At 62.6% G+C, this 56,851-nt stretch carries 52 protein-coding genes (2 of these 52 running past the window's edge); 34 read left to right on the top strand and 18 right to left on the bottom strand.

Going from position 1 to position 56,851, the window contains the following annotated elements:
• From ACT6QH_RS14550 to mdh, 4 genes are all read right to left on the bottom strand, one after another.
• Positions 1-126, bottom strand: partial view of a 2-oxoglutarate dehydrogenase E1 component gene (locus tag ACT6QH_RS14550; protein ID WP_444975547.1) — the 5' end (the start) only. Its footprint begins 2,832 nt before the window's first position; only the first 126 of its 2,958 coding nucleotides appear in the window; the start codon lies at positions 124-126; its stop codon lies beyond the left edge, outside the window.
• A 451-nt stretch (positions 127-577) separates the two neighbouring features.
• A complete protein-coding gene (gene sucD, locus ACT6QH_RS14545; RefSeq protein ID WP_444975546.1) occupies positions 578-1,462 on the bottom strand; it encodes a succinate--CoA ligase subunit alpha in 885 nt (294 codons plus the stop codon).
• Positions 1,462-2,664: an ADP-forming succinate--CoA ligase subunit beta gene (gene sucC / locus ACT6QH_RS14540; protein WP_444975545.1), complete on the bottom strand. Its 1,203-nt coding sequence runs from the start codon at positions 2,662-2,664 to the stop codon at positions 1,462-1,464. Before sucC ends, sucD begins: the two co-directional genes overlap by 1 nt.
• A 252-nt stretch (positions 2,665-2,916) precedes the next feature.
• The gene (mdh, locus tag ACT6QH_RS14535) at positions 2,917-3,882 is read right to left on the bottom strand and encodes a malate dehydrogenase (RefSeq protein ID WP_444975544.1); all 966 of its coding nucleotides are present in this window, start codon (positions 3,880-3,882) and stop codon (positions 2,917-2,919) included.
• Positions 3,883-4,381: 499 nt separating this feature from the next.
• Here mdh and ACT6QH_RS14610 point away from each other — a divergent pair, with 499 nt between their 5' ends.
• On the top strand, positions 4,382-4,570 hold the full coding sequence (locus ACT6QH_RS14610) for a YdcA family protein (protein ID WP_507237486.1): 189 nt from the start codon (positions 4,382-4,384) through the stop codon (positions 4,568-4,570).
• Between the two features lie 85 nt (positions 4,571-4,655).
• Here the strand turns inward: ACT6QH_RS14610 and clpB are convergent, their stop codons facing one another.
• A complete protein-coding gene (clpB, locus tag ACT6QH_RS14530; protein ID WP_444975543.1) occupies positions 4,656-7,310 on the bottom strand; it encodes an ATP-dependent chaperone ClpB in 2,655 nt (884 codons plus the stop codon).
• A gap of 318 nt (positions 7,311-7,628) precedes the next feature.
• Between clpB and ACT6QH_RS14525 the strand changes: the two genes are divergently transcribed.
• The 5 genes from ACT6QH_RS14525 (at position 7,629) to mog (ending at position 12,897) form a co-directional block, all read left to right on the top strand.
• Positions 7,629-8,438 carry an MOSC domain-containing protein gene (locus tag ACT6QH_RS14525; RefSeq protein ID WP_444975542.1) on the top strand — a complete coding sequence of 270 codons (810 nt, stop codon included), beginning with the start codon at positions 7,629-7,631 and terminating at the stop codon, positions 8,436-8,438.
• Between the two features lie 104 nt (positions 8,439-8,542).
• Positions 8,543-9,091, top strand: coding sequence for an arsenate reductase ArsC (locus tag ACT6QH_RS14520; protein WP_444975541.1), 549 nt, complete (start codon positions 8,543-8,545; stop codon positions 9,089-9,091).
• A 136-nt stretch (positions 9,092-9,227) separates the two neighbouring features.
• Positions 9,228-9,875, top strand: coding sequence for a LysE family translocator (locus tag ACT6QH_RS14515; RefSeq protein WP_444975540.1), 648 nt, complete (start codon positions 9,228-9,230; stop codon positions 9,873-9,875).
• 49 nt (positions 9,876-9,924) lie between these two features.
• Positions 9,925-12,351: a DNA topoisomerase (ATP-hydrolyzing) subunit B gene (gene gyrB, locus ACT6QH_RS14510; protein WP_444975539.1), complete on the top strand. Its 2,427-nt coding sequence runs from the start codon at positions 9,925-9,927 to the stop codon at positions 12,349-12,351.
• A gap of 9 nt (positions 12,352-12,360) precedes the next feature.
• Entirely contained in the window at positions 12,361-12,897 is a 537-nt protein-coding gene (mog, locus tag ACT6QH_RS14505) for a molybdopterin adenylyltransferase (protein ID WP_444975538.1), read from the top strand.
• A gap of 104 nt (positions 12,898-13,001) precedes the next feature.
• On the opposite strand, the gene ACT6QH_RS14500 is transcribed toward mog, so the two are convergent.
• From ACT6QH_RS14500 to fabA, 4 genes are all read right to left on the bottom strand, one after another.
• Positions 13,002-13,892 (bottom strand): cation diffusion facilitator family transporter, encoded by an 891-nt coding sequence (locus ACT6QH_RS14500; RefSeq protein WP_444975537.1) that lies wholly within the window; start codon positions 13,890-13,892, stop codon positions 13,002-13,004.
• Between the two features lie 304 nt (positions 13,893-14,196).
• Positions 14,197-15,045: an enoyl-ACP reductase FabI gene (gene fabI / locus ACT6QH_RS14495; RefSeq protein ID WP_444975536.1), complete on the bottom strand. Its 849-nt coding sequence runs from the start codon at positions 15,043-15,045 to the stop codon at positions 14,197-14,199.
• 175 nt (positions 15,046-15,220) lie between these two features.
• Positions 15,221-16,438, bottom strand: a complete 1,218-nt coding sequence (fabB, locus tag ACT6QH_RS14490) for a beta-ketoacyl-ACP synthase I (protein WP_444975535.1) — start codon at positions 16,436-16,438, stop codon at positions 15,221-15,223.
• Positions 16,439-16,492: 54 nt separating this feature from the next.
• Positions 16,493-17,032 carry a 3-hydroxyacyl-[acyl-carrier-protein] dehydratase FabA gene (fabA, locus tag ACT6QH_RS14485; protein ID WP_444975534.1) on the bottom strand — a complete coding sequence of 180 codons (540 nt, stop codon included), beginning with the start codon at positions 17,030-17,032 and terminating at the stop codon, positions 16,493-16,495.
• Positions 17,033-17,361: 329 nt separating this feature from the next.
• On the opposite strand from fabA, the gene mscL reads away from it, so the two are divergent.
• Complete coding sequence (mscL, locus tag ACT6QH_RS14480; RefSeq protein WP_444975533.1) at positions 17,362-17,799, top strand: large conductance mechanosensitive channel protein MscL; 438 nt, start codon at positions 17,362-17,364, stop codon at positions 17,797-17,799.
• 99 nt (positions 17,800-17,898) lie between these two features.
• On the opposite strand, the gene ACT6QH_RS14475 is transcribed toward mscL, so the two are convergent.
• The 3 genes from ACT6QH_RS14475 to ACT6QH_RS14465 form a co-directional block, all read right to left on the bottom strand.
• Positions 17,899-18,969: a quinone-dependent dihydroorotate dehydrogenase gene (locus ACT6QH_RS14475; protein ID WP_444975532.1), complete on the bottom strand. Its 1,071-nt coding sequence runs from the start codon at positions 18,967-18,969 to the stop codon at positions 17,899-17,901.
• Positions 18,970-18,974: 5 nt separating this feature from the next.
• Complete coding sequence (locus ACT6QH_RS14470; protein WP_444975531.1) at positions 18,975-19,673, bottom strand: orotate phosphoribosyltransferase; 699 nt, start codon at positions 19,671-19,673, stop codon at positions 18,975-18,977.
• Positions 19,674-19,830: 157 nt separating this feature from the next.
• Positions 19,831-20,445 carry a 2-hydroxychromene-2-carboxylate isomerase gene (locus ACT6QH_RS14465; protein WP_444975530.1) on the bottom strand — a complete coding sequence of 205 codons (615 nt, stop codon included), beginning with the start codon at positions 20,443-20,445 and terminating at the stop codon, positions 19,831-19,833.
• A gap of 150 nt (positions 20,446-20,595) precedes the next feature.
• On the opposite strand from ACT6QH_RS14465, the gene ACT6QH_RS14460 reads away from it, so the two are divergent.
• From ACT6QH_RS14460 to yihA, 14 genes are all read left to right on the top strand, one after another.
• Complete coding sequence (locus ACT6QH_RS14460; RefSeq protein WP_444975529.1) at positions 20,596-21,387, top strand: phosphatase PAP2 family protein; 792 nt, start codon at positions 20,596-20,598, stop codon at positions 21,385-21,387.
• Positions 21,388-21,530: 143 nt separating this feature from the next.
• On the top strand, positions 21,531-22,433 hold the full coding sequence (ypfJ, locus tag ACT6QH_RS14455) for a KPN_02809 family neutral zinc metallopeptidase (protein WP_444975528.1): 903 nt from the start codon (positions 21,531-21,533) through the stop codon (positions 22,431-22,433).
• Between the two features lie 301 nt (positions 22,434-22,734).
• Complete coding sequence (locus tag ACT6QH_RS14450; RefSeq protein WP_444975527.1) at positions 22,735-23,016, top strand: acyl carrier protein; 282 nt, start codon at positions 22,735-22,737, stop codon at positions 23,014-23,016.
• A gap of 28 nt (positions 23,017-23,044) precedes the next feature.
• Positions 23,045-23,518: a 3-hydroxyacyl-ACP dehydratase FabZ family protein gene (locus ACT6QH_RS14445; RefSeq protein ID WP_444975526.1), complete on the top strand. Its 474-nt coding sequence runs from the start codon at positions 23,045-23,047 to the stop codon at positions 23,516-23,518.
• Entirely contained in the window at positions 23,511-24,698 is a 1,188-nt protein-coding gene (locus ACT6QH_RS14440; protein WP_444975525.1) for a beta-ketoacyl-ACP synthase, read from the top strand. Before ACT6QH_RS14445 ends, ACT6QH_RS14440 begins: the two co-directional genes overlap by 8 nt.
• 227 nt (positions 24,699-24,925) lie before the next feature.
• Complete coding sequence (locus ACT6QH_RS14435; protein WP_444975524.1) at positions 24,926-26,209, top strand: beta-ketoacyl-ACP synthase; 1,284 nt, start codon at positions 24,926-24,928, stop codon at positions 26,207-26,209.
• A gap of 150 nt (positions 26,210-26,359) precedes the next feature.
• Positions 26,360-27,382, top strand: a complete 1,023-nt coding sequence (locus tag ACT6QH_RS14430; RefSeq protein WP_444975523.1) for a zinc-binding dehydrogenase — start codon at positions 26,360-26,362, stop codon at positions 27,380-27,382.
• Between the two features lie 82 nt (positions 27,383-27,464).
• Positions 27,465-28,475 carry a lipid A biosynthesis lauroyl acyltransferase gene (locus ACT6QH_RS14425; protein ID WP_444975522.1) on the top strand — a complete coding sequence of 337 codons (1,011 nt, stop codon included), beginning with the start codon at positions 27,465-27,467 and terminating at the stop codon, positions 28,473-28,475.
• 92 nt (positions 28,476-28,567) lie between these two features.
• Complete coding sequence (gene purE / locus ACT6QH_RS14420; protein ID WP_444975521.1) at positions 28,568-29,050, top strand: 5-(carboxyamino)imidazole ribonucleotide mutase; 483 nt, start codon at positions 28,568-28,570, stop codon at positions 29,048-29,050.
• A gap of 1 nt (position 29,051) precedes the next feature.
• A complete protein-coding gene (locus tag ACT6QH_RS14415) occupies positions 29,052-30,161 on the top strand; it encodes a 5-(carboxyamino)imidazole ribonucleotide synthase (RefSeq protein ID WP_444975520.1) in 1,110 nt (369 codons plus the stop codon).
• Positions 30,162-30,335: 174 nt separating this feature from the next.
• Positions 30,336-30,563, top strand: coding sequence for a 30S ribosomal protein S21 (gene rpsU / locus ACT6QH_RS14410; RefSeq protein WP_444975519.1), 228 nt, complete (start codon positions 30,336-30,338; stop codon positions 30,561-30,563).
• A 384-nt stretch (positions 30,564-30,947) separates the two neighbouring features.
• Positions 30,948-32,630 carry a glucose-6-phosphate isomerase gene (gene pgi / locus ACT6QH_RS14405; RefSeq protein WP_444975518.1) on the top strand — a complete coding sequence of 561 codons (1,683 nt, stop codon included), beginning with the start codon at positions 30,948-30,950 and terminating at the stop codon, positions 32,628-32,630.
• Positions 32,631-32,887: 257 nt separating this feature from the next.
• Positions 32,888-35,590, top strand: a complete 2,703-nt coding sequence (locus ACT6QH_RS14400) for a transglycosylase domain-containing protein (protein WP_444975517.1) — start codon at positions 32,888-32,890, stop codon at positions 35,588-35,590.
• 170 nt (positions 35,591-35,760) lie between these two features.
• Entirely contained in the window at positions 35,761-36,417 is a 657-nt protein-coding gene (gene yihA, locus ACT6QH_RS14395) for a ribosome biogenesis GTP-binding protein YihA/YsxC (protein WP_444975564.1), read from the top strand.
• 314 nt (positions 36,418-36,731) lie between these two features.
• Here the strand turns inward: yihA and ACT6QH_RS14390 are convergent, their stop codons facing one another.
• The 3 genes from ACT6QH_RS14390 to ACT6QH_RS14380 all read right to left on the bottom strand — a co-directional run bounded on the left by ACT6QH_RS14390 (position 36,732) and on the right by ACT6QH_RS14380 (position 38,538).
• Complete coding sequence (locus ACT6QH_RS14390; protein WP_444975516.1) at positions 36,732-36,923, bottom strand: hypothetical protein; 192 nt, start codon at positions 36,921-36,923, stop codon at positions 36,732-36,734.
• Between the two features lie 195 nt (positions 36,924-37,118).
• On the bottom strand, positions 37,119-37,781 hold the full coding sequence (locus tag ACT6QH_RS14385) for a cold-shock protein (RefSeq protein WP_444975515.1): 663 nt from the start codon (positions 37,779-37,781) through the stop codon (positions 37,119-37,121).
• Between the two features lie 508 nt (positions 37,782-38,289).
• A complete protein-coding gene (locus ACT6QH_RS14380; protein ID WP_444975514.1) occupies positions 38,290-38,538 on the bottom strand; it encodes a hypothetical protein in 249 nt (82 codons plus the stop codon).
• 141 nt (positions 38,539-38,679) lie between these two features.
• On the opposite strand from ACT6QH_RS14380, the gene ACT6QH_RS14375 reads away from it, so the two are divergent.
• Positions 38,680-40,350 carry a gamma-glutamyltransferase family protein gene (locus ACT6QH_RS14375; RefSeq protein WP_444975513.1) on the top strand — a complete coding sequence of 557 codons (1,671 nt, stop codon included), beginning with the start codon at positions 38,680-38,682 and terminating at the stop codon, positions 40,348-40,350.
• 196 nt (positions 40,351-40,546) lie between these two features.
• Positions 40,547-40,837, top strand: coding sequence for a hypothetical protein (locus tag ACT6QH_RS14370; RefSeq protein WP_444975512.1), 291 nt, complete (start codon positions 40,547-40,549; stop codon positions 40,835-40,837).
• Positions 40,838-40,955: 118 nt separating this feature from the next.
• On the opposite strand, the gene ACT6QH_RS14365 is transcribed toward ACT6QH_RS14370, so the two are convergent.
• Entirely contained in the window at positions 40,956-41,540 is a 585-nt protein-coding gene (locus ACT6QH_RS14365; protein ID WP_444975511.1) for a CarD family transcriptional regulator, read from the bottom strand.
• Positions 41,541-42,129: 589 nt separating this feature from the next.
• Here ACT6QH_RS14365 and ahcY point away from each other — a divergent pair.
• Positions 42,130-43,527: an adenosylhomocysteinase gene (gene ahcY / locus ACT6QH_RS14360; RefSeq protein ID WP_444975510.1), complete on the top strand. Its 1,398-nt coding sequence runs from the start codon at positions 42,130-42,132 to the stop codon at positions 43,525-43,527.
• Positions 43,528-43,724: 197 nt separating this feature from the next.
• Here ahcY and rimM read toward each other — a convergent pair whose 3' ends face one another.
• Positions 43,725-44,309 (bottom strand): ribosome maturation factor RimM, encoded by a 585-nt coding sequence (rimM, locus tag ACT6QH_RS14355; RefSeq protein WP_444975509.1) that lies wholly within the window; start codon positions 44,307-44,309, stop codon positions 43,725-43,727.
• Between the two features lie 193 nt (positions 44,310-44,502).
• On the opposite strand from rimM, the gene ACT6QH_RS14350 reads away from it, so the two are divergent.
• From ACT6QH_RS14350 to rfbA, 4 genes are all read left to right on the top strand, one after another.
• Entirely contained in the window at positions 44,503-45,966 is a 1,464-nt protein-coding gene (locus tag ACT6QH_RS14350) for an FAD-binding oxidoreductase (protein WP_444975563.1), read from the top strand.
• Between the two features lie 130 nt (positions 45,967-46,096).
• Positions 46,097-46,657, top strand: a complete 561-nt coding sequence (gene rfbC, locus ACT6QH_RS14345; RefSeq protein ID WP_444975508.1) for a dTDP-4-dehydrorhamnose 3,5-epimerase — start codon at positions 46,097-46,099, stop codon at positions 46,655-46,657.
• Positions 46,658-46,688: 31 nt separating this feature from the next.
• Positions 46,689-47,753, top strand: a complete 1,065-nt coding sequence (gene rfbB / locus ACT6QH_RS14340) for a dTDP-glucose 4,6-dehydratase (RefSeq protein WP_444975507.1) — start codon at positions 46,689-46,691, stop codon at positions 47,751-47,753.
• A gap of 47 nt (positions 47,754-47,800) precedes the next feature.
• Complete coding sequence (rfbA, locus tag ACT6QH_RS14335; RefSeq protein ID WP_444975506.1) at positions 47,801-48,676, top strand: glucose-1-phosphate thymidylyltransferase RfbA; 876 nt, start codon at positions 47,801-47,803, stop codon at positions 48,674-48,676.
• 95 nt (positions 48,677-48,771) lie between these two features.
• Here rfbA and ACT6QH_RS14330 read toward each other — a convergent pair whose 3' ends face one another.
• Entirely contained in the window at positions 48,772-50,067 is a 1,296-nt protein-coding gene (locus ACT6QH_RS14330) for a DUF2778 domain-containing protein (RefSeq protein ID WP_444975505.1), read from the bottom strand.
• 433 nt (positions 50,068-50,500) lie between these two features.
• On the opposite strand from ACT6QH_RS14330, the gene ACT6QH_RS14325 reads away from it, so the two are divergent.
• The 6 genes in view from ACT6QH_RS14325 to ACT6QH_RS14300 are tightly spaced (at most 16 nt apart) and all read left to right on the top strand, a layout consistent with a single transcriptional unit that may run on beyond the window.
• Positions 50,501-51,586 carry an AAA family ATPase gene (locus tag ACT6QH_RS14325; protein ID WP_444975504.1) on the top strand — a complete coding sequence of 362 codons (1,086 nt, stop codon included), beginning with the start codon at positions 50,501-50,503 and terminating at the stop codon, positions 51,584-51,586.
• Positions 51,587-51,602: 16 nt separating this feature from the next.
• Positions 51,603-52,628, top strand: a complete 1,026-nt coding sequence (locus ACT6QH_RS14320; protein WP_444975503.1) for a DUF58 domain-containing protein — start codon at positions 51,603-51,605, stop codon at positions 52,626-52,628.
• Positions 52,628-53,233 (top strand): DUF4381 domain-containing protein, encoded by a 606-nt coding sequence (locus ACT6QH_RS14315; protein ID WP_444975502.1) that lies wholly within the window; start codon positions 52,628-52,630, stop codon positions 53,231-53,233. Before ACT6QH_RS14320 ends, ACT6QH_RS14315 begins: the two co-directional genes overlap by 1 nt.
• Positions 53,230-54,237 carry a vWA domain-containing protein gene (locus ACT6QH_RS14310; protein ID WP_444975501.1) on the top strand — a complete coding sequence of 336 codons (1,008 nt, stop codon included), beginning with the start codon at positions 53,230-53,232 and terminating at the stop codon, positions 54,235-54,237. Before ACT6QH_RS14315 ends, ACT6QH_RS14310 begins: the two co-directional genes overlap by 4 nt.
• Complete coding sequence (locus ACT6QH_RS14305; RefSeq protein ID WP_444975500.1) at positions 54,234-56,354, top strand: tetratricopeptide repeat protein; 2,121 nt, start codon at positions 54,234-54,236, stop codon at positions 56,352-56,354. The genes ACT6QH_RS14310 and ACT6QH_RS14305 overlap by 4 nt, the downstream gene beginning before the upstream one ends.
• A gap of 1 nt (position 56,355) precedes the next feature.
• Positions 56,356-56,851: the 5' portion of a BatD family protein gene (locus ACT6QH_RS14300; protein WP_444975499.1), read on the top strand. Its footprint extends 1,364 nt past the window's final position; 496 of the gene's 1,860 nt are visible here — the first part of the coding sequence; it begins with the start codon at positions 56,356-56,358; its stop codon lies beyond the right edge, outside the window.

The raw sequence follows: 56,851 nt of genomic DNA, 5'->3' as shown, positions 1-56,851 counted from the left end.
CCACTCGGCATCCACCGAGTTGGGGTCCTGCTCGTAGCGGGCATAGAGATCTTCGATCCAGGCGGCGTTGGCGCCATAGAGGAAGGAGGTAGAGAGAAAAACGTCGTTCTGTTCTGCGCGCGACATGGCTTCATCCCGGAAAGCTGCAGACCCTTCGTCCACCGCACGCCCATCGCGCGGGGAACACGGCCGACAGCCGCTGTCAGCCACAAAAGCGACGTTCGACCGGTGCCGAACGTCTGTTCACCCCTGCCCTGCTCGTGGCTGTTGCGGGCAAGGGCGCCTGGCACTTCAATTCGGGCCGGGTGGGAAACAGGTCAGGCTCACACCCATTCCCGTTTTCCAGACGGCCCCGCATGACCTCACCTGTCTTCGCCCACGATAAAGGCAAAAAACAGGGTTGGTCACACCATCTCTTCCACCCCACGCAATCTGTCCCCCAAAAGGCGCAGACTGCTCCATCTACCTGTACCCCAAAGGCCACAGGCTGGCCACCGCGTCCCGGCTGAAAGAAACCCGGAGGTTAACGCGGACCGCCCCGCTCTCCGGTCTCGGAGAGCGGGGCGGCAATTGGCCATCAGCCCTTCAGCACTTCCACCAGCGTCTTGCCGAGGCGTGCCGGAGACGGGGACACGCGGATGCCCGCGGCCTCCATGGCTGCGATCTTGTCTTCAGCACCGCCCTTGCCACCGGAAATGATGGCGCCGGCATGGCCCATGCGCCGGCCGGGAGGAGCCGTACGGCCGGCGATGAAGCCAACCATCGGCTTCTTGCGGCCCTTCTTGGCTTCATCAGCGATGAACTGGGCTGCTTCTTCCTCAGCGGAACCGCCGATCTCGCCGATCATCACGATCGACTCGGTCTTCGGATCGGCCAGGAACATTTCCAGCACGTCGATGAACTCGGTGCCCTTGACCGGGTCGCCGCCAATGCCGACAGCGGTGGTCTGGCCGAGGCCTTCCTGCGAGGTCTGGAACACCGCCTCATAGGTCAGCGTGCCGGAGCGCGAAACCACGCCCACGGACCCCTTGCGGAAGATGTTGCCGGGCATGATGCCGATCTTCGACTCACCCGCCGTCACGATGCCGGGGCAGTTGGGGCCGATGAGACGGGACTTGGAGCCCTCCAGCGCCCGCTTCACGCGCACCATGTCCATCACCGGAATGCCTTCCGTGATGCAGACGATGAGCGGGATTTCGGCGTCGATGGCTTCCAGAATGGCGTCAGCCGCGCCCGGAGGGGGCACATAGATGACGGAGGCATCAGCCCCGGTCTTCTCCTTGGCTTCGATCACGGTGTCGAACACCGGCAGGCCGAGATGGGTGGAACCGCCCTTGCCGGGGCTGGTGCCGCCCACGAACTGGGTGCCATAGGCGATGCCCTGCTCGGCGTGGAAAGTGCCGGTCTTGCCCGTGAAGCCCTGGGTGATGACCTTGGTATTGGCGTCAATCAGCACGGACATCACGCAACTTCCTTCTTCACAGCAGCCACGATCTTCTGCGCGGCGTCATCCAGATCATCGGCGGGAATCACGTTCAGGCCGCTCTCACGAATGATCTTCTTGCCTTCTTCCACATTGGTGCCTTCAAGGCGCACCACCAGCGGAACCTTCAGGCCCACGGCCTTCACCGCCGCCAGCACACCACGCGCGATCACGTCGCACTTCATGATGCCGCCGAAGATGTTGACCAGGATACCCTTCACATTCGGGTCCGAGGTGATGATCTGGAAGGCGGCCGTCACCTTCTCCTCATTGGCGCCACCACCGACGTCAAGGAAGTTGGCAGGCTCTTCGCCATACAGCTTGATGATGTCGAGGGTCGCCATGGCGAGACCCGCGCCATTCACCATGCAGCCAATGGTGCCGTCGAGCGCGATATAGGCCAGATCGTGCTTGGAAGCCTCGATCTCCTTCTCGTCCTCTTCGGTCAGGTCACGCAGCTCAGCCAGCTCCGGGTGACGGAACATGGCGTTGGAGTCGAACGAAACCTTGGCATCGAGAACCTTCAGCTCACCCTGCTTGGTGACGATGAGCGGGTTGATCTCGAGCATGGCCATGTCGGTATCGACGAAGGCTTCATAGAGCACGGCCACCAGCTTGCTGGCCTGCTTGGCCAGATCACCGGCAAGACCCAGAGCCTTGGCCACCTTGCGGCCATGGAAGCCCTGCACACCGGTTGCCGGGTCCACGGAGAAGGTGAGGATCTTCTCAGGCGTGCTGTGCGCCACTTCCTCGATATCCATGCCGCCTTCCGTGGAAACCACGAAAGCCACGCGGGAGGTTGCGCGGTCCACCAGCAGGGAGAGATAGAATTCCTTCTCGATGTCGGAGCCGTCTTCCAGATACAGGCGGTTCACCTGCTTGCCGGCCGGGCCGGTCTGGACGGTGACGAGAGTGTTGCCGAGCATCTGGTCAACGAAGGTCTTCACTTCGTCGATCGACTGGGCGAGGCGCACGCCGCCCTTCTCGCCGGCTTCGGCTTCCTTGAACTTGCCCTTGCCGCGGCCACCCGCGTGGATCTGGGACTTCACAACCCACAGCGGGCCACCCAGCTCATTGGCGGCAGCTTCCGCTTCTTCCGCCTTGAGCACGGCCACACCGCGCGAGACAGGCGCACCATATTTCTTCAGGAGCGCCTTGGCCTGGTACTCATGAATATTCATCTCTTCGTCCCCTGAGGGTTGCGAAGTGCCCCTTCCCCCCTGAACCGGCCCCGACCGCCCCGCACCACAAGCGTGGCCGCTGCGGTCTTCGGCCGACCTCCGTCCCAGTGTAGGTTCCATGCACGCCGGGTTTCACAGAAAGCCCGGCTTCATGGTTCCGAGGAGGGGAACTTTCGTCTCCTTCACCTCACCGGTGGCGTCACCGGCACGAAAACGGCGCCCCCGGAATGGAAGCGCCGCCATGGATCGAGATCACTTGCCCAAAGCGGGTGTGATCTTCTGACAGGCCCCCACCAATCCTTCGACGGCAGCGACCGATTTATCAAACATGGCCCGTTCTTCGTCGTCGAGCATGACTTCCACGACACGTTCCACGCCATGTGCGCCGATAATGGCTGGCACACCCACATAAAGCCCCTTGATGCCGAATTCACCCTCCAGATGAGCAGCGACAGGCAAAAGGCGCTTTTTATCCTTCAAATAGCTTTCCGCCATGGCGATAGCCGAGGCTGCCGGGGCATAGAAGGCAGAGCCGGTCTTCAGCAGTTCCACCACTTCGGCCCCGCCATTGCGGGTGCGTTCCACAATGGCGTCAACCCTCTCCTGACTGCTCCAGCCCATGCGGATCAGATCCGGCACGGGAATGCCCCCCACGGCGGAATAGCGCACGAGCGGCACCATGGTATCGCCATGCCCGCCCATGACAAAGGCGGTGACATCCTCCACGGAAACACCGAATTCTTCTGCCAGAAAATGCCGGAAACGAGCTGAATCCAGAACGCCGGCCATGCCCACCACCTTGCGGGCGGGCAGGCCCGAGGCCTGCTGCAATGCCCAAACCATGGCGTCCAGCGGATTGGTGACGCAAATGACGAAGGCATCGGGAGCATATTTGGCAAGGCCAGCGCCCACCTGCTCCATGATCTTCAGATTGACGGAAAGAAGATCATCGCGGCTCATGCCCGGCTTGCGCGGCACACCGGCGGTGACGATGACAACCTTGGCCCCGGCAATAGCCTCATAGGTGCTGGCGCCGGTGAAGCTGGCATCAAAGCCGGCAATGGGGGCAAGCTGCGCCAGATCCAGCGCCTTGCCTTGCGGCACGCCGTCCGCCACATCGCACAGAACGATGTCACCCAGATTTTTCAAGCCGGCAAGCAAAGCGAGTGTGCCGCCGATCTGGCCGGCCCCGATGAGGGCGATCTTGTTGCGGGCCATACCATTGTCCCTGGAAATGAGCCTGCGTGCGGCGGCACGTCATAAGCGGGGCCTGACTACTCCCATCCGACAAGGGGTTCAAGCCACGCAGGCTGCACAAAAAGTGGCATAGGCTGCGCGCGCGCTCCAGGAAGGCGTTTGAAACAGCTAAAAAGCATCAAAATACCGCCACGCAGGCATGCGGACATTATGTCGCAGAGCTTGATTTGCAACCGTGCAAGGTACCCCCACCGAAAGGGGAACGGGAAATGCGGGCGCTGAAACATGAGCCGGCACAATCCCCAGAAAATCCTCGCCACTCCTCCTTCCGCCGCACCCAAAAGCGACATTTTGCGAATCTCTCTACACAGGCGTCACCATCCGGCACCCCATTGCCCCGACTGCGGAGCACCTCTCCACAGCGGAAAAGAAGCAACCCGTGGACAAAAATGCAGACTCGATACAACCATTGAGCGCAATTCTGTCGCGGGAGATTTTCTTGAAAACCTTCATTCTGGCCATGTGCCTGACTGTCGCCCTGCCACTGACATATGGCCCAGTCCTTGGCATCGCACCCGCCCATGCCGCCAACAAGCCTTGCTCCGGCAAGAAGGGCGGAGTCGATTATTGCCGAGGCGACAAGTTCGTTTGCAAGGACGGCTCAACCAGCGCCTCCCGGAAGGCATGCAAGGGCTATCCCCGGCGCTAAGCATGCGCCTTCAGGGCCAGCCAATAAAAAAACCCTCCCGCGCAAACGGGAGGGTTTTTCATGTCAGGGCTCAGCCTCTGGCCATTCAGCCGGCGTCGGGCGCAATATCCATGGCCGGCGCGATGGCGGTGCTGAAGGCGAGATGGTCACCTTCCAGAGCCACCTGCACATTCGAGCCATCCATCACCTCCCCAGCGAGGATCTTCTCAGCCAATGGGTCCTGAACCAGCTTCTGGATGGTGCGCTTCAGTGGGCGCGCACCATAGGCCGGGTCATACCCCTTGTCGGCAAGGAAGCTGCGCGCCTCAGGAGACAGGGAGATGGTGATCTTGCGATCCTCCAGCAGCTTGCGCAGACGTCCCATCTGGATATCGACGATATTGTCCATCTGCTCCCGCTTCAGGCGGTGGAACATGACAATCTCATCAATACGGTTGATGAACTCAGGGCGGAAATGATGCCGCACCGCCTCCATCACCAGATTATAGGCCTCCTCATCGGCCACCACCTTCTCACCTTCCGCGCCCGGCACCTGGAAGCCCATGGGCTGGCGCGGGTCCGCAAGGAACTCGGCGCCAAGGTTTGAGGTCATGACGATCAGCACATTGCGGAAGTCCACCGTGCGCCCCTGCCCGTCTGTCAGGCGACCGTCATCCAGCACCTGAAGCAGCACGTTGAAGACATCCGGGTGAGCCTTCTCCACTTCGTCGAACAACACCACCTGATAGGGGCGACGCCGCACGGCTTCAGTCAGCGCACCACCCTCATCGTAGCCGACATAGCCGGGAGGGGCACCGATAAGCCGGCTGACGGAGTGCTTCTCCATATATTCCGACATGTCGATGCGGACCATCGCGGTCTCGTCGTCGAACAGGAACTCGGCCAGAGCCTTGGTCAGCTCGGTCTTGCCCACGCCGGTGGGGCCGAGGAAGAGGAAAGAGCCGATCGGCCGGTTGGGGTCCTGCAAACCGGCACGGGCGCGCCGCACCGCAGTAGACACCGCCGCCACAGCCTCGGACTGGCCCACCACACGCTTGGCCAGCTCCAGTTCCATACGCAACAGCTTGTCGCGCTCACCTTCCAGCATCTTGTCCATCGGCACGCCGGTCCAGCGCGAGACGACCCCGGCGATATGGTCGGGCGTCACCGCCTCTTCCAGCGTGCCGCCGCCATTGGCCTCCGCCGTTTCCACATCCTCCAGCTTCTTTTCCAGTTCGGGAATCACCGAATAGGTCAGTTCACCGGCCTTCTGATATTCACCCTTGCGCTGGGCGGCTGCGAGATCGGCGCGGGCCTGATCCAGCTTGGCCTTCAGCGTGGTGGCTTCACCCAGCTTCTCCTTCTCCGACTTCCACTTGGAGGTGAGGACGGACGCCTTCTCCTCCAGCTCGGCCAATTCCTTTTCCAGCTTCTTGAGCCGGTCCTTAGAGGCCGCATCGGTCTCCTTCTTCAGAGCTTCCTGCTCAATGCGCAGGCGCACGATCTCACGGTCGAGATTGTCCAGCTCCTCCGGTTTGGAATCGACCTGCATCCGCAGGCGGGAGGCGGCCTCGTCCATCAGGTCGATTGCCTTGTCCGGCAGGAAGCGATCCGTGATGTAGCGGTTGGAGAGCATCGCCGCCGAAACCAGCGCCGAATCGGTGATGCGCACGCCGTGATGCAGCTCATACTTCTCCTTCAGGCCACGCAGGATGGAGACGGTATCCTCCACCGTGGGTTCCGTGACGAAGACAGGCTGGAAACGACGGGCAAGTGCCGGGTCCTTCTCCACATGCTTGCGATATTCATCCAGCGTGGTTGCACCAACGCAATGCAGCTCACCGCGCGCCAGAGCGGGCTTCAGCAGATTGGAGGCGTCCATCGCGCCATCCGATTTGCCCGCGCCCACCAGCGTGTGCATCTCATCAATGAACAGAATGATGCCGCCTTCCGCCGCCTCGATTTCGGAGAGCACGCTTTTCAGGCGTTCCTCGAACTCCCCGCGATATTTCGCACCGGCGATCAGCGCGCCCATGTCGAGCGCCAGAAGGCTCTTGCCTTTCAGGCTCTCCGGCACGTCGCCATCCACGATGCGACGGGCGAGCCCTTCCACGATTGCAGTCTTGCCGACGCCGGGCTCACCAATGAGCACCGGATTGTTCTTGGTGCGACGGGCCAGCACCTGAATGGTGCGGCGGATTTCCTCGTCTCGTCCAATCACCGGGTCAAGCTTGCCATCGCGGGCAGCCTGAGTGAGATCACGCGCAAACTTCTTCAGCGCATCATAGGCATTCTCAGCCGTTGCGGTATCCGCAGTGCGGCCCTTGCGCAGCGCCTCAATGGCGGTATTCAGATTCTGCGGCGTCACACCCGCGCGGGCGAGAATCTTGCCGGCTTCGGTTTCTTTCTCAATGGTCAGCGCCAGCAGCAGGCGCTCAACCGTCACATAACCATCACCGGCCTTCTTGGCGGCCTGTTCAGCCGCCTCAAACACCTTGGCGAGCTGGGTGCTGAGATAAACCTGCCCCGAACCGCCGGAAACCTTCGGCAGCTTGTTCAGCGCCGCTTCCACATCGGTGCGCACCTGCGCGGGGTTGCCGCCCGCACGCTGGATGAGGCCGGCGCACAGCCCCTCCTGATCGTCCATCAGCACCTTGAGAAGGTGCTCGGGCGTAAATTGCTGATGGCCTTCGCGCACCGCCAGAGACTGGGCGGACTGAATGAAGCCGCGCGAACGCTCGGTATAGATTTCGAAATTCATAAGACCCCTCCACTTCGCGAGCCCACCTTGCTGTGAAGCGAAGGCCCGCGCCGGAATACGGCCCCGGCATCCCCGGCAACCGCTGCATGGGCCAGAAGCCCTGCTGTTGCTCATGTGGGTGTGGCATCGCTGCAACGGAAGGGGCCTTCAGGGAAAATCGAAACAGAAAATCCCAACCGGCATATGACCTGCCCCATGAGCCGCCCCATGAGCGCACCCTGAGCCCGCCCTGAGCCCGCCCTTGACCGACCTTGACCGACCTGGCTTCAGAAGCCGAAATCTGGTGGCCCGTCACCGGCTACAGGAAAGACCCGCACCATGCCCTATTCCGGCGCAACCGTTACCGCCCTCTTTCGCCACCCGGTGAAGGGCCTTTCGCCCGAGCCTCTGGAACAGGTGGAACTGAAGGCCGGCGCATATTTCCCCGAGGATCGCCTCTATGCGGTGGAGAATGGCCCCAGCGGCTATGATCCCTCAGCCCCCGCCTTCCGCCCCAAGACGGCCTATCTCATGCTGATGCGCCATGCCCGCCTGGCCGCGCTGCACAGCCGCTATGATTCCGCCTCGGCCACTCTGGTGCTGGCGCGCAATGGCGTGGAAGTGGTGCGCGGCCAGCTCACCACCCCGGAAGGCTGCCGCGCCATCGAGGATTTCCTCACCGGCTATATGGGCCTGGATGCAGCAGGCCCACTGCGTATTCTGGCAGCCCCGCCACAAGGCTTCCGCTTCATGGATTCGGCGAAACACGGTTTCGTCTCCCTGCTGAATCTCGCCACGGTGCGGGCACTGGGGGAAGAGATGGGCGCGCAGCCCGATCCGCTACGGTTCCGTATGAATATTCATCTGGATGGCTGGCCGGCCAATGCCGAGCTGGATCTGGTGGGGCGTCAGATCCGGCTGGGCCAGGCCCGCCTTACCTTGCTCAAGCGTACGGTGCGGTGCCCCGCCACGCAGGTGAACCCGCAGACCGCCGCGCGCGACATGGATATTCAGCAGGCCCTGCGCACCGCATGGGGGCATATGGATTGTGGCGTTTACGCCCGCGTGGATGAAGGTGGCATGGTACGGCCCGGCGACCCCATCATTCTTGAGCCGGCGCGCAGAACAGAGGATTCCGGTTCAAACTGACATAAATCTTTTGAAAAGGCGCTTTATAGGGCGAAATGTGCACTTCGCGCGCCATTCTGGCGGGCGGGAGCCTCTTGCAGCAGCCAGCCTTTTGCGGGGAAAGCATGTCGAGCACCGCCTCCTCCTCCAGCACGGAGCGCACCTATAATGTGCTGTTTCTGTGCACCAAGAATGCCGCCCGGTCCATCATGGCAGAAGCTATTCTGAACCGGCACGGCGCAGGGCGTTTCCGGGCCTTTTCCGCCGGCACCCACCCTGCGGAAAGCGTTCATCCGCTGACTTTGGTCACCCTTTCGCGGCTGGGCTACGACACCACCGGCCTCGCTCCCAAAAGCTGGCACGAATTTGAAGGCTTTGGCGTACCGCGTCTGGATTTCGTCTTCACCGTCTGTGATGACGCCGCCGGCGAGGACTGCCCGGTGTGGCCCGGTCACCCGATGACAGCCCATTGGGGCATTGAGAACCCTGCGCGCGTGGAAGGCAGCGAGATGGAGAAGGAAGCCGCCTTCAGCCGCGCCTACAACTTCCTGAAGAACCGTATCACCGTGTTCGACAACCTGCCCATCGACACGCTGGACCGGCTGGCCCTGCAATCTCGCCTGATGGCCATTGGCCATATGGACGGCGCCAGCCCGGATGCCAAGGCCGACTGAGCCTCTCCAAAGGCCACCAGCCTGCACACACCCATTTAACAAGATACGCGCGAGCGCGCGCGTATCTTTGTATAAAAGCATCCCCCTTCAGCCCCCTGTGACTTGACCTTCAGCCCTGCCCGGCGCACTAGAGGGCATGGAACCGGCAAGCCTTGTCCTTTTTGCGGTTGCGCTCGCTCTCGCAGCGGCCCTACCGGGCCCGGCCGTTGTCGCGCTGGTGGCGCGCACGCTGGCGCGTGGCCGCACGGGCTCCACAGCCTTCATATTCGGCATCGTGCTGGGGGATGTCATCTGGCTGGCCATGGCCATTCTGGGCCTTGCCGCACTGGCCGCAACCCTTGGCCCGCTCTTCACCCTGGTGCGGCTGGCAGGGGCCGCTTATCTGCTGTTTCTGGCCTGGCGACTGTGGACGGCCCGCGGCCAAAACGCGATCCTCCAACTACCGGCCGAAACCGCATGCCCGAACGCGCCGGACAGAAATGCCACCCGCAAGGCCCTCAGCGGATTTTTCGGCGGCTTGGCGCTGACCCTAGGCAACCCGAAAACCATCGCCTTCTATCTCGCCCTGCTGCCCACCCTGCTGGACATGAACCGGGTTTCCCTGCCCGGTTTTCTGGAGTTGAGCGCCATCATCACTCTGGTGCTGCTGATGATCCTCTCCTCCTATGTTTATCTGGCCGACAGGGCCCGCCGCTTCATCGCCACCCCGCGCGCCATCCGCCTGCTGAACCGCCTGTGCGGAACCGCCATGGCCGGCGCGGCGGTATCCGTGGCCACCCGATAAATGTTTGCGCTAGGTTCTCCCATGCGCCGCCAACCGATTCGAGACCTTCATGTCTGAGCCCATGCCCGAAGCCTCCCCCGAGTCCTATGATGCCCAGTCCATTCAGGTGCTGCGCGGGCTGGATGCCGTGCGCAAGCGTCCGGGCATGTATATCGGCGATACGGATGACGGCTCCGGCCTGCACCATATGGTGTATGAGGTGGTGGATAACGCCATTGACGAAGCCTTGGCCGGCTATGCCCATGAGGTGACTGTCACCCTCAATGCCGACGGCTCCGTGACCGTGACGGATGACGGACGCGGCATTCCCACCAATATCCACCCGGAAGAAGGGGTTTCCGCCGCCGAGGTCATCATGACCCAGCTTCATGCCGGCGGAAAATTCAACCAGAACTCCTACAAGGTCTCCGGCGGCCTGCATGGGGTGGGTGTCTCGGTGGTGAATGCACTCTCCACCCGGCTGGATCTGACCATCTGGCGTGATGGCAAGGAGCATTTCCTGCGCTTCCGCCATGGCGAGGCCGAAGCGCCGCTGGTGGTGCGCGGCGAGGCCCCCGAGGGCAAACGCGGCACCATGGTGACCTTCCTGCCCAGCCCGGAAACCTTCACCCGCATTGAATTCGATTATGGCACGCTGGAACATCGCCTGCGTGAACTGGCCTTCCTGAATTCCGGCGTCCGCATTCTGCTGACCGACGCGCGCGGCCCCGAGCCGGTACGTGAGGAGCTGCATTATGAAGGCGGTGTGGAAGCCTTCGTGAAATATCTCAATCGCGCCAAAAGCCCACTGCTCGAGAACCCTGTCGTCATCCGTGCGGAAAAGGATGGCATCATGGTGGAGGCTGCCCTCTCCTGGACAGATGGCTACCATGAGAATGTGCTCTGCTTCACCAACAACATTCCCCAGCGGGATCGCGGCACCCACTTCACCGGCTTTGCCGCCGCGCTGACCCGCCAGGTGCTTGGCTATGCCTCCTCCTCCGGCATCTCCAAGAAGGAAAAGGTGGACCCCACCGGCGAGGACTGCCGCGAGGGGCTCACCGCCGTGCTGTCCGTAAAGGTGCCGGACCCCAAATTCTCCTCCCAGACGAAGGACAAGCTCGTCTCCTCCGAAGTGCGCCCGGTGGTGGATTCGGTGGTGAGCGAGGCGTTGGCCAACTGGTTCGAGGAAAACCCCAACGAGGCCAAATCCGTCATCGGCAAGGTGGTGGAAGCAGCCGCCGCGCGTGAGGCCGCCCGCAAGGCCCGCGACCTCACCCGCCGCAAAAGCCCGCTGGATGTCGCCTCCCTGCCCGGAAAGCTGGCCGACTGCCAGGAGCGGGATCCGGCCAAATCCGAACTCTTCCTCGTCGAGGGTGACTCGGCAGGCGGGTCCGCCAAGCAGGGGCGTGATCGCGCCTTTCAGGCCGTGCTGCCGCTACGCGGCAAGATTCTGAATGTGGAGCGCGCGCGCTTCGACAAGATGCTCTCATCCGAGCAGGTCGGCACGCTCATCACCGCACTGGGCACCGGCATTGGGCGCGAAGACTTCAATATCGAGAAGCTGCGCTACCACAAGATCATCATCATGACCGACGCCGACGTGGACGGCGCCCATATCCGCACTCTGCTGCTCACCTTCTTCTTCCGCCAGATGCCGGAGATTGTAGAGCGGGGCTATCTCTATATTGCTCAGCCTCCGCTCTACAAGGTCACGCGTGGTAAGTCCGAGACCTATCTGAAAGACGAGAAGGCGCTGGAAGATTACCTCATCACCGCCGGGCTGGATGAGGCAGCACTTGTCACCGCCAGCGGTGAAACCCGCACCGGGGCTGATCTGGCCCATCTGGTGGAGGCATCACGGCAGATGCGCGCGGCACTCCACACACTGCATCCGCGCTATAACCGGGCGGTGGTGGAACAGGCCGTGCTGGCGGGCGCGCTGGATGGCGCGGTGATCGGAGATCTGGAATCTGCCGGCTCTGTCGCCGCCGAGGTCGCCAGGCGGCTGGATATTCTGGCCGAGGATATTGAGCGCGGCTGGGAAGGGCTTGCGGATGAAAGCGGCTTCACCTTCACCCGCACGGTGCGCGGTGTAAAGGAAGTGGTACGCTTGGACGCCGCCTTCCTCGCCACCCCCGAAGCCCGCCGGCTCGATACGCTGGCGCACAATCTTGACGGGGTGTTCACCGCCCCCGCCGTGCTCCGTCGCAAAAGCGATGAACAGATGCTCTACGGCCCCGCCGACCTGTTCGACGCCGTGACGGATTCCGGCCGCAAGGGGCTTTCCCTCCAGCGCTACAAAGGACTGGGGGAGATGAACCCCGACCAGCTCTGGGAAACCACGCTGGATATCAATGCCCGCTCGCTGTTGCAGGTGCGCGTGAAGGAAGGCGCTGCGGCGGATGATCTGTTCAACCGCCTCATGGGTGATGTGGTGGAACCGCGCCGCGAATTCATTCAGGAAAATGCGCTGAAGGCCAGCGTGGACGTGTGAGGTAGCGGCATGGAACAGACGACCCGCATCGGCATTGTCACCATTTCGGATCGCGCCAGCAGCGGCGCCTATGAGGACAAGAGCGGGCCGGCCATCCGCGCCTGGCTGGAGCAGGCCATCACCTCGCCCTGGCAAGCCGAGTACCGGGTGATTCCCGATGGCTTCGACAGTGTGCGCGATACATTGCTGACTCTGTGTGACACCGAGAAGCTGGACCTGATCTGCACCACTGGCGGCACCGGCCCCGCCCCGCGAGACCTGACCCCCGAAGCCATGGCGGCGATCATTGAAAAGCCCCTGCCCGGCTTTGGCGAGCAGATGCGGCGCATCAGCCTGAATGAAGTGCCCACCGCGATTCTCTCGCGGCAGGAAGCCGGAGTGCGCGGCCAAACGCTGATTGTGAATCTGCCTGGAAAGCCAGCCTCCATCGCCACCTGCCTTGGGGCGGTATTCCCGGCTATTCCCTTTTGTCTGGATCTGATCGGCGCCGCCCGTATCGAGACTGATCCGGCTTTCTGCGCCGCTTTCCGCCCCAAAGGGGCCTGAACCCGCAGAAGACAAGAAACAGCGGGTTCAGGCGGCCCCAAGCGTTTCCAAACCGCAGCAGCGACAAGAACCCCCGTCGCTGCGCGCTTTGATTGTGCCTGTGCCTACAGCACCATGATGCCCTGGCGCTGGGCTTCACTTTCCGGTTCAACATGAATGGTGACGATGGTGTCATCCAGCTCCGCATCGAAAGCCTTTTCGATGCGGTCGCAGATGGCGTGAGCATCCACCACCTTCATTTCACCCGGCACCACGAGATGGAATTCTACAAATGTGATTCGTCCGGCATGCCGGGTACGCAGATCATGAGCCTCCAGCGCACCTTCGCCATGCAGCGCCACCAGCTCGCGCATGCGGGCCACCATCTCCTGAGGTGCGGCTTCATCCATCAGCCCGCCGACGGATTCGCGCATCAGCCCCCAGCCCATCCAGAGAATATTGAGCGCCACCAGCCCGGCGATGATCGGATCCAGCTCGGCCCAGCCCGTTAATGGCACCAGAACGAAGCCCGCCAGAACACCAATCGAAGTGATGACATCCGCCAGAAGATGCTTACCATCTGCGGTCAGAGCCGGCGAACGATGCCGACGCCCCAGACGCAGCAGATACCAGCACCACACCACATTGATAACAGTGGCCGCCCCGTTCAGAACAATACCCTGCCACGGATCATCCGGCATCTGCGGGTTCAGATAGCCGAAATAAGCCTCACGCAGAATGGTGATGGCCGCCACAATGACCAGCACCCCTTCCACAACAGCAGAGAGATATTCCGCCTTGGTGTGCCCATAGGGGTGATTATCGTCTGCCGGGCGGTTGGCCACGGCCAGCGCAACCAGCGCAACGGCAGAGGCGGCAACATTGATGATGCTTTCAAGCGCATCAGACAACAATGCAACCGAGCCTGTGACATACCAGGCCAATGCCTTCAGCCCCAGCACCACAATGCCAATCACCACACTGGCACCGGCCACGAGCATGATCTTGCGGTTCATCGCCCTTCCTATCTCCCAAAACCGGCCCGCAGCGGCTGGCGAAATGCTGGCTGTTCCACGGACGACGGCTGCACTTTCGCGTTCCGAGAAAACGGAACTGTGACATTCCCTGTCTGCCCACTCGAATCTCGGCATTTATTCCGATAAGGGCATCAACCCGCCAGAGGCCAGGTTTCACAGGCGTTTCACCTGCATGACGGCATGCAGCCGGAACAGGGCTACAGATGCAAACACCACCCGTGCCGTAAAGCAGGGTGGTGCTTCGTTTCAAACCAGCCCGATCTTGCGACCAGGCTCATAAATTTCACTCGGCAGCCTTGGCCGGCACATCAGCCGCCATCTTGGCTTCCGCATCTTCCTGTGTTTTCAGCACATCCGGGTGCGGCATGGAAATGATGTTGTAGCCGGAATCGACGAAATGCACTTCGCCGGTGACACCCGTGGACAGATCTGACAGCAGATAAAGGGCCGACTTGCCCACTTCCTCAATCGAAACAGTCCGGCGCAAGGGCGCATGGCGCTTCTGATAATTGAACATCAGACGGGCATCGGAGATGCCAGCCCCCGCAAGGGTGCGGACCGGCCCGGCCGAAATGGCATTGACCCGGATGCCCTCTCCGCCAAAATCAGCGGCGAGATAACGCACGGAAGCCTCAAGCGCCGCCTTGGCCACGCCCATCACATTGTAATTGGGCATCACGCGCGTGGCACCGCCATAAGTCAGCGTGATGAGCGAACCGCCATGGGTCATGAGCGCAGCAGCACGCTTGGCAATTTCCGTAAAGGAGAAGCAGGAAATCACCATGGTGCGTGAGAAATTCTCACGCGAGGTATCTGCGTAGCGGCCCTTCAGCTCCGACTTGTCGGAGAAAGCCACGGCATGCACCAGAAAATCAATGCTGCCCCAGGTTTCCTTGAGCGTCTCAAAAACCGCATCCACGCTGCCGAGATCTTCCACATCGCATGGCAGCAGAATGGAAGCACCGACGCTTTCCGCCAGCGGACGCACCCGCTTGGCCATGCCTTCGCCCTGATAGGTGAAAGCCAGTTCTGCTCCCTGCGCCGCCAGCGCCTTTGCAATGCCCCAGGCAATGGAATGGTCGTTGGCCACGCCCATCACCAGGCCGCGCTTGCCTTTCATCAGGTCCTGCATCACCCACCCTCAGAGCGCGATAGTTTCAGAAGGCAGGCACAGCCCGCCCTTCTCCCAAGCCGATAGCAGACCATGACGGCTTGCACCACGGGGGAGCCCCTCACCTCTCGCAACGAAAAATGACAAGGCAATCGCACGGCCCGCCCGTTTCCCCTTACGGGCCGTGTCGAAAACCTCAGGCATCCACATGCTTCAGAACAAGGCTGGCATTGGTGCCGCCAAAGCCGAAACCATTGGAAAGAACATGGCCCAGCTTCGCATTGTCCACCCGCTTGCGCAGAATGGGCATGTCGGCAAAGGCCGGATCAATCTCTTCGATATTGGCGCTTTCGCAGATGAAATCATTCTGCATCATGAGGATCGAATAGATCGCCTCATGCACGCCGGTCGCCCCTTGCGAATGGCCGGTAAGCGACTTGGTGGCGGAAATGGGCGGGCAATTATCGCCGAATACAGCGCGAATCGCCTCGATTTCCTTCAGGTCGCCCACGGGCGTGGAGGTCGCATGGGGGTTGATATAATCAATCGGGGCCTTGATGCCCGCCATGGCCAGCTTCATCGCCCGTTCTGCGCCTTCACCGGAGGGCGCCACCATGTCCACGCCATCAGATGTCGCGCCATAGCCGACGATCTCGGCATAAATCTTCGCGCCACGGGCCTTGGCGTGCTCCAGCTCTTCCAGAACCAGAACGCCGGCACCGCCGGAAATCACGAAGCCATCGCGATTCGCATCATAGGCGCGGGAAGCGACCTGCGGGCGATCATTATAGCCGGAGGACATCGCGCCCATGCCGTCGAACAGCACGGAAAGGGTCCAGTGCAGGTCTTCGCAGCCACCGGCGAAGATGATATCCTGCTTGCCATACTGGATCAGCTCATAAGCATTGCCGATACAGATGTTGGTGGTCGCGCAGGCGGCCGAGATGGAGTAGCTCAGCCCCTTGATCTTGAACCAGGTGGAAAGCGTGGCCGACGCCGTGGAGGCCATGGCCTTCGGCACCGCGAAGGGGCCCACGCGCTTGGGGCCCTTGGTGCGGGTGGTATCAGCCGCATCCACGATGGTCTTGGTGGACGAACCACCCGAGCCCATCACGAGGCCGGTGCGGATATTGGAAACCTCGGTTTCCTCCAGCCCGGCATCGGCGATCGCCTGCTCCATGGCCACATGGTTCCAGGCGGTTCCGCCGCCATGGAAGCGCATGGCGCGGCGGTCAACCACCTCTTCGGCATTCAGGGTCGGCTTGCCATGCACCTGCGAGCGGAAACCCAGCTCGGCATAGTCATCGGCAAAGGAAATGCCGCTCCTGGCCTCGCGCAGGCTGGTCAGCACCTCCTGCGTGTTGTTGCCGATGGATGAGACGATCCCCATCCCCGTGACGACGACGCGCCGCATGTCATATCCCCATTGGAAAAGGTGGCCAAAGGCGAAGGCTGTGGGCGGCCCGGATCAGGCGCCCGAGGCCCCCGTCGCCGGTGCGGCCTCAGCCTGAAACAGGCCGACCCGCAAATCCTTGGCGCGATAGATCACCTCGCCATCGGCCTCGACCCAGCCATCAGCAATGCCGAGCACCAGCTTGGAGCGCATCACACGCTTGAATTCCACGCCATAGACCACCTTCTTGACGGAAGGCAGAACCTGGCCGGAAAATTTCAGCTCGCCCAGCCCCAGTGCGCGCCCGCGCCCCGGCGAACCGAGCCAGCCGAGGAAAAAGCCCACCATCTGCCACAGGGCATCCAGCCCCAGGCAACCGGGCATCACCGGATCACCCTTGAAATGGCAATCGAAGAACCAAAGGTCCGGATTCACGTCGAGCTCCGCCCGCATGAAGCCCTTGCCATATTCGCCGCCGGTCTCGGAAATCTCGGAGATGCGGTTGAACATGAGCATGGGCGGCAGCGGCAGTTGCGCATTGCCCGGCCCGAAAAGCTCGCCACGCCCACATGCGAGGAGATCCTCAAACTCGAAACTGTTCTTCCGCTCCGCCATTCTAAGCTGTGTCGCCTTCTGCCCATCTAGGGTCGTTGCCATTGAGCCATGAGGCCCACCCCCGGAACCGGAAGCGCGCCCTCAGTACCATAGGCATGGGCCCGCTCAAAGTCATGAAAGCGTCACGGGGGGCATAACTGGCCAGTTTCTCCCCCGCCAACCCCTCTCAAGGCCGTAGAAAGAATGCGGCGCATATATGTTTTGCCGGCTTTTCAACCATGATCTTTCTTGTACTTCTCCAGCATTGCGTTCAAATGCCAAGACTTCAACTTCCCATCACGCGCGCCAGTCAGCTCTGCCCTGTGCGCATCCGTTTCATGAGGAATTGCATGGCCATTCTGAAGGAATTCAAGGAATTCGCCGTCAAGGGCAATGTCGTGGATCTTGCCGTTGGCGTTATCATCGGTGCAGCCTTCGGCAATATTGTCACCTCCATCGTGGGGGACATTTTCATGCCGCTGATCGGCGCTGTGGCCGGCGGGCTGGATTTTTCCAATTATTTTCTGCCCTTATCCTCTGCCGTGACAGCGGACAATCTTGCAGATGCGAAAAAGCAGGGCGCAGTTCTGGCCTATGGCCACTTCATCACCATCGCCATCAATTTTTTGATTGTTGCAGCCATTTTGTTTCTGCTGGTGCGCGGCATCAATACATTGCGGCGCACGGCTGAGGACAAGGCCGCAGCAGAACCGCCCGCCCCGTCTCAGGAAGAAATACTGCTGACCGAGATTCGCGACCTGCTCGCGAAGGATGTCGCCCGCAAATAAGATCGACTCACATCTGTCCACACCCGGCGCACGGAATATAACGGGCCGGGTGTGGATATCTTGAAAAGAAGCGTGGTGCCGGCTCAGCGCGGGTCCGTTTCAGCGTGCATCCACGCCCACCGCATCACGCACATGGGTGAAACCATCCGCCTTCAGAAGCGCGGCTAGCTCGCTCTTGATCCGCATCACCAGATCCGGGCCATGATAGACCATGGCTGAATAGAGCTGCACGAGGCTCGCTCCCGCCCGGATCTTGGCGTAGGCATCCGCGCCGGAGGCGACGCCGCCCACGCCGATCAGGGGCAGGCGTCCATCCAGCAGGCGATAGAGCGCGGCAAGCCGCTCCGTGGAAAGCGCCATCAGCGGCTTGCCGGAGAGCCCACCCGTCTCGCCCTTGTGCGCGCTTTTCAGGCTGTCAGGGCGCGACAATGTGGTGTTGCCCATGATGACACCATCCACGCCTGTCTCAAGCGCGACGGCAGCCACGTCATTCAACCCCGCATCATCCAGATCCGGCGCCACTTTCACCAGTAGCGGCGGACGGGCGCAAGCCTCCGGCTGCAAGCTGTTCCGCGTTTCCAGAACAGCGCGCAGCAGGCCGGCCATTTCCTCACGCGCCTGCAAGGAGCGCAGGCCGGGTGTGTTGGGAGAAGAAATGTTGCACACCAGATAATCCGCCAGCCCTGCCGTGGCTGAAACGCCCGCCACATAATCGGCGATGGCGTCTGTGCTTTCCTTGTTCTTCCCGACATTGGCCCCGACAATGCCGCCGCGCCCGGCCTTGCGACGCGCGGACAGGCGCTCCACAAAGGGAGCCAGCCCCTCGCTATTGAAGCCGAAGCGATTGATGACCGCCTCATCCTCCTCCAGCCGGAACAGGCGCGGCTTGGGGTTTCCAGGTTGCGGGCGCGGCGTCACCGTCCCCGCTTCCACAAAGCCGAATCCCAGATCCAGCACCGCATCCACCACTTCGGCATTCTTGTCGAAGCCGGCGGCGAGGCCGATGGGGTTGGGAAAATCCATACCCCACAGACGGGTGTTGAGAACCGGATTGTCCCGCCCGGCATAACGCGGCGCAAGGCCCCGGCGCATGGCGGCGATGGCAAGGCCATGGGCCTGCTCCGGGGTAATGGCGCGCAGCAGCGGCCGGGCAAGGGCGTAAAGGCTCATATCATTCACTCGCCCGTGGTGGCGGCGCCCCCATGGGCCTTGGACCAAGCGTGCGGATCATGCAGGAAGGACTCGATCCGGTCGATCTCGGAGGCCGAAAAACGGTTCATCGTCTTCACTTCAGCCAGCACATCCCACCAGGTGGCCAGGCGGTGCAGGCTGAGGCCCGCCTCATCCAGAATGCCGGAAGCCTCGGAGAAAATGTCGTAATAGAAGAACACGAAGCAGTGCGAACAGGTCGCGCCAGCCGTGCGCAGCGCATTCACGAAGGTGACCTTGGAGCGCCCGTCGGAGGTGAGATCCTCCACCAGAAGCACGCGCTGGCCGGGGGTCAGGTGCCCCTCGATCTGCGCATTGCGACCGAAGCCCTTGGGCTTCTTGCGCACATATTGCATGGGCAGCATCATGCGGTCCGCCACCCAGGCAGCGAAGGGAATGCCCGCCGTTTCACCGCCGGCCACAGCGTCGAACTGCTCGAAGCCAACATCGCGATACAGGGTGGAAATGCCGAAATCCACCAGCGTCTGACGCACGCGGGGGAAGGAAATCAGCCGACGGCAATCAATATAGACAGGGCTGGCCCAGCCAGAGGTGAAGATGAAGGGATCGCCGGAGGAAAAGCGCACGGCCTCCACTTCCAGCAGCATCCGCGCGGTTTGCTTGGCAATGGTTTCCTTGTCGGGAAAGGCAGTGACATTCGCCATGTGGGCAGGCCCCTTGAGTGTGTCTTCGTTAAATCTGTCTCACGCGCATATATCAGAGCCGCGCCCGCGCGACACCCCGCACCGTGCATATGTCACACGCATGTTGTCGCCCGTCGCAAGCACGAAAAAGCCTCTCCCGCACCGCGCTTCGGGCCTGTCATCGCCCGCGAGCCAGCGCGGCGGCATGCTCCAGCGCCAGTTCCAGCCGGTCATTGCCCCAGAACAACTCATGGTCCTCCGTGATGAAGGTAGGCGCGCCAAAAACGCCCCGGCGTATTGCCTCATCTGTCTGCGCCCGCAGCCGCGCCTTGTTCTCGGACGAAAGAGCCCCATCAATCACGGTTTCGCTGAAATGGCCGAGACCAGCCAGAATCTGCCGCACAGTCTCCCGGCAGGAAATATCGCGCCCGTGAGCGAACTCCGCCTCATAGACAGCGCGGCTGAAAGCTGGGCGAGAAGCATCATTCAGATGTACCGCCACCCGCGACGCCAGCACGCTGTGGGCAGGAAAGGGATTCGGCCGGGTCAGCGGCGGCAACCCCATATGGGCGCACAGACGCTCCATATCGCGCCACATATGGGCGCCCTTGGCCGGATGCACATTGAAGGGAGAGGTCTTCAGCCCCTGCACCGCCAGAATGGGGCCCAGCAGAAAAGGCCGCCAATGCACCCTCACATCAGCCTGCTCCGCCAGCACACAGATGCGCTCCACCGTGAGATAGCAATAAGGTGATCCAAACTCATAGAAGAATTCGAGCGCGGCTCTGGTCATCCGGGACACCTGATTGTACATGCTTGCAGCAACATTGCGCCTGTTTACAGCACCTGTGCAAGCGCGCACAGCCGGGAGCATCCGCCCGGAGCACGCCCGCACACGCAGGCCACCCCACAAAGCCCACGATACGAAAGAGGCAAAACCCCAGTGAAGTCCGTCATGCTCTTCATGCTGGTGGCCGGGGCTGCCGCCGCTATCCTGTTCGGCCTGTTTCCGCAATGGGATATCGCACTCACGAATCTGTTCTGGCACCCCTCCCAAGGCGGGTTCAGCCTGGCACTGGAACCGTGGGCGCAGACTTTGCGCGCCTGGGGCAATTATATTCCCTGGGCCTTTGCCATACCTGCCCTTGTCGCCATTGTACTGAAAATCATCTTCCCCATGGGGCGCATGTTCATGCGCGCCCGCACGGCCCTGCTGCTGGCGCTGACCATGGCGCTGGGCCCCGGCCTGCTGGTGAATGGCCTGCTGAAACAGGAATGGGGCCGCCCCCGCCCGGTGCATGTGGAGCAATATGGCGGCCAGCTGGATTACAAGGGCTGGTATGAAACCGATGGCGCCTGCCCCTCGAACTGCTCTTTCGTTTCCGGTGAAGGTGCACTTGGCTTCTGGATGGTTGCGCCGGCCAGCCTTGCCCCCCCCGGCCCGCTACGGGTGATCGCACTGATCGGCGCGCTGGCCTTCGGCTTTCTGGCAGGCGGGTTGCGCCTTGCCTTTGGCGGCCATTTCTTCACCGATGTGTTGTTTTCCGGCGTCGTCGTGGTCACGCTCATCAGCTTCACCCGCTTCTGGCTTTATGACTGGAGCAAGGCGCCGACCGATGAGCAGGCTGAAAATGCGATTGGCCGGATCGGGCTGGCCCTGCGCAAAGGTTTGAGCCAAACTTATGCGGCCATCCGCCGATGGACCAAGCTTGGCCGGGATGACAGCACGGCCTGAAAGCCCGGCTTCACTCCATCCCGCCGGTACGCCACCGCTGACACCCCATGCGGGTGCGCCAGCTCTGGATTGTCCAATGGTCGAGATGCGGTGTAAGGCCATAAACCCGGACGAACCCATCCGGCCCAGCAGGAGACGGACCCATGCGGTGGAAGGATTTCCGCACCAGCAGCAATGTGGAAGACCGGCGCGGCCAGCGCGGCGGCGGCAATTTCCGCGTGCCCGGCGGGCGGGGCGGGCTGGGCCTTGGCACCATTATCGTGGTGGGGCTCATCGGCTGGGCGCTGGGCATCAATCCGGCGGTGCTGATCGGCGGCATGGAAGCCCTCAACAGGGGCGGCGGCTACAGCCAGAGCCAGCAGCAGAGCCCCCAGCAGCAGGCCGGCCGCACCGGCACGCCTTCCGATGAGATGGGCCGTTTCGCGGCCTCCGTCCTCGCCCAGACAGAAGATGTCTGGCAGGAGCTGTTCCGCGCCGATGGCAAGACCTATCAGGACCCCAAGCTGGTGCTGTTCTCCGGTGCCACCCGCTCGGCCTGCGGCGGCGCGCAATCGGCCATGGGGCCGTTTTATTGCCCGCTGGACCAGAAGGTTTATCTGGATCTCTCCTTTTTCCAGGAGATGAAGAATCGCTTCAATGCCCCCGGAGATTTCGCCGCCGCTTATGTTATCGCTCATGAGGTGGGCCACCATGTGCAAAACCTTCTGGGCATTCTGCCCAAGGTGCAGCAGGCCCAGCGCCAGGCTGGCTCCCGCGCCGAGGCCAATGCCCTTTCTGTGCGCACAGAGCTGATGGCCGATTGCTTCGCCGGTGTATGGGCGAACCATGCAGACGCCCGGTTCCAGACCCTTGAGCCTGGAGATGTGGAAGAGGCGCTCAACGCCGCCAGCGCCATTGGCGATGACCGGCTGCAAAAACAGGCGCAGGGCTATGCCGTGCCCGACAGTTTCACCCATGGCACCTCGCAGCAGCGCATGACATGGTTCACCCGCGGCCTGAAGACCGGCTCCATGCAGGAATGCAACAGCTTCAAGGGCTCGATCTGAACCTTCGCCTGAAACTGATTCGCCAATGCGCCCCGGCCCTGCATCCCGCAGAGCTCAAATGCGGCGGAAGGACTTGCGGCGCAGGCAACCACATGCGAAGAGGCCAGATGCACGGTTGCAGAATGGGTGGCATCATCATTCCAGCCGCCTGCGGCCATTGAAACCTCCCCCGGCGTTCGCTATAGGGGCCGTCAACTTATTCCAAAGGCCATCCGGCCGCACCTGCGGCTGCCCCCGTCGTTCTTGCGCCATGCCGGCACAGACGACCCGGAACGGCCGAGCACATGAGAGGCGTCAGTCCATGTCTTCCACGTTCGAAACGGTGGCCAATATCATCGCAGAAACGTGTGATATCCCGCGGGACACCATCACGCCCGAGAGCCACGCCATCGACGATCTGGGCATCGACAGCCTCGACTTCCTCGATATCGCCTTCGCCATCGACAAGGCGTTCGGCATCAAGCTGCCGCTGGAGCAGTGGACCCAGGAAGTGAATGAGGGCAAGGCCACCACGGAGCAGTATTTCGTGCTCCAGAACCTGTGCGCGCGCATCGACGAGCTGGTCGCTGCCAAGAGCGCCTGAACTGTCGCGCTAGGATCAGGCGGAGACAATGCGTCCTGAAGTCTTCAAGATGATCGACCGGGTCGTGTCTATCGACCCGTCGCTCAACAAGATTCATTGCCAGGGCATGGTGCCCGAGGAAAGCTCCATCTTTGAGGGGCATTTTCCCGGCTATCCCATCATGCCTGGCGTCCTGCTGATCGAGGCCATGGCCCAGTCCACCGGGTGGCTGATACTGGCGCGCAACCGTTTCGAGCGGATGCCCTTCCTCGCCACGGTGAAGGAAGCCAAGCTGCGCACCTTTGTGGTGCCGGGCCAGAATCTCGATCTGCATTCCGAGATCATGCATGAGGGTTCCGGCTTCGTGGTGGCCCGAACCCATGCCACCCTTGAGGGTCGCCCCATCTGTGGTGCGGAACTCACCTTCCGCGTGCTGCCCTGGCCTGAAGGCAAGATGAAGCCCGTGGTGATGAAGGTGGCGGAGCATGTCTCCTTCCCGCTGAAGGATTTCGTAGATGCCTGAGGACCGGACCGCGCGGCGTGAGGTGTGGATTACAGGCGTTGGCCTGCTCTCCTCTCTGGGAGAGGGGCTGGAGGCCCACTGGAACGCCCTGAACTCCGGCGCGGCCCCGGTGACCGATGCCGAAACCTTTGCGCCCTATGTGGTGCACCCCCTGATGAAGGTGGATTTCAGCACGCAGATTCCCAAACGCGGGGATCAGCGCCAGATGGAAGCATGGCAGCGTATCGGCACCTATGCCGCCGGGCTCGCCCTTGATTCGGCTGGCCTCACGAAAAATGCTGAAATCCTCTCCAAGACCGACATGATCGTTTCCGCCGGTGGTGGTGAACGTGATTTTGATGTCGATTCCGCCATTCTTGGCGACCTCGCGACATCGAACAATCCGGGGCAGCTTCTGAATGAGCGCCTGCTCTCGGATCTGCGCCCCACCCTGTCTCTGGCTCAGCTCTCCAACCTGCTGGCCGGCAACATATCCATCGTGCATGGCGTCACCGGCTCCTCGCGCACCTTCATGGGCGAGGAAAGCTGCGGGGTGGATGCCGTGCGCATCGCCCATGCCCGCATCGCCGCTGGTCAAAGCGAAGTCGCCCTTGTGGGTGGCTCCTGCAATGCCGAGCGTGAAGACACGCTGTTGCTGAACGATCTGGATGGCGATTGCAGCAAGGGCAGCTTCCAGCCGGTCTTTTCCGGTTCCGGTCGTGGCATCGCCTCCGGTTCAATGGGGGCCTTTCTGGTTCTCGAATCCCCGGAACATGCCAAAGCGCGCGGTGCCAAGCCCCTCGCAAAGCTCTCCGCCGTGTGGTCCGAGCGGGCCCGCCGCGCGAATGAGGGTGCGCTGGAACAGCAGATCCGCGATCTTCTGGCTGCCGCAGGCACCCAGGGTCGCACTGCGGTTCTTTCCGGCGCAACCGGCGCGGACACCGCCACTGCGGCCGAAGCGAAGGTTCTGGCCGAAACCGGCCTGCCGGTGCGTGCCGTGGGCAATCGCCTGGGCCACGGCTTTGAGGCGCATTTCGCCGCCGGCCTCGCGCTGGCCACGCTGTGCCTGTCTCAGAATGCGCTGTTTCCGGCTCTGGCAGGTGATCCGCTGGAACAGGGCGGCAATGATGCCGAGCGCATCATCGTGACGGGTATCGGCCACTGGAGCGGCGAAGGTGCCGCACTGGTGGAAAAGGCCTGATCGACACTGTCGAGACGGGCCCAACGGGCCCGTCCGCTCTGCATGATGACACGGGCCGGAGCATTTCCCGGTTCCACCGGAACATGAAGATACTCCGTTTCTGGTTTCTGAGGCTGTGCCGGGCATAAGCTGCGGCACGCCGCCCGAACAATTCTGAGCCTTCCACCCCGCGCGACAAGATGCGCAAATCAGGGCGGAAGAGCTTACGGAATACGAGGAGCCGCGACATGACGCAGGCGCATCTGGATAAATTCGGCCGGCCCATCGTGGTGGTCACCGGCATTGGCCTCGTCACCTCGCTCGGTCAGGGCAAGGCCGAGAACTGGCGGCGGCTCACGGCCGGCGAATCGGGCATCCATACCATTACCCGCTTCCCCATCGAGGGTATGCGCACCTCCATCGCCGGGACGGTGGATTATCTGTTTGAGGGCCGTGTGCCTGCGCCGGATCTCTCCGAGAAGCTGGCCACGCTGGCGATGGATGAAGCCATCACCGAAGCCGGGGTCGGCACGCCCGGCAATTTCCCCGGCCCATTGTTCGCCGCCGTTCCCCCGGTGGAGCTGGAATGGCCGGAGCGCCGCGAACTGGCGCAGGCCGTAGGCCATTATCCTGTCACCTATCGTGATCTGCTGAAGGCCGCGGCTTCCGGCAAATTCCGCGATTGGCATGAACGCTTCCTGTTCGGCTCCGTGGCCGTGCATCTGGCAGACCGCTTCGGCACGCGCGGCCAGCCCATCTCGCTGTCCACCGCCTGCGCTTCCGGGGCCACAGCCATTCAGCTTGGCGTGGAAGCCATTCGCCGGGGTGATACCGATGTCGCCATTTCGCTGGGCACGGATGGCTCGGTCCACCCCGAAGCACTGATCCGCTTCTCGCTCCTTTCGGCGCTTTCCACCGCAAATGACAAGCCCGAACAGGCCTCTCGCCCCTTTGCGAAGGACCGTGAGGGCTTCGTGATGGCCGAAGGCGCGGCAGCCCTGGTGCTGGAAAGCTATGAACATGCCGTGGCGCGCGGTGCGAAGATTCTCGGCGTTCTGGAAGGCTGCGGCGAGATGGCGGACAATTTCCACCGCACCCGTTCCAGCCCGGATGGCCGCCCCATCATCGGCTGCGTGAAGAATGCGCTGGATGATGCCGGCATCACCCCGGATGATGTCGATTATATCAACGCCCACGGCACCTCCACGCCGGAAAATGACCGCATGGAATATGTTGGCCTGAAGGGCGTGTTCGGCGAGGAGAAGCTCGCCAATATCCCGATCTCGTCCAACAAGTCGATGATCGGCCACACGCTGACGGCGGCCGGAGCCATTGAGGCGGCGGTCTCGCTGCTCACCATCACCAATGGCCGCATTCCGCCGACCATCAATTACAACATTCCTGACCCGACTATTCCGCTGGATGTGGTGCCGAATGTGGCGCGTGACGCCGAGGTGCGGCGCGTTATCTCCAACTCGTTCGGTTTTGGCGGCCAGAATGTGTGCCTCGTGGTCACCGGCGAACCGGCCTGATCACCTCTTCCAAGCCTTACAGGCCGCAGCGATGTGGGGAATCTCCCTGCAATTCAGCTGCGGCCTTTGTCCTGCCTTGCTTGAACAGCTATAAGGCAGGCCAGTCTGCGCCGCGTCTGCCGGCCGCCCACATCAATCAGAGACACAATAATGCGCGCCCTTCAGCTCGTTTCCGATCGCAAGCTTGAACTGGTCAACCTGCCGGAGCCGGAAGCTCCCGGCGCGGGCGAGGTTCAGATTCGCGTGAAGGCGCTGGCGCTGAACCATATTGATGTGTGGGGCTGGCGCGGCATGGCCTTCGCCAAGCGAAAGATGCCTCTGGTGGTGGGCGCTGAAGCGGCCGGTGAAGTGGTGCAAGTGGGCGCGGATGTGCGCGGCCTGAAGGTGGGCCAGACTGTCTCCATGTATGGCGCGATGACCTGTGGCCACTGCAAGAACTGCCGCGATGGCCGGGACAATCTGTGCACCGATGTCGGCGGCGTGCTCGGCTTCCATATTGATGGCTTCGCCCGTGACCTGCTGAACCTGCCTGAGCGGCTGGTGCTGCCTGCGCCTGAAGGCGTCTCTTTCGAGGATGCGGCCTGCGCCGGCATCACCTTCTCCACTGTCGAGCATATGCTGTTCGACAATGCGAAGCTGGAGCGGGGCGAAACCGTACTGGTACATGCCGGCGGCTCCGGTATCGGCTCGGCGGCCATCCGTCTGGCCAAGGATGTGGGGGCCACCGTCATCACCACGGTTGGAGATGACGAGAAGGCCGAAAAGGCCCTCGCACTGGGCGCGGACCATGTCATCAACTACCGCAAGGACCGCTTTGAGCACGAAGTACGCAAGATCACCAAGAAGGTCGGCGTCGATGTGGTGTTCGAGCATGTCGGCGCGGATACCTGGAACGCCTCCCTGCTCTCCATGAAGCCTGGCGCGCGCCTCGTCACCTGCGGGTCCACCTCCGGCGTGACGGTGCAGATGAACCTGATGCAGCTGTTCCAGCGCCAGTACAAGATTTTCGGCTCTTTCGGCGCGACCATCCGCAATGTGGCCGATGGCCTTGAGAAGATGGGCCGCGGCATCAAGCCGGTGATTGATACGGTGGTGCCGCTGGAAAACTTCAATGAAGGGCTGGAGCGGCTGGAAAGCCGCCGGGTCTTCGGCAAGATCATCGTGAAGTTCTGAGCGAAGCCAGGGTTGTTCAGGCTGGCCGTCATTGCAAGTGGCCAGCCCCTCAGCCCCAAACTCGCCCCTCTGAGCCAAATCCGTGTCTATCTCTGAAAATAGCGCTTCCAGCCCTCCCGCCCCTTCGGGTGGCCCAAAAGCTGGCAAACGGCCCCCTCGAAAACGCCCTCCGCTTCTGCGCCGCCTGCGCAACTGGCTGAAAAGCCGGCTCACCCCGCTGGTGGAATCATTTGTAGGCGGCTATGTGCGCCTTTCCATCTGGTGGCTGCGGCTCTGGCCTCTTTCCATCTCATCTGGCGGCATGGCCTTCTGGGCGCGGCTTGTAGGGCCGTTCTTCCCCGTCACCAAGGTGGCGCGGCGCAATCTCAAGGCAGCCTTTCCCGAAAAAAGCGACGCGGAAATCACCCATCTCGTACGTGGGATCTGGGCCAATATGGGCCGGCTCACCGCGGATTTCGCCCAACAGGATCAGCTCTGGGATTATGACCCGGAGAAGCCTGATGCCGGCCGGATCGAGGTGAAAGGCGCGGAGATTTTCAAGCGCCTGCGTGATGACGGTCGCCCGGCCCTGTTCTTCACCGCCCATACCGGAAACTGGGAATTGTGCGCCATCGCCGGTGCGGAATTCAACGTGCCGGGCGGGGTGCTGTATCGCGCGCCGAACAACCGGAAGGCAGCAGACCTTATCGAAGAAATGCGCGCTGAAACAATGCCCTACCTCATCCGCGCCGGGCGCGATGCCGGGCGGGTGATGGCGCGCATGCTGGCCAATGGCGAGCATTTGGGCATGCTGGTGGACCAGTATTGGACCAATGGGCCTGAGGTGATGTTCTTTGGTCGGCCCTGCGCCACCAACCCCACCCTTGCCCGCCTTGCACGCCAGTTTGAATGCCCCGTGCATGGCATGCGCGTGGTTCGCCTTCCGGGTGCGCGCTTCCGCGTCGAGATCACCGAAGAACTGGAATTGCCCCGCGATGAAGAAGGCAAGATCGACGTGCAGGGCACCATGCAGGCGGTCACCTCTGTCATTGAAAGCTGGGTACGCGAATATCCCGAACAATGGCTCTGGCTACACCGTCGCTGGCGGCCATGATGTGAAGAGAAACGGCTGATGACGCATTTTCCTTGCCCCAGAGCGCATCTTCCGGTACTTCCGCGCTTTCCATTTTGCGGGGGTCGGGAGAGATGAGCGCACCGCAGGTGGCCGTCATCATGGGCAGCCAGTCGGATTGGGAGACCATGCGCCATGCGGTCGAGACGCTTGAAGCGCTCGATGTGCCGCATGAAGCGCTGATCGTTTCGGCTCATCGCACGCCTGAGCGCATGTATGCGTTTGCGCGTGCAGCCAAGGGCAATGGCTACAAGGTCATTATCGCCGGGGCCGGCGGGGCTGCGCACCTGCCCGGCATGGTGGCGGCGCTCACCACATTGCCCGTTTTCGGCGTGCCCGTTGAATCCAAGGCCATGTCCGGGATCGACAGCCTTTATTCCATCGTGCAGATGCCAGCGGGCGTGCCCGTGGGCACACTGGCCATTGGCAAAGCCGGGGCCACCAACGCCGCCCTTCTGGCCAGTTCCGTTCTGGCCCTTGAAGACACGGCTCTGGCCCAGAGGCTGGAGGCGTGGCGCGCGGCCCGCACAGCGGCCGTGACGGAGCGCCCGGCCTGATATGCTTCAACCCGGTGATATGATCGGCATTCTCGGTGGTGGCCAGCTTGGCCGCATGATCGCGCTTGCCGCAGCCAATCTTGGCCTTAAAACCCGCATTCTCTGCCCGGATCGCGAAAGCCCGGCCTTTGATGTCTGCGCCGAGCATATTTGCGCGGCCTATGATGACGAGGCCGCCCTCGCCCGCTTTGCTGACGGCATTGCGGTGGCGACCTATGAATTCGAGAATGTACCCCTCGCCACGGCAGAGTTTCTTGCCGGCCGCGTGAGGCTGGCGCCCGGAGCACGGGCTCTGGCCATCACGCAGGACCGGCTGGCCGAAAAGACCTTCGTGCGCGATCTCGGCATCGAGACAGCCCCCTTTGCAGCGGTCGATGATCTACCCGGCCTGGAAGCTGCGGTGGCCGCCATTGGCCTGCCAGCCGTGCTGAAGACCCGTCGATTCGGCTATGACGGCAAGGGGCAGGTGACCTTGCACCCCGGCGATGATCTCGCTGCGGCCTGGCAGGCGCTGGGACGCGCTCCGGCGATTCTCGAAGGTTTCGTGCCTTTCGAACGAGAGGTTTCGGTGGTCGCGGCGCGGCGCAGTGATGACGCCTTCGCCGCCTATGAGCTGACACAGAATGTGCACCGTAACCACATTCTGCATGTCTCCAGTGTGCCGGCACAGGTCACGCCCGGCACCCGCGCCCGCTCTCACGATATCGCCTGCAAACTGTCCCGCGCGCTGGATTATGTCGGTGTTCTGGCGGTAGAACTGTTTGTGGTGAGCCATGGCGCGGATGAACGCCTGCTGGTGAACGAACTGGCCCCGCGCGTGCACAATAGCGGCCACTGGACCCAGAATGGCGCTGTCACCTCCCAGTTTGAGCAGCATGTGCGCGCTATTGCCGGCTGGCCGCTGGGTGAGACGGCGCGACTCGGCCGGGTGGAAATGACCAATCTCATCGGCGACGATCTGCAGGAATGGCAGCATCTGCTTGCCGAACCCAATGCGCATCTCCACCTGTACGGGAAACATGACGCGCGGGAAGGCCGAAAGATGGGCCATGTCAATCGCTTGTGGCCCGATGCTGACGCTCTTGACGGGCGCAAGACGGACGGGTGCTGAACCCGCCCATTCGTTTCAACTGTGGACAGGCCCTTCTGTCTCTGATAATAGAGCGGCTCTTTCCGGACATGCAGCCATTGCCTGAGAGATCAGCTCTCCCGCATCGGCGCACCTGGACCGGAATATCAGATCATATCGCACCGGATCGGCGCATCAGTTCAAAGAGGTAGTAACGTGCAAGTTCTCGTCCGCGACAACAATGTGGATCAGGCCCTCAAGGCGCTCAAGAAGAAGATGCAGCGTGAGGGGATCTTCCGCGAGATGAAGCTGCGCGGTCATTATGAGAAGCCCTCCGAAAAGCGTGCGCGCGAACAGGCTGAAGCCATCCGTCGCGCCCGCAAGCTGGCCCGCAAGCGCGCACAGCGCGAAGGCCTGCTGCCGACCAAGGGCCGCGGCCGCTGAGTTTTACGGAGCCTCCTTGTGAGGCTCCTCTCCGATGGCGATGTGAAACAGGCCGGCCTGTCCGGCGCTTTCACAGAGTGCTTCTTGCCCCGCCCTTCGGAATGCATTGATCCGATGCATGGAAAGAATCCGCGTGGCGCAGCTACGCGGATTTTTGTGCATTGAGCAGCCTTCGCCTACTTTTTGCAGATGCCTTCCTGCACCGGAGCAGCAGACTCAGGTGAAGCTGTGTAAAACACCGCATATCCGGCACAATGACGGGGCTGGCTGCGAGTTTTTACCATGTCTTGCAGCCGCATATGGCAGATGCGTGCTCTGCCGATACAGATGAGCATATATTCCCCTCCCGGCCTCCAGCGCTTTTGAGGAAGGTGCAGCAGTCCCATGACCGCAACCCGCTGCTCTCAACACAGCCCGCTTTCGTCCTGCCCTGCTGATCTGGATCACATCTGGCGCAAGCTGGCCAGCGCCCACGCGCAGGACCATCCGTGCATTGTCGAACTGTTCGGGGAGCCCGCGCGTTTCACCCGTTTTTCCGCGCGCCAGGATGATCTGCTGCTGGATTTTTCAAAAACGGCCCTGACATCCGGCACACTGGATCTGCTGCTGCAACTGGCTGAATCAGCCCGAATTTCTGACGCGCGCGACGCCTTGTTCGCCGGAGCCCTCCTCAACAATACGGAACAGCGCGCCGCCCTTCACAGCGCCTTGCGTGATTCGCGTGATACCCCAATCACGGTGGATGGCCGGAATGTGATTCCCCCGCTGCGGCACGTACAGGAGCGAATGTACGCCTTCGCTGAAGACGTACGCTCAGGCCGCATCACCGGATGCCAGGGGCAGGCTTTCACGGATGTGGTCAATATCGGCATTGGCGGCTCGGACCTGGGCCCCGCCATGGTTTTCAAGGCACTGGCACCCTATCGGGACGGGCCCGATTGCCACTTCATCTCCAATGTCGATGGCGCCCATATTTGGGAATTGCTGCACAAGCTGAACCCCGCCACCACGCTCTTCATTGTGGCCTCCAAAACTTTCACCACAATGGAAACCATGCGCAATGCCCAAACAGCGCGGAACTGGCTGGTGGAGGCGCTGGGGGAAGCGGCCGTGAGAAGCCATTTTGCAGCGGTTTCCACGGCGCTGGAGCGGGTTTCCAGCTTCGGCATTCCCGCAGAACGGGCATTCGGCTTGTGGAACTTTATTGGCGGGCGCTATTCGGTCTGGTCCGCCATCGGCCTGCCTGTCGTCATTGCGATTGGAGCGCAGAATTTTTCAGCCTTTCTGCATGGCGCGGCGACGATGGATCTCCACTTCCGCACTGCGCCTTTCTCGCAGAACCTCCCCGTGCTGCTGGCCCTTGTGGGGCTGTGGCACCGCGATGTATGCGGCTACCCCACCCGCGCGGTCATTCCTTATGATCAACGCCTGCGCGCCTTTCCGGCCTATCTCCAGCAGCTCGATATGGAGAGCAATGGCAAGCGTGTAACCCGTGATGGCGCTGAGGTTACGCGCCCCACCGGGCCTATCGTCTGGGGTGGGCCGGGCACCAATGCGCAGCACGCCTTTTTCCAGCTTCTGCATCAGGGCACGGATGTAGTGCCGGTGGAGTTCCTGATTGCGTCGGAAGGCCCCGAGCCTGCGCTGGAAGCGCACCACAGGCTGCTCATGGCCAATTGTCTGGCCCAGTCTGAAGCGCTGATGCGCGGGCGCAGCGAGGAAGAAGCCGTTGCCCAATTGCGCGCACAGGGCCGCACGGAAGAAGATGTGGCCCGCCTTGCCCCGCACCGGGTCTTCCCCGGCAACCGCCCTTCCATCACACTGGCCTATCGTCGGCTGGACCCGTTCACACTCGGCCGCCTCATGGCGCTTTATGAGCATCGCGTGTTTGTGGAAGCCATGATCTGGGGCATCAACCCATTCGATCAATGGGGGGTGGAACTGGGCAAGGAACTGGCCACCGCCCTGCTGCCCGCTTTTGAAGGGGGCGCGATGCCGCAAGATGCTTCCGCCTCGACGGCCGGCCTCATGGCGCATCTTCGCCCGCAGGAAAAAGGCGCACCTTAACCCGCCCTTATTCCCCTTTCTTCAGGTTCGTCTCGCACCTGTGCAAATAGCGGAACAGAGCCATTTCGCGGCTGGCTCTCGCACGCTTCTTTTTTTCTGCCCCATTTTAGTGGTGCATAGGGCCTGCTCTGGCGCATTCGCCCGCCCTGCAAAGGCGGCAGCGCCGGCAGCGAAACAGGCATTGAGGGGCACTTCCCCACCCCTGCGGAACGACGCGCCGGTTGACTGGCCCTTCCGCACAGGCAGCACGGATTTTCATGGTGGTACAAGGGCAGGATCACGGACAAGATCACGAGCAGGACGACGCGCCGGAGGGGGGACGCAAGCGCGGCTTCGCAGCCCGGCTGCGCAGCGCCGCACGGCATGAGCCGAGCCTCAAGCCCCATCGGGAGCATGCCCACCAAGGCATGGGGCGCGAACCGACTTTTACCGCCGCACAGGCTGAAGAACCGGATATGCCCACCTCTCCCTTCGATATTCGTCTGAACCCGGAAGATCGCTCGGCCAGCCGTCTCCCCCGTCAAAAGCCATCACGCAAGGCCCCACGCCGCCAGCAACCCCCGCTCCGTCGCGAACCGGCCATGGGGGGCAATGTGGAGCCGCAAACAAGCTCTATGCGTGACCATCCCGACTGGGATGGCACTACGCCTCATGGCCAGCGCGCCCCGCAGTTTTTCAAGGCCGGCACGCGCGAGAACCAGCCCCGAAGCCTGACGCCGGATGATCTGGATCTCGACCTGTCGCAAGATGAAATCCGCGCAGCAGGCAGCTCTGCCCGTCCACGCAAGACGCTGACGGCCGAACGCCCTGCCCCTCCGGCAGAACGCCCGGCCCGGCGCCCCCGCAAAACCGGCGGCGGGTCCGGCAATGGCTCTGGAAGGGGCCGAGGCGGAGATGGTGGCAGGGGAACAGGGAAGACGGCAAAAGGCGCGGGCAAACGACCGCGCAAGCGTCGCTCCCTGTTCTGGGGGCTGGTAAAATGGGGCTTCATCTTTGCCTTCTGGGCAGCCATCGGCGTAGCTGGGCTTGTGGCCTATGAAGCCTCCAAGCTGCCCCCCATGCAGACGCTGATGATCCCCAAGCGCCCGCCAACCGTGACCATTCAGGGCGAGGACGGCAAAATTCTTGCCGTGCGAGGCGATATGGGCGGCGTGGCCGTGCCTATCAGCGAATTGCCGCCCTATCTGCCTAAAGCCTTCGTGGCGATTGAGGACCAGCGCTTCTATTCCCATTTCGGGCTGGACCCGGAAGGGCTGGCGCGCGCCATCTTCACCAATCTCACCTCCCGGCGCGTCCGGCAGGGGGGCTCCACCCTTACCCAGCAATTGGCCAAGAATCTCTTTCTCACACAGGAGCGCACCTTCTCGCGCAAAGTGCAGGAGGTGATTCTCGCTCTGTGGCTGGAGGCCAATTATTCCAAGCAGCAGATTCTCGATCTGTATCTCAACCGCGTCTATTTCGGTGCCGGGGCTTATGGGGTTGAAGCCGCCTCCCAGCGCTATTTTGGCAAATCGGCCCGGCAGGTCACCCTGTCGGAAGCAGCCATGCTGGCGGGGTTGGTGAACTCCCCCTCCCGCCTTGCCCCCACGCGCAACCTGAAGGGCGCACAGGCCCGCGCGGCCCTGGTGCTGAAAGTGATGGAGCAGCAGGGCCGCATCTCGGAAGAAACGCTGAAGACCGCTCTCGCCCATCCCGCCACTCTGGCCAAGGCCAAGACGCCGGATTCCATCGGCTATGTGGCCGATTGGGTGATGGACCAGCTGGACTCCTATGTCGGGCCCATCAGCGGTGATGTGACCGTGCGCACCACCATTGATCCAACCCTACAGCGCACCGCACAAAGCGCCCTTTCCGGCGTACTCGACAAATCCGGCGCGAAATACAGGGTGGGGCAGGGCGCGCTGGTTTCGATGGACCCGCATGGTGCTGTGCGCGCGCTTGTGGGCGGGCGTTCTTATGAGGACAGCCAGTATAACCGCGCCGTCACCGCGCGCCGCCAGCCGGGCTCGGCCTTCAAGCCTTTCATCTATCTTTCCGCGCTGGAGGCCGGCCTTGTGCCCGAATCAGTGATGGAGGATGCGCCACTTCAGCTCAAGGGCTGGAAGCCGGAGAATGCGAGCCATCGCTATCTTGGGGCTGTGACGCTGCAAAATGCGCTCGCACTCTCCCTCAACACGGTGGCCGTGCGTCTCACGCTGGATCTTGGGCCGGAAACGGTAGTGAAGACAGCACACCGGCTGGGCATCACCTCGCCTCTGGCTCCCAATCCCTCTATCGCACTGGGCACATCCGAGGTTTCGGTGCTGGAGCTGGCCTCGGCCTATGTGCCCTTCTCCAATGGTGGCATCGGCGTCATTCCTCATATCATTGATACGGTGACGGGGCCTGACGGCAAGATTCTTTATCACCGCCAGGGCACCGGCCCCGGCCGGGTGATGGATGTGCATTATGCTGCCATGATGAACCACATGCTGGCAGAAACACTGGTGACAGGCACCGGCAAGCGCGCCAGCCTGCCCGGCTGGGAAGCAGCGGGCAAGACCGGCACCTCCCAGAGCTACCGGGATGCGTGGTTCGTGGGCTACACGGCCCATCTCGTCACGGCCGTATGGCTGGGCAATGATGATTCCTCTCCCACCAAGCGGGCTTCAGGCAGCAATCTTCCGGCCGAAATCTGGAGCCGCTACATGCAGACGGCACACAAGAATGTGCCGGTAGCGGAACTGCCCGGCGGCTCGCGTACGGCCGGCTTTGGCGGCATTGGCTATGGCGAACCCGGCGGCTCGCTGTTGCCGCCCGGCACCATGCCGGAAGATCAGCCCTCCTCCCTCTTCGGCGAACTGGTGGAAGGGGCACAGCCACCTGCCCCGCGCCAGCAACAGCCCCAGCCCGCCCGTGGCGGGCAGCAAGCCAATACGATTGAGGGTTGGCTCAACAATTTCTTCGGCGGGGGTGGATAGGCCCGGCCGGAGGCTTTCACAAGCGAGCCCGGTTTTTGCGGGCTCTTCGCAAGCAGCACCTGCGCAAGCCATCACCTGTGATTGCGCTTGCGCCCTGCCGCGCCCTCGGGGATAAGCGAAGCATGACGACACCTCCGCACAAGACCGCCCCCGGCACTGCCAACGCTCCCATGCCGGACAAAAACAGCACCAATACTCCCGCACCGCTGATCGAGCAGGGGCGCAAGCTGTTTGCTGGTGAGTGGAACTTCATCTGGGCTGCCCCCACCATGGAAACCCTGCCCCCGATGGAAGGGCTGGAAGTCGCGCTGGTGGGGCGCTCCAATGTCGGCAAATCCTCGCTGGTGAATGCGCTGACGGGCCGTAAGTCACTGGCCCGCACCTCGGTGACACCGGGGCGCACACAGGAGTTGATCTATTTTCAGGCTGGCCCCGACCTGCGCCTGGTGGATATGCCCGGTTATGGTTTTGCCAAGGCACCCAAGGAGAAGGTGGAGGCGTGGACGCGCACCATCCGCTCCTATCTGCGTGGGCGCGTCAATCTCGGACGAGTGTTCGTGCTGATTGATTCCCGCCATGGCGTGAAGCCGGTGGATGAGGAAATTTTCGACCTACTGGATACGGCAGCCGTTTCCTACGCCATCGTGCTGACCAAGGTCGATCAGGTCAAGCCCACGGCACTGCCGGAAGTGGTGGCCGGAGTGAAGGAAAAGATCAGGAAGCGCCCCGCCGCCTATCCCGAGGTCTATCCCACCTCCAGCCAGACAGGTGAAGGCTTTGCTGAACTGCGCGGGGCTATTGCCCGGCTGATTCAGGAACGCAGCTAAGACAGGGGCGGGCCAGCGCAACAGGCGCATATGGCTGGAATGGCATGCTGTCCTCATGGACTGCGGAGCATGTCGGCTTGTGAAGAGGTGAGGCGCTGGACTGCAAAATAAAGCGCTTCATCCGCAAACGGGCAGAGGCATGCATCCGCCTCAGCTTTTCACTTCGCCCAATTCTGCAAAAACAAGGTGCAGAAACAGCTCCTGCCTGCGGACACATCCGATACCATTCGGAATTCGGCGCCGAAAATGCAAAAAACCGGCAAGCGCCTGCCTGCCGGTTCCATTGGCATCCGTTCTGGAAACGTCAAAAGGCGTCAGCGCCGAAGGCGCTCTTCTTCCATCACCGCTTCGGTAGCGGCAATCACGCCCTCAAGCTCCGAAATCTTGCGCAGCATGCCATCAGAAGGCAGGGTGTTCGCCTTGGCTGCGGTGATGACCAGCTCACGCTGGGCGTTCTTGAGACGTTCGAGGAGACTAGCCAGTTCTGCCTCAAGCTGCTGCGTCATCGGTCTGGGAACTCCACATTCAAAAGCCTATGGGCTCAAATGCCCATTTCAGCATTGCGGGCACTGCTCCGCTCGCATCGGCGCTTCCATGCACGGGCCAATGGCCTGTCTTGAACATATATCGGGATGTGCAAGAATGCGCAAACGACAACGCGCGCCAGCTGTTTCCAGTGGCGCGCGTCGTTTTTACATTGCTCAGTCGTCGGCCAGTTCGATGCCGCGAGCTTCAGGACCCTTCGGCCCCTGACCCACCTGCACCAGAACACGCTGACCTTCGGCCAGATCAGCCAGACCGGAGCGGGAGATCACGGTGACGTGGACGAAAACGTCCTTGCCGCCGCCGTCAACTGCGATGAAGCCGAAACCCTTGTCCGGGTTGTACCACTTCACGGTGCCGACGCGCTCTTCGGTCGGGCCGGAAGCGGCACGGGGGCCACCGCCACCCATGCGCGGGGCACCACCGGGAGCAGCACCGAAGCTGCGGCGGGGGGCCTCGGGCTCAGCGGTGGAGGTGTCGACGTCGAGCACCTCGGTCACCTGACGGCCCTTCTGGCCCTGTCCCACACGCACGGAAAGGCGGGAGCCGGGGGGGACGCTGTCCTGGCCGGCGGCTTCCAGAGCGCGCGCATGGAGGAACACGTCACCCGAACCATCGGCCAGCTCAACAAAGCCGAAACCCTTGTCCGGATTAAACCATTTCACAGTTGCGTCGATGGTCGGCCCCGACGGAACAGGCGCGCCGAAATTACTCGGCGAAGAATAAGGACGGTCCCCTCCGAAGCCGCGATCACGCGGCGGCGCAAAGTCGTCGTCAAAGCCACGGCGGCGCGGCTCTCGGAAGTCTCGGTTACGGCTCATGTGTATTTCCGTTGAGGTCAATCGCCAATTTCGGCTCAGGGCTTTCCACCACTGCTGAATCTGGTGCGTCTGCTGTGCAGATTGGGATGCACTGTCCGGGCGTCTTGAATGCACCTTCGATCAACGCTCAACCCAGCCACCTGTTTCCTGCCTTACAGCCTAATGGACAAGGCCGGTTCTTTTTGCACACAAACAATAGCGTTCATGCGCTTTTCACCGACCGCCATGAGACTAACACGAAACCCGTTCCATTTGGTACATGAATATTGAAGTTCAGGCGTTTCAGCAGTTTTTTATCGGCTGGCGGCACGGCAGGCCCCCTTTGCCCTTACGTCAAAGCGATGTCGGAATATCAGCAAGTTACTGCAAAATAACCGCATTTTCCAAAATCCGCATCTTTTCCGCCGCCGCAGACGCATGCAAATTCAGCGTCGGGCAATTTTGCAAAGTGCATCATCGCAATGCTGAATCGGCAAAATAGCGACAGAACAAGCCTGAAAAATCAGGCTCAGCCTGGATAACGCAGCGGCTCCGCCACGACGGCCAGGCGGAAATATCGCCAGGAGCCATAAAGCGCGAGCAGCGTAAACAGCGCCATCAGCGCCATTTCGCCCATATTGCCAATATTGAGAAGGCCACCCAGCGCCCAGCCTGCGGCCACAGCCAGCGCGACCACCTGTGTCAGCACGAGAATCGTGGCGGAACCGACGGAAACCACACTACCCCAGTTCACCCGTCCGCTGTTCTGCCCGGCCATAATGATCCTCCTGCCATGAGGCTCTTCGCCCCACGCCCTACAATGGGCTATGAGGTGCGGAAAGTGCGCCGCACGGCCTTCAAGGTCAAGACGGATTGAGAGCCCCCGGCCAGAACCGGCCAGCTCAGGAGAGGGAAACCCATGGCGACACCCCATCTGCCGCCCCATGCACACGAAAGCACCCGTGCGGCCCATGGCATGATCGCCACCCCCCACCGGCTGGCCACCCAGGCCGGACAGGAGATTCTTGCCGAAGGCGGAAACGCGCTGGAAGCGGCCATCGCCGCAGCCGCAGCCATTGCCGTACTGTATCCGCACATGAACCATCTGGGCGGCGACGGCTTCTGGCTCATCCGCCTCCCTCATGGGCGCGTGCGCTTCATCTCGGCCTGCGGCTTTGCCGGCGCCAAAGCCAGCATCCCCCATTATCGCGATCTCGGGCTGGAGCACATTCCCGCACGTGGACCATTGGCGGCACTCACCGTGCCGGGCGCTGTCAGCGGCTGGGAACTGGCGCTGGACGCCGCGCATCAGGTTTCCCGAGTGTCTCAGGTCCGGGGGGCACATATCAGCCTGCCCCGCCTTCTGGAACCTGCCATACGCTATGCGAAGAACGGCGCGCCCGTTTCTGAATCCTTCTCCCGCATGGCGCAAACCCATCTGGAAGCGCTGAGCCCCGTTCCCGGATTCGCCTCAACCTTTCTGGAGCGCGCTGAAGACGGCACGGCGAAAGCCCCCAACCCCGGCCATATTCTGCATCAGCCCCGCTTGGCGGATACGCTGGAACATCTCTCGCGCGCGGGCCTGCGCGATTTCTACAATGGTGATGTTGGACGCGAAATCGCTGCGGACCTCGACCATATCGGCAGTCCTGTCACGCGGGAGGATCTATCGCATTATATAGCGCGCGTGGAACCGGCGCTGCGCCTGCCGCTCCAGATCGGCACACTGTGGAACGCCCCGCCGCCCACCCAGGGGCTGGCCTCGCTCATTATTCTGGGCCTGTTCGAGCGCCTCGCCGCAGCCGCGCCGGATGGCATCGCCCCGGAAAGCTTCGCGCATCTGCACGGGCTGGTGGAAGCCACCAAGCAGGCCTTCATGGTGCGCGACACCCATGTGCGTGACCCTCTGCATCATCCGGTGGATGTCGAGCGCCTGCTCGCCGCCGATACGCTCGCCGCGATGGCCCGAAAAATCAATATGGGCCGCGCCCTGCCCTGGCCCCGACCCGGCCGGCCGGGTGACACCATCTGGTTGGGGGCCGCCGATTCCTCAGGCCTCGTCGTCTCCTACATCCAGTCCATCTATTTCGAGTTCGGCTCCGGCTGCGTGCTGCCCGCCACTGGCGTCCTGATGCAGAACCGGGGAGTAAGCTTCTCTCTGGACCCCACCGCACCCCATCCTCTCAAGCCGGGCCGCCGGCCCTTCCATACCCTCAACCCGGCGCTGGCCGAACTGAAAGACGGTCGCATCATGGCCTATGGCACCATGGGCGGCGAAGGTCAGCCGCAGACGCAGGCGGCCCTGTTTACGCGCCATGTGCTGTTCGACGTACCTCTGGGTGAAGCGATTGCCCGCCCGCGCTGGCTGCTGGGCCGCACCTGGGGCGATACCACCCATGCCTTGCGGCTGGAAAACGGCTTTCGCGAAGATCTGGTGGAAGCGCTGGCACAGGCCGGGCATGATCTTCAGGTTCTGCCGGAAGCCTATAGCGATACCATGGGCCACGCCGGCGCTGTGGTGCTGCATCCGCGCGGTGGACTGGATGGCGCTCACGACCCCCGCTCTGATGGCAACGCACTCGGGCTGTAGAATTGCAAAGCATCCGCACTACAATTTCTCCGAGCATAGAGGGATTATCCGCATAACCTTTATTTGTCATGCGCCTGCATGGAATTCCCTCTACTGTCTCTCCCTTAGAAAAATGAGATCTGGGGGTTACATGCTATTCTTGCGGATATTGGCTGTCGCGGGGTGCGCACTGACACTTACGGGCTGTATCGAGCGGATGACGAAGCCTGGCGCTTCGGCGCAGGATTTTGACGTTGCTCTGGAGAGGTGCAAGGCGGAAGCCTATCTTCAGATGCCCGCGCAGCGGGAAACCTATATTTCCCGGCAAGCCTATTATTCCGATGGCCCGGAGACCTGCATTTCAAACGCCTCGAACAGCGCCAAGTTCTGTCACCGCGAGAAGGTGTGGAACCCACCCGTCACCAGCACGCGCGATGTCAATGCTGATGCACGCGAAACGCTGACACGCTCCTGTCTCTATTCGGATGGCTGGAGACCTGAGCAGTAAAGCCGCAATGCAAGCGGGCCGCGCGCCAGTCCTGTACGCGCCGCATGAAGATGAAACGAAAAAGCCCGGCTCGCGCCGGGCTTTTGCTTTGAAAGAAACGCGCGTCGCCCTTCAGGGCTCACGCGGCCTCTTCCTCATCCGTCTCCTCGGCCTCGACTTCCTCGGCCGCCTTGGCCGGGCCACGACGCGGGCCCTTGAGCAGATTCTGCTCGATGAGCTTGATGGCCTCGGTCTCGGTCAGGTTCTGCACGGCGGAAAGCTCGCGGGCCATGCGGTCCAGCGCGGCTTCATAAAGCTGACGTTCGGAATAGGACTGTTCGGGCTGGGTGTCGGAGCGATACAGGTCGCGCACCACTTCCGAAATGGCCACCAGATCACCGGAATTGATCTTGGCTTCATATTCCTGCGCGCGGCGGCTCCACATGGTGCGCTTGACGCGGGCTCGGCCCTGGAGGGTCTCCAGCGACTTTTCCACAATGTTGGTTTCGGAAAGTTTGCGCATGCCAACGCTGGCAATCTTGGGAAGCGGGACCCGAAGGGTCATCTTGTCCTTTTCGAAGGAGATGACGAACAATTCGAGCTTGAAACCGGCGACTTCCTGTTCCTCAATGGCCATGATTCGGCCGACGCCGTGAGAGGGGTAGACGATATGCTCACCCGTCTTGAAACCGAGACGGGTTTGCGGATTCTTCTTGGTCGACATGCTCTGGACCACTCCCGATCCGGCCCGGAGGCCGAACCTGTTGGCGCTGCGTTTCCCCGGCCGGTCTCTGGCCAGTCCGGTTTCCGGGAAGCGCGCGCCGCGTACTGTGGACATAGGCCATGGGGTGATGTAGCAACGCATAGCAAGTGCGTCGTTTTCACCCGATGGCCCGCTCTGCCAGTCGATGGCAACACCAGCTTGCCGCGCCGTGCCGCAGTGCGGTTGACACGCAGAACTCGCCCTCTATCCCCGAGATATGCGCCTGATGCGCGCGTATGCAGTTGTGGTGGAAACAATCGACTGTAAAGCCCCGTATATCACAACTTTCGCAAAAATCCAAGGAAGCCGGCAAGAGGCCCGAAGGCGTGCGGTTACAGGTGAATGCAGGGCTTGTGCGGGCTTTCGCGCCCCGCTGCCCCCGTGCGCGCCGCCTGCGATATAAACATTTCCTTATATGTCGATTGCCCTATGTCGCGGGGCATGTTAAGCCCCCGTCAGTCCATCCCGCCGCTGCGCTGCACCGCAACCGCCAGTGCCCCGCGCCCCTTCCGGGCCGGTTCCAGCGGGCGGAAGCGCCAGGAGTAGTGCCATGAGCAATGATTATGTGGTGAAAGACATCTCCCTTGCCGACTGGGGTCGCAAGGAGCTGGATATCGCCGAAACCGAAATGCCGGGCCTGATGGCCACCCGCGCCGAATATGGCGCAAGCCAGCCCCTGAAGGGCGCGCGCATTGCCGGCTCGCTCCACATGACCATCCAGACCGGCGTTCTCATCGAGACGCTGAAGGCGCTGGGCGCAGATGTGCGCTGGGCCTCTTGCAACATCTACTCCACGCAGGACCACGCCGCCGCCGCCATCGCCGCCACCGGCACCCCGGTGTTCGCGGTGAAGGGCGAGAGCCTGGAAGACTACTGGGAATACACCCACCGCATCTTCGAGTGGGCCGACGGCGGCACCCCGAACATGATTCTGGATGATGGCGGCGACGCCACCCTGCTCATCCATCTTGGCAAGCGCGCCGAAGAGGGCGACACCGCCTTCCTTGAAAACGCGACCAACGAGGAAGAAAGCGTCCTCTTCGCCGCCATCAAGCGCCGCCTGAAGGAAAAGCCCGGCTTCTACTCCGAAATCGCCAAGAACATTCAGGGCGTGACGGAAGAAACCACCACGGGCGTGCATCGCTTGTACGAAATGCAGAAGAAGGGCACGCTGCTGTGGCCCGCCATCAATGTGAATGACAGCGTCACCAAGTCGAAGTTCGACAATCTCTATGGCTGCCGCGAATCTCTGGTGGATGGTATCCGCCGTGGTACCGACGTGATGATGGCCGGCAAGGTCGCCATGGTCGCCGGCTTCGGCGATGTGGGCAAGGGCTCCGCCGCCTCGCTGCGCAATGCCGGCTGCCGCGTGCTGGTGTCCGAAGTCGACCCGATCTGCGCGCTCCAGGCCGCGATGGAAGGCTATGAAGTCACCACCATGGAAGATGCCGCACCGCGCGCCGACATCTTCGTGACCACCACCGGCAATATCGACGTCATCACGGTGGACCACATGCGGGCCATGAAGGACCGCGCCATCGTCTGCAATATCGGCCACTTCGACAGCGAGATTCAGGTTGCCGGCCTGAAGAACTTCAAGTGGAGCAATGTGAAGCCGCAGGTGGACGAGATCGAGTTCCCCACCGGCCGCCGCATTATCCTGCTCTCCGAAGGCCGTCTTGTGAATCTCGGCAACGCCACCGGCCATCCGAGCTTCGTGATGAGCGCCTCCTTCACCAACCAGACGCTGGCGCAGATCGAGCTGTTCACCAAGCCTGGCCAGTATGCCAAGGAAGTGTTCACGCTGCCCAAGCATCTGGATGAGAAGGTGGCCAAGCTGCATCTCGAAAAGATCGGCGTAAAGCTCTCCGTGCTCTCCGATGAGCAGGCTGCCTATATCGGTGTGCCGCAGAACGGCCCGTACAAGCCCGAGCATTATCGCTACTGATTCATCGTCGCGTGGCCCGGCCACGCGACCTTGCCGGGAGAATTGACCAACCGGCATCGCACAGCATGAAACACCGGCCTTCGGGCCGGTGTTTTGCATTGAGGTGAAGCGTTCCGCATGAAAAAGGCCGGAGCCCTGCTGGGGCCTCCGGCCTTTTCGTTCCATCTTCGCGATCTTCCACCCAAAAGACTGGCGCTTCAGTCCTTGTCCGCCTCTTCCGGTGGGGCTTCGTCATCCTCGCCTGTATCGACGAAATCAGTGGCCAGAACCACCTTGCCTCCGGCCACATCCACCACCGGCACCGCCAGCCGGGTGAAGGGCACCATCAGCGTGCCCCCCTTCGGCCCACGACGACGCCCCTCTGTGGGAGCAGGACGCGAAACCGGCTGATATTCCAGCACATCCCCGGCGCCAAAATCATAAAGCGCCACCACCTCGCCCAGCAGGCCGCCGGCTTCATCCTCCACCCGCAAGCCGATCAGGTCGGCATGGTAGAAGGTCTCCTCATCCTCCGGCTCCGGCAAGGCTGCGCGGGGCAGAAACAGTTCCATATTGGTCAGCGCCTCAGCGGCGGTGCGGTCATCCACGCCTTCCAGACGGGCCACGAAATGATCCTTGGCCGGGCGCATGGAGGTGATGGCGAAGCTGCGCCGGCCGTCACTGCTGGTCAGCGGGGCATAATCCGGCAGGTCCAGCGGATCTTCGGTGAAGACAAACAGGCGAACCTCGCCACGCACCCCGTGGGGCGCGCCAATGCGGGCAACTAGAATGCGCTCGGTCATGAAGGAATGGGGCCTCCGGCTCGGCAGGAACAATGGATGATCCGATGGATTGGCCCATCACAGGCGGCGAGGCAAGGGCAAATGCGCCGTCGCCGATCCCCCCCGCCCCGGCATCGCGCATAAGCCTGCCGCATGATCCTGCCACATGAGCTGCCGCCTTGCTGCCCGCCCCGCCTTGCGGCACTGTGCCGGTATGTCGATCCAGAATCCCGCCTCCTACATTCCAGACCCCTCCCGCATCGCCCCCCTGCTGACCCGTATTGCGGCGCGCATCGGCGCATCGCATGTGGTGCGGGATGCGGAGAGGCTGGCCCCGCATCTGGTTGAAGGGCGCGGACTGTTTCGCGGCAGCAGCCCGGCCATGCTTCTGCCCGGCACGACGGATGAGGTCGCCTTCATCGTCGCCGCCTGCGCCAATGAAGGCGTGCCGCTGGTGCCACAAGGCGGCAATACCGGCCATGTGGGCGGGCAGATTCCCTTTGGTGGCCTGCTCATCAGCCTGTCCCGCATGAAACAAATCCGTCAGCTCAGCCCGCTGGATCTCACCATGATCGCCGAAGCTGGCTGCACCCTGCATGAAGTGCAGAAGGCCGCGCGGGCGCAAGGCTGCCTGTTTCCTCTTTCCATCGCCTCGGAAGGCACTTGCTGCATTGGAGGAAATCTCTCCACCAATGCCGGCGGCACCGCCGTTCTGCGCTATGGCAATATGCGTGAGCTGACGCTGGGCCTTGAAGTAGTGCTGCCCGATGGGCGCATCTGGAATGGCCTCTCCCGCCTGCGCAAGGACAATACCGGCTATGATCTGAAAGACCTGTTCATCGGGGCCGAGGGCACGCTGGGCATCATCACCGCCGCCAGCCTGCGCCTCTTCCCCGCCCCACGCGCGCGCATGACGGCCTTTGCCGGCGTACCCGGCCCGCATGCCGCGCTGGCCCTGTTCCGTCGCCTGCGCGATGTGGCGGGGGATGCGCTTACCGGTTTCGAGTTTCTGCCCCGCTTCGGACTGGAAACGGTGCTGAAGCATATTCCCGGCACGCGCGACCCGCTAGGCGCGCCCCACGCCACCTATGTGCTGGTGGAGCTCACCTCCACCCGGCGCAGGGATGATCTCACCCGGCTGGCCGAAGAGGTGTTCGCCGAGGCCATGGAAGCCGGGGAGTTGGAAGACGCCGTGATCGCCACCAGCGAGACGCAGGCCGATGCCTTGTGGAAACTGCGGGAGAGCCTTTCCGAAGCGCAGAAGGGAGAAGGTGGCTCCATCAAGCATGATGTCTCCGTGCCGGTCTCGCGTGTGGCCGATTTCGTCACCGAGGCCAGCGCCCTGTGCGAGGCGCGGCTGCCGGGCCTGCGCGTCTGCGCCTTCGGCCATATGGGCGATGGCAATATCCACTTCAATCTCACCCAGCCGGTGGGCATGGACAAGGCCGCCTTCATCGCCCGCTGGGAGGAATTCAACCGCATTGTGCATGATCTGGTGGCCGGGATGGAAGGTTCCATTTCGGCCGAGCATGGCATCGGCCTGCTCAAGCGCGAGGAACTGGCCCGCTACAAGCCCCCTTCGGCCCTCGCCCTGATGGCCACGCTGAAACAGGCGCTGGACCCGCAAGGGCTGATGAACCCCGGAAAGGTGCTGCACCATGAGCCTTCTCGTCCATGAAGCAAGCGTGGATGCGGTTCTCACGCAGGGCATAGCGCTGAACGACGATTGAGGGTATCCATCCGCACATATTCTCCATGGCGCATGCGTCTGCTCGTGTGCCGCCTGCCAATAGCCCGAGGAGCCCATTGTGGACGTGCGAGAGTTTGATATTCCGGGCGTGAAACTTGTGACGCCGGCGCGGTTTGGGGATCACCGTGGTTTCTTCAGCGAAACCTGGAATGATCGCCTGTTCCGCGAACAGGTGGCGAATGTCACCTTTGTTCAGGACAACCACTCGCTTTCCGGCGCGAAGGGCACGCTGCGCGGCCTGCATTTCCAGAAACCGCCAACAGCCCAGGGCAAGCTGGTGCGCGTGGTGCGTGGGGCAGTGCTGGATGTGGCGGTGGATATCCGCCATGGCTCACCCACCTTTGGCAAGCATGTGGCAGTGGAACTGAGCGCGGACAATGGCGCGCAACTCTGGATTCCCGAAGGCTTCCTGCATGCCTTCTGCACGCTGACGGAGAATGTCGAGTTTCTCTACAAGGTCACCGATTATTACAGCCCGCAGGATGATGGCGGCGTGATCTGGAACGACCCTGATCTGGGCATTGAATGGCCTGTGGGGGCTGAAGGTCCGGTGCTGTCCGGCAAGGATCAGGCGCTGCCGCGCCTGCGTGATCTGCCCGCCTATTTCACCTATGGCTGAGCCAGCGCCCCACGGCGGAAAGTGAACTGACATGCGTATTCTCGTGACCGGCGGGGCCGGCTTCATCGGTTCGGCCGTGTGCCGCCATCTCATCCGCGATACGGCCCATGAGGTCATCAATGTCGACAAGCTGACCTATGCGGGCAATCTCGCCTCGCTGAAGGCCATCGACAATGATCCGCGCTATCGCTTCTTTCAGGCCGATATCTGCGATGCGACGGCCATCGGGGCCATATTCGAGGAGACGCAACCGGATGCCGTGATGCATCTGGCCGCCGAAAGCCATGTGGATCGCTCCATCTCCGGCTCACGCGCCTTCATCGAGACCAATGTGCTCGGCACCCATGTGATGCTGGAAGCCGCCCGCGCCCGCTGGAACGCACTGGAGGGCGCGGCGAAGGAAGCCTTCCGCTTCCTGCATGTCTCCACCGATGAGGTCTATGGCTCACTGGGCGTGGATGGCCTGTTCACCGAAACCACGCCCTATGACCCCTCTTCGCCCTACTCGGCCTCGAAGGCGGCATCAGACCATCTCGCCGTGGCCTGGCACCGCACTTATGGGCTGCCGGTTGTGGTCTCCAACTGCTCCAACAATTACGGGCCCTATCACTTCCCGGAAAAGCTCATTCCGCTGGTGATCCTCAATGCGCTGGATGGCAAGCCCCTGCCGGTTTATGGCGATGGCTCGAATGTGCGCGACTGGCTGTTTGTGGAAGACCATGCCCGCGCCCTGCTCACCATCCTCACCACCGGCCGGCTGGGCGAAACCTATAATGTGGGTGGGCGCAATGAACGCTCGAACCTTCAGGTGGTCGAGACCATCTGCGATACGCTGGACCGGCTGCGTCCGGCGCAGAAGCCCCGGCGTGACCTCATCACCTTCGTGACAGACCGCCCCGGCCACGATCATCGCTACGCCATCGACGCCACCAAGCTCGAAACCGAACTGGGCTGGAAGGCGCAGGAGAATTTCGACACTGGCCTTGAGAAGACCGTGCAGTGGTATCTTGATAATGAATGGTGGTGGGGCCCGCTGCGTTCCAAGGTGTATGGCGGTGAGCGCCTCGGCCTCGTCGAAGAGAAAAAGGGCGCCTGAGCCCCGGAAAGATTGCGCGCCAATGGCGCGACACAGGAGAAAAGGCCATGAAGGGCATCATTCTGGCGGGCGGCAGCGGCACGCGCCTTCACCCGCTCACGCTTGTCACCTCCAAGCAGCTCATGCCGGTCTATGACAAGCCGATGATCTACTACCCGCTCAGCGTGCTGATGCTGGCGGGCATCACCGAGATCCTCATCATCTCCACCCCGCATGATCTGCCGCAGTTCCAGCGCCTGCTGGGCGATGGCAGCCAGTGGGGGCTCGAATTCTCCTATGCCGAGCAGCCCAGCCCGGATGGTCTGGCGCAGGCCTATATCATCGGGGCGGATTTTGTCGCCGGCCAGCCCTCCGCGCTGATTCTGGGCGACAATATCTACCACGGCCACGGCCTGCCCAAGCTGCTGGACGCCGCCACCGCCCGCCCCGAAGGTGCCACCGTATTCGCCTATTATGTGAATGATCCCGAACGCTACGGCATTGTGGAGTTCGACAAGTCCGGCCAGGCGCTGTCCATTGAGGAGAAGCCGAAAGAGCCGCGTTCCAACTGGGCGGTGACAGGCCTCTATTTCTATGATGCGCAGGTGGTGGAGATCGCCGCCAACCTCAAGCCCTCTGCACGCGGCGAGCTGGAAATCACAGATGTGAACAAGGCTTATCTGGAGCGCGGCCAACTTCATGTGGAGAAGATGGGCCGCGGCTATGCCTGGCTTGATACCGGCACCCATGACAGCCTTGTAGATGCAGCCACCTTCGTGCGCACCATCGAGAAGCGTCAGGGCCTGCGCGTGGCCTCGCCCGAGGAAATCGCCTTCAACAAGGGCCTCATCGACGCCAGCACCCTCTTCGCCCTCGGCCAGAAGCTCGGCAAAAGTGATTATGGCCAGTATCTCATGCGCCTCGCGCGTGAGAATGAACTCTGAGCCGCAGGCTGCACTGATCTGCAAGGGAAGAAATAAAAAGGGGCTGGCCTTCCGGGCCAGCCCCTTTTGCATTTAATGCGCGGGAAACTGTCCTATCACCCGCCGCGCGGCAGCAGCCAGGAGAACAGATTCTTGCTGCGGGCTGGTTTCACATCATCCGGCAGGCTGGTCACCACCACCATATGGGTGATCTCACCCCGCCGATAAGCGGCCAGGAAGCGATCATAATCCTTGAAGGAAATGCAGCCGTTGGAATCCCCGCGCGCGCCCATCAGATAGCTGTGCGTCAGGAAGCCGTTGCGCCCATACATGCGCCCGGACCCGACCGGATGCATGCGCAATGCGGCTACGCCATGGAACAGCGCTTCACGCGGAGTGAGGCGATAGGTATTCGGCGGCGTCGGCCCCAGATTGCGCACCGCGACATAACGCGGATTGTCAAATTTGTCGCCAAGGCCGGAATGAGCCTCAAGCTGGTCGCCATTGGGCATGTACACGACCTGCCCTGAAATATCATAGACCGCGAACCGGTTTTCCCGCGTCGGCAAGGTCACATTGGTATGGCTGGGAATGCGACCGGGCGGCGTCGTGCGGCGCGGCGGCGCAACCCGCTCGGGCGAGCGCGCGGCAGGGGCTGTCGCGGATGCCTCGGGCGGTGCCTCGGTGCGCCCGAGTGAAGCCATTTGCTGGCGTTCACTCCGCCCCAGCGGGTGGCTCAGCGGCAACGGCGCAGTGGCCATGTCCGAATCCAGCAGGGGCGTATCCGTCGCCCCCATGGGGTTGGGCGCCGGCACCGGCACGCTCACCACAACGCGCGCCTCAGGCGCGACATCCCGCGAAACAATCATCCCCGAAAAGCGCCCGGCCACACCGGAAGAAGGCGAACGCAACACCCAGTTAGGGTCAATATCCACCCACCCGGATGGCGGGAGGCCGGCCGTATCGCCCACCACCCCACCGACAGAAGCCATGGAATAACGGTTCGTCACCGGCTCACGCCGCATCTGGGCCAAGGTGTCCGTCTCTGCACCGGAAAGCTCCGCGGAAACCGGAGATGTCTCGATATCAGGGGAGGAACTGATCCAGGCAACGCCCTGTGTCGCCACCAGCAATGCCACGCCAACAACGCCGAGACCAATGGCCGCCACCGGCATCAAACGGCCAAAACGGCTTTTGCCCAGAGCATCAAACCAGCCCTGTCGGCTGGCGGGCTCATCCATCATGTCCTCATCGGGGGCCGATTGCGACCAGTCGGTCCGGGCCCATCCGGCCGGGTCTTCATCCTCCCGCTCAGGGCGGAAGAACCGACCGGCCGAAACCTGATCGTCGTCATCATGGCCAGCCCGGCCATGGTGCCGCTCTTCATTCCGGTCCCACATCGGATGCGTCATGATCCCCGTTCTCGAACAGATGTCCGCATGAATGGCCGCCCCCATGCCCAGCCCGAACATATCATCAGGCCCGGCACTGTTCACGGCTCACAATTCAAATCATTCCGTCACTTTTGAGGCCAAGCGCGGCTTTTTTCGCATTTTGCGGGCCGCAGGCTTCAAAAATAGCCGGCTTTCATTGCACTCCCGACGAAACATGGGGGCTGCAAGAGCCACATGCCGCCACTCATGCCGCAGTTTGGGCTGTTTTGGTAAATATAGTCTTGCCCTCGTAAAACCGTGACTCCACAGCCTTCCGGCAGGCCCTCACCCGGTCGTATCCCCACCCTTGGGGCGGCATTCACAACCTGCCCGCCTCGAAGAGGATGCGTCGTGCCTGTGGTGCGCGCTATAAGGCTCACAGTTTCAAGGTTGGAACCGGAACGCTCCATTCATGACCTCCCCATTTGATGCTGGCCAGATCGCCCGCGCGCAAGCCCGTTCTTCCGGTTCCGAGCCGCCCGGGACGATAACACCGACACAGACCGGACCCGCCAAAACCGGAGGGGCCCAGACGCCGGACGAGCTTCTGACAGCCTTCAACCGTCTGGCCGAGCATATGAACCGCTGCATTCTGGGGCAGGCGGATTTCGTGCGCCTGCTGCTGGTTTCCGTGCTGGCGGATGGCCACCTGCTGGTGGAAGGCGCGCCGGGCCTGGCCAAGACCAAGGCCATCAAGGCGCTGGCCCAGGCGATCGACTGCGACGACCAGCGCATCCAGTTCACGCCGGATCTTTTGCCCTCCGACCTCACCGGCACGGATATCTACCGCCCGGAAGATGGCAGCTTCCGCTTCCAGCCCGGCCCGGTGTTTCACAATTTCATTCTGGCCGACGAAATCAACCGTGCCCCGGCCAAGGTGCAGGCCGCCCTGCTGGAAGCCATGGCCGAGCGGCAGGTCACGGTGGGCGGGGTCACCTATCCCCTGCCCCAGCTCTTCCTCGTGATGGCGACACAAAACCCCATTGAGCAGGAAGGCACCTATCCGTTGCCGGAAGCCCAGCTCGACCGCTTTCTTCTGCATGTGAAGATTGATTATCCCGACCTTGCCGCCGAACGGCAGATTCTGCGCCTCGTGCGCGGAGAGGCCCATGGCGAGACAGTGGAGTTCGGCACGCCACTGCCGCAGAATGTCATCTTCGCGGCCCGACAGGCGGCACTCGCCACCTATATGTCTGAAGCGGTGGAAGAATATCTGCTGCAATTCGTTCATGCCACCCGCAACCCCACCCTTTATGGGGCAGACCTGGAAGGGCTGGTCTCGTTCGGTGCCAGCCCGCGCGGCACCATTGCGCTGGATCGCTGCGCCCGCGCGCAGGCCTGGCTGGCCGGGCGTGATTATGTGGTGCCCGAGGATGTGCAGGCCGTACTGCTGCCGGTGCTGCGCCATCGCGTGCTGCTGAGCTTCGAGGCGCAGGCCGATGGCATGAGCAGCGATACATTTCTGGAAGCCCTTCTGGCCCGCGTGCCGGTGGGCTGAAGAGCGGACAGTGCCGATGGCCGCCTCCCTGCGCCCCCACCCCCATTACGGGCTGTTCGCCCCTCTGGATGAGCTGATCGCCATGCAGCCGGCCGAAGGGCTGGGTGGCTTTGCGCCTGGTGGCAAGGTGCGCACCCACCAGTTTGGCGGCCACCGCTCCGCCTTTCGCGGGCGCGGCATGGAATTTGACGAGGTGCGCGCCTACCAGCCCGGTGACGATATCCGCACCATTGACTGGCGGGTGACCGCCCGCACCGGGCGTACCCACACCAAGCTGTTTCAGGAAGAGCGCGAGCGCCCCGTGCTGCTGCTGATGGATGCGCGCCACGCCATGCGCTTCGGCACCCGTGAGCGCTTCAAATCGGTGCAGGCCGCGCGGGTGGCGGCAATGCTCACCTGGGTGGGGCTGGCCGGGCATGACAGGGTGGGCGGCGTGCTGCTCTCACCTGATGGGCTTTCCGCCTATCGCCCCGAACGCAGCCGCAGACGCATTCTGCATTTTCTCAAGGCGCTCTCGCAGGCCACACGCAGCGGGCTGGCGCTGGAGGAGGATGCACCCGCCCCGCCCTCTCCCGATATGGAACCAGACCTCGCCACGGCGCTGGACCATCTGCGCATCGCCTCACGCCCCGGCACACTGATTTTCCTCATCAGCGATTTTGACGATTTCAACGATACCGCACAAATCGCCCTGAACCGTCTGGCCGCCGCCCAGCAGGTCACGGCCCTGTTCATTCATGACAAGCTGGAGGAACAACTGCCCCAGCGCGGCCATTTCCGCCTCAGCGATGGCGAAGAAGTGGCCCTGCTGGATGCCGGCAACCGCATACAGCACAAGACATGGGCAGCCCATTTCGCGGCAAGGCGGGCGCGTGTCGAACAATTCTGCCGCCGCATGGGCATCGCCTTCCTGCCCCTGCGTACGGATGAAGACCCCGGCATCATCCTGATGCCCGGCCAGATGGGCGCCATGGGGTCGGCGCGGGGCAGGGCGGGACGCAAGACGCAACCGGGTGCGCCCCATCGCGGGGTGGCAGCCTGATGGCGCAGCCTCTTCCTCCCGCTCAGGCCACCCCGGCAACGGCTCCTCTCTCGGCCCAACAAGCCGTGCCCCTCACACCCGAGAACAGCGTTCCTCTGGATCTGCTGCGGCCGGATGCGCCCTTGTCGCTCGATCCGGGGCAGGACCCGCTGGAGCGCCTGCGCGATATTCATCTGCCGCCGGATGTACCCTTCTGGCCACCGGCTCCGGGCTGGTTCATTCTGGCCGGGCTTGCACTGTTTCTCGTGCTGTTTCTGCTGTGGCGCGAATGGCGCTGGCGACACTCCCTCGCCTACAAGGCGCTGAAAACGCTGGAGGCCGAAACGCACAATGCCGGCAGCCGGGCCACGGCAGCCGCAGCCGCCACCGTGTTCCGCCGCATTCTGGTGAGCCGGGGCAAAACCCATGAGGCCGCGCTCGCAGGCCCGCCATGGCAGACGTTCCTTCAGGCTGGAAAGACCGGTTTGCCGGAAGAACTGGCCCTGTTGGTGGCACAGGCCCCCTATCTGCCTCCCCAGGATATGCAGACAGCCAATGCTGCGGATACGGTGCTGCGGGCCACACTGCTGAAGGCCGCCCAACGCTGGGTGCGGAGCAACGCATGATCAGCTTTCAGTGGCTCTGGGCACTGGCCGCCCTTCCCCTGCCTCTTCTGATGCGCCTGCTGCCGGCGGTGCAGCCGCGCAAGGCTGGTGCGCTGCGCGTGCCCTTCTTCCGTGATCTGGTGACGGAAGGTCTTCTGGCTCCGGGCGGGCGCAAACCCCGGCGCGGACGGCTGGCCCTGATGAGCCTGATCTGGATTTTGCTGGTGGTGGCCGCCGCCCGCCCGGCCTATATCGGCCCGCCCGTGCCCATTCCGGTGGAAGGACGCGATCTGATGATGGCGGTGGATCTTTCCGGCTCCATGGCGCGGCGCGATTTCTCCGTCAGCGGCATGCCGCTGGATCGCCTCACCGTGGTGAAGACTGTGGCGGATGATTTCATCGCCCGCCGTAGCGGCGACCGCGTGGGGCTGATCCTGTTCGGCACACGCGCCTATATTCAGGCCCCTCTCACCTTTGATCGTAACGCCGTGCGCAGCCTGCTGTCGCAAGCCTCCATCGCCATGACGGGGCAGGAAACCGCAATTGGCGATGCGATCGGCCTTGCGGTAAAAACCCTGCGGGACCGGCCGGAAGACCAACGCGTGCTCATTCTGCTCACCGATGGAGCCAATACGGCCGGTGTTTTGGGGCCGATGCAGGCCGCCGGAATCGCGAAGCGCGAGCATGTAAAAATCTACACCATCGGCGTGGGGGCCGACGCCTCCGCCGGCAATATGTGGATGGTGAACGCCTCCAACGATCTGGATGAGAAGACCCTGGCGGATATCGCGCAGATGACGGGCGGACGCTATTTTCGCGCGCGGGATACGGCGGGGCTCGCCGCCATCTATGAAGACATCAACAAGCTGGAACCGACCGCCGGAGATCCGCTCTTTCTCCACCCCACGGTGAGTCTGTTTCCATGGCCTCTGGGGGCGGCATTGGCGCTGAGCCTTCTCATGGGCCTTTATATGGGCCTGTTCTCCGCCCGGCCCCGGCGTGTGAAGCAGGAGACGCAACCATGATGGATGGTCTCTCCCTTCTGCCAGCGAGTTTTCATTTTCTGCGCCCCGAATGGTTGCTGGCACTACTGCCGGCGTTTCTGGTGGCATTACTGGCCGGGCGCGGTCTGAGGCGCGGACGCAGTGACTGGACCGGCATTGTGGATACCCACCTGCTGGCGCATCTGGCCATTGGCGGCAGGCGTGCAGGCCAGAAGAATGGCGCAAAAGCGGGCGGCGGGCGCTGGCCGGCGCTGCTGCTTCTGCTCGGCTGGGTGCTGGCCAGCCTGGCCATGGCCGGCCCCACCTGGCGCAAGCTGCCCACCCCGGCGCTCGACCGGCTGGACCCGACCGTACTGGCGCTGAGCCTTGCCCCCGGCATGGACATGACAGACACCTCCCCCAGCCGCCTTGTCGCCGCCCGGCACAAGATGGAGGATATTCTCCAGCGGATGCGCGGCGGGCAGGTGGGTTTCATCGTCTATGCAGACAGGCCCTTCGTGGCCGCACCGTTGACGGAAGATGCCCGCATTATCGCGGCCATGCTGCCGGAACTCTCCACCGATCTTATGCCCGTGCCGCAGGATCGGCCGGAACGCGCCATCACCCAGGCTATCGCCCTGCTGCAAGGGGCCGGAGCCACCACCGGGCGCATCGTGCTGCTGACCCATGATGCCGGCGATCAGCCCGGAGCCACCCTCCGCGCGGCCGAAATGGCGGAACAGGCTGGTTATACGGTCAGCTTCATTTCAATCGGCGAGACGAGCCCCGATGCCGAAGACGCCTTGCAGGCGGCGGCGGATGCCGGCAAAGGCGCGCTCGCGCCCATGTCCATCGACGATACGGATCTGGACACCATCTTCACCGGCCCGGCGCGGGCCTCGGCCTCCAATCCACTGCATGATACCGGCCTGACAGCCGACACATGGCAGGATATGGGGCCATGGCTGTTGCTGCCACTTCTGGTGATGGGAGCGCTGGCCTTCCGTCGTGGCTGGCTGGCCGGGCTGATACTCGCCCTTTTTCTACCGCTTGGCGCGCCCTCCGCACTGGCACAAGAGGCACAGCTACAGGCACGGGAACGGACACCACAGACGGCCTCCACCCCAACCTCTGCCGCCCCGCCTTTGCCCGCCTCACCGCCGGAAATGGAGCGCTGGCGCAATCTGTGGCAACGGCCAGACCAGCAGGGCGCGCAGGCTTTCGAGCTGGGTGATTTCAGCGATGCTGCACAGCGCTTTGAAGATCCGGCCTGGCGCGCCAGCGCCCTCTACAAGGCCGGCCGGTATGAGGCCGCCGCGCAGGCCTATGCGCATGTGCCGAATGCGGATTACAACCGCGGCAATGCCCTCGCCCGCGCTGGCAAGCTGGAAGAGGCGCTGACCGCCTACGACGCCGCCCTCGCCGCCCGGCCTGATGACGCCGACGCCCTGTTCAACCGTGACCTCATCGCCGAGCTTCTGAAAAAGCAGCAGGATGAGCCCCCGCCAGACAATGGGGGTGGGCCAGGCAATTCCGGGGGCTCCGGCTCGCAGGACCAGCAGCAGGATTCCCAGCAGCAGAGCCCGCAGCAGCAAGATCAGAAACAGGACAATCAGCCGCAGGAATCCAAGCCCGAGGATGGGGAGAATGAACCCCAGCCCCAAAAGCAGGATGCGCAGAATCCGGGCCAGCCCCCCCAGCCGGAACAGCAGCCGGGCGACCGGAAGGACGGGCAGGAAGGCAGCAACCCGCAAAAGGCTCCGCAACAGCCCCCCCGGCCAGACAACGCGCCCGGCTCCGATCAGCAGCAGGATCAGAACCAGCAGGAGGAAGGCAAGGACAAGCAGGACGAGCAGCACCCGCCGCAGGATCAACCCGCGCAGAAAGACCAATCCCCCCCGCAAGAGCCTGCACCCGCCCAGCCGGCCGATGACCCGCAGGAAGCCGGCCCAGAGCAAGGCGGACCAGACACCGCCGGGCAAAAGGAAGGCGCCGATGCAGCAGGCGGCTCCACATCCGTCAATGCCCGCCCGATGACCGAGCAGGACCAGAATAGCGAACAGGCCCTGCGCATGGTGCCGGATGACCCCTCCGGCCTGCTGCGCGCACGCATTCGCGCTTATTATGATGGCGGGCCTGTCAGTGTCGGAGAAGAGTGAGATGCACCATTCATCCGGCCCGGCTCCCCAGCTCTCGCGCCCTGCGCTGCGCAAGGCAGGGCTGGCGCTCTTCACCTGCGCAGTGCTGATGGCGACAGACCCATGGCCGGGCCTGTCCGCCATGGCGCAGGCCCATGATGAAGACCACTCCAACGCACCGCTTGATGCCCCCGCCCTCACCAGCCGGGTGGACCGCACCGTGGTGGCGGCCGGAGAAAGCTTCAATTATGTCCTCACCCTTGCCAATGGGCAGGGGCGTTCCCCACCCGATCTGACTCCCCTGCTGAAAGATTTTGAAGTGGTGGACCGCCGGCGCGCCAGCCGCGCCGAAATGAAGCATGGCCACCATCTGCATCTGGATGAGTGGGTCATCACCCTTCAGCCCAAACGGCTGGGCACCCTCACCATTCCTCCGCTGACGGTGAACGGGCTTACCTCCAGAGCGGCGCGTGTGCAGGTGGTGCCAGCCGCCCCGCTGAAGGCTACCGGCGACGCCC

Source organism: Haloleucobacter albus (assembly GCF_052492075.1).
The sequence above is the reverse complement of the archived record's forward strand: the minus strand, read 5'-3'. Positions and strand labels throughout refer to the sequence as shown.

What these genes read in the sequence shown, in the direction of transcription:
- sucD (WP_444975546.1), bottom strand. Translation starts at nt 1,462, where the DNA reads ATGTCCGTGCTGATTGACGCCAATACCAAGGTCATCACCCAGGGCTTC.
- sucC (WP_444975545.1), bottom strand. Translation starts at nt 2,664, where the DNA reads ATGAATATTCATGAGTACCAGGCCAAGGCGCTCCTGAAGAAATATGGT.
- mdh (WP_444975544.1), bottom strand. Translation starts at nt 3,882, where the DNA reads ATGGCCCGCAACAAGATCGCCCTCATCGGGGCCGGCCAGATCGGCGGC.
- ACT6QH_RS14610 (WP_507237486.1), top strand. Translation starts at nt 4,382, where the DNA reads ATGTGCCTGACTGTCGCCCTGCCACTGACATATGGCCCAGTCCTTGGC.
- clpB (WP_444975543.1), bottom strand. Translation starts at nt 7,310, where the DNA reads ATGAATTTCGAAATCTATACCGAGCGTTCGCGCGGCTTCATTCAGTCC.
- ACT6QH_RS14525 (WP_444975542.1), top strand. Translation starts at nt 7,629, where the DNA reads ATGCCCTATTCCGGCGCAACCGTTACCGCCCTCTTTCGCCACCCGGTG.
- ACT6QH_RS14520 (WP_444975541.1), top strand. Translation starts at nt 8,543, where the DNA reads ATGTCGAGCACCGCCTCCTCCTCCAGCACGGAGCGCACCTATAATGTG.
- ACT6QH_RS14515 (WP_444975540.1), top strand. Translation starts at nt 9,228, where the DNA reads ATGGAACCGGCAAGCCTTGTCCTTTTTGCGGTTGCGCTCGCTCTCGCA.
- gyrB (WP_444975539.1), top strand. Translation starts at nt 9,925, where the DNA reads ATGTCTGAGCCCATGCCCGAAGCCTCCCCCGAGTCCTATGATGCCCAG.
- mog (WP_444975538.1), top strand. Translation starts at nt 12,361, where the DNA reads ATGGAACAGACGACCCGCATCGGCATTGTCACCATTTCGGATCGCGCC.
- ACT6QH_RS14500 (WP_444975537.1), bottom strand. Translation starts at nt 13,892, where the DNA reads ATGAACCGCAAGATCATGCTCGTGGCCGGTGCCAGTGTGGTGATTGGC.
- fabI (WP_444975536.1), bottom strand. Translation starts at nt 15,045, where the DNA reads ATGCAGGACCTGATGAAAGGCAAGCGCGGCCTGGTGATGGGCGTGGCC.
- fabB (WP_444975535.1), bottom strand. Translation starts at nt 16,438, where the DNA reads ATGCGGCGCGTCGTCGTCACGGGGATGGGGATCGTCTCATCCATCGGC.
- fabA (WP_444975534.1), bottom strand. Translation starts at nt 17,032, where the DNA reads ATGGCGGAGCGGAAGAACAGTTTCGAGTTTGAGGATCTCCTCGCATGT.
- mscL (WP_444975533.1), top strand. Translation starts at nt 17,362, where the DNA reads ATGGCCATTCTGAAGGAATTCAAGGAATTCGCCGTCAAGGGCAATGTC.
- ACT6QH_RS14475 (WP_444975532.1), bottom strand. Translation starts at nt 18,969, where the DNA reads ATGAGCCTTTACGCCCTTGCCCGGCCGCTGCTGCGCGCCATTACCCCG.
- ACT6QH_RS14470 (WP_444975531.1), bottom strand. Translation starts at nt 19,673, where the DNA reads ATGGCGAATGTCACTGCCTTTCCCGACAAGGAAACCATTGCCAAGCAA.
- ACT6QH_RS14465 (WP_444975530.1), bottom strand. Translation starts at nt 20,445, where the DNA reads ATGACCAGAGCCGCGCTCGAATTCTTCTATGAGTTTGGATCACCTTAT.
- ypfJ (WP_444975528.1), top strand. Translation starts at nt 21,531, where the DNA reads ATGCGGTGGAAGGATTTCCGCACCAGCAGCAATGTGGAAGACCGGCGC.
- ACT6QH_RS14450 (WP_444975527.1), top strand. Translation starts at nt 22,735, where the DNA reads ATGTCTTCCACGTTCGAAACGGTGGCCAATATCATCGCAGAAACGTGT.
- ACT6QH_RS14445 (WP_444975526.1), top strand. Translation starts at nt 23,045, where the DNA reads ATGCGTCCTGAAGTCTTCAAGATGATCGACCGGGTCGTGTCTATCGAC.
- ACT6QH_RS14440 (WP_444975525.1), top strand. Translation starts at nt 23,511, where the DNA reads ATGCCTGAGGACCGGACCGCGCGGCGTGAGGTGTGGATTACAGGCGTT.
- ACT6QH_RS14435 (WP_444975524.1), top strand. Translation starts at nt 24,926, where the DNA reads ATGACGCAGGCGCATCTGGATAAATTCGGCCGGCCCATCGTGGTGGTC.
- ACT6QH_RS14430 (WP_444975523.1), top strand. Translation starts at nt 26,360, where the DNA reads ATGCGCGCCCTTCAGCTCGTTTCCGATCGCAAGCTTGAACTGGTCAAC.
- purE (WP_444975521.1), top strand. Translation starts at nt 28,568, where the DNA reads ATGAGCGCACCGCAGGTGGCCGTCATCATGGGCAGCCAGTCGGATTGG.
- ACT6QH_RS14415 (WP_444975520.1), top strand. Translation starts at nt 29,052, where the DNA reads ATGCTTCAACCCGGTGATATGATCGGCATTCTCGGTGGTGGCCAGCTT.
- pgi (WP_444975518.1), top strand. Translation starts at nt 30,948, where the DNA reads ATGACCGCAACCCGCTGCTCTCAACACAGCCCGCTTTCGTCCTGCCCT.
- ACT6QH_RS14400 (WP_444975517.1), top strand. Translation starts at nt 32,888, where the DNA reads ATGGTGGTACAAGGGCAGGATCACGGACAAGATCACGAGCAGGACGAC.
- yihA (WP_444975564.1), top strand. Translation starts at nt 35,761, where the DNA reads ATGCCGGACAAAAACAGCACCAATACTCCCGCACCGCTGATCGAGCAG.
- ACT6QH_RS14390 (WP_444975516.1), bottom strand. Translation starts at nt 36,923, where the DNA reads ATGACGCAGCAGCTTGAGGCAGAACTGGCTAGTCTCCTCGAACGTCTC.
- ACT6QH_RS14385 (WP_444975515.1), bottom strand. Translation starts at nt 37,781, where the DNA reads ATGAGCCGTAACCGAGACTTCCGAGAGCCGCGCCGCCGTGGCTTTGAC.
- ACT6QH_RS14380 (WP_444975514.1), bottom strand. Translation starts at nt 38,538, where the DNA reads ATGGCCGGGCAGAACAGCGGACGGGTGAACTGGGGTAGTGTGGTTTCC.
- ACT6QH_RS14375 (WP_444975513.1), top strand. Translation starts at nt 38,680, where the DNA reads ATGGCGACACCCCATCTGCCGCCCCATGCACACGAAAGCACCCGTGCG.
- ACT6QH_RS14370 (WP_444975512.1), top strand. Translation starts at nt 40,547, where the DNA reads ATGACGAAGCCTGGCGCTTCGGCGCAGGATTTTGACGTTGCTCTGGAG.
- ACT6QH_RS14365 (WP_444975511.1), bottom strand. Translation starts at nt 41,540, where the DNA reads ATGTCGACCAAGAAGAATCCGCAAACCCGTCTCGGTTTCAAGACGGGT.
- ahcY (WP_444975510.1), top strand. Translation starts at nt 42,130, where the DNA reads ATGAGCAATGATTATGTGGTGAAAGACATCTCCCTTGCCGACTGGGGT.
- rimM (WP_444975509.1), bottom strand. Translation starts at nt 44,309, where the DNA reads ATGACCGAGCGCATTCTAGTTGCCCGCATTGGCGCGCCCCACGGGGTG.
- ACT6QH_RS14350 (WP_444975563.1), top strand. Translation starts at nt 44,503, where the DNA reads ATGTCGATCCAGAATCCCGCCTCCTACATTCCAGACCCCTCCCGCATC.
- rfbB (WP_444975507.1), top strand. Translation starts at nt 46,689, where the DNA reads ATGCGTATTCTCGTGACCGGCGGGGCCGGCTTCATCGGTTCGGCCGTG.
- rfbA (WP_444975506.1), top strand. Translation starts at nt 47,801, where the DNA reads ATGAAGGGCATCATTCTGGCGGGCGGCAGCGGCACGCGCCTTCACCCG.
- ACT6QH_RS14330 (WP_444975505.1), bottom strand. Translation starts at nt 50,067, where the DNA reads ATGACGCATCCGATGTGGGACCGGAATGAAGAGCGGCACCATGGCCGG.
- ACT6QH_RS14325 (WP_444975504.1), top strand. Translation starts at nt 50,501, where the DNA reads ATGACCTCCCCATTTGATGCTGGCCAGATCGCCCGCGCGCAAGCCCGT.
- ACT6QH_RS14320 (WP_444975503.1), top strand. Translation starts at nt 51,603, where the DNA reads ATGGCCGCCTCCCTGCGCCCCCACCCCCATTACGGGCTGTTCGCCCCT.
- ACT6QH_RS14315 (WP_444975502.1), top strand. Translation starts at nt 52,628, where the DNA reads ATGGCGCAGCCTCTTCCTCCCGCTCAGGCCACCCCGGCAACGGCTCCT.
- ACT6QH_RS14310 (WP_444975501.1), top strand. Translation starts at nt 53,230, where the DNA reads ATGATCAGCTTTCAGTGGCTCTGGGCACTGGCCGCCCTTCCCCTGCCT.
- ACT6QH_RS14305 (WP_444975500.1), top strand. Translation starts at nt 54,234, where the DNA reads ATGATGGATGGTCTCTCCCTTCTGCCAGCGAGTTTTCATTTTCTGCGC.